Genomic DNA, 49,610 nt, shown 5'->3' on the forward strand with positions numbered 1-49,610 from the left:
TATTTGGATTGTCACTGCTTGCTCCAAAGTTAACATGTTGAGCAGTCCAAAATGACCGCTATATTAACCAAGGGGGTCAGTTTTTAAATGCCATTAGGGGGTCATTTTTACACTGCCGCTAACAATGCCCTTATGGCTTTTGCATAGCGGCTGAAATACGCTTTTTTTTTGCGTAAAAAAAAAGAGAATCCGAAGATTCTCTTTTGATGTTTAAGTATGGCGATTAAACCAAACCTTTGCCTTTCAGCACTTCAAACATCGTCGAGCCTAATTCAGCAGGACTACGGGTATAAGCCATACCAGCTTTTTCAAAGGCAGCGAATTTCTCTTCTGCTGTGCCTTTACCGCCCGAAATGATTGCCCCTGCATGTCCCATACGTTTGCCTTTAGGTGCAGTCACACCCGCGATATAACCGACAACAGGCTTTGTTACATTCGACTGAATATATTCAGCTGCTTCTTCTTCCGCTGTACCACCAATCTCACCAATCATGATGATCGCTTCAGTTTGAGGGTCATCTTGGAACAGCTTTAAGCAATCAATTTGGTTCATGCCCGGAATTGGATCTCCCCCAATACCGATACAAGTCGACTGACCTAGACCCAACTTCGTAGTTTGCGCTACAGCTTCATAGGTTAATGTCCCTGAACGCGAGATAATGCCGATTTTACCTGGCTGATGAATATGCCCCGGCATAATACCGATCTTACATTCACCTGGGGTAATAATCCCTGGACAGTTTGGCCCAATTAAGCGTGCGTTATTGCCATAGGTTTCTAGGTAACGTTTAGCTTTTAGCATATCGAGTGTCGGCACACCTTCAGTGATCACCACAATCAGCTCAACACCTGAATCAATCGATTCAATAATTGAATCTAGGACAAATGGTGCAGGTACATAAATCGAGGTTGCCGTTGCACCCGTTTCACGCACTGCTTCTTTCATGGTATTAAATACGGGCAGATTCAAATGTTGTGTGCCGCCTTTACCCGGAGTCACCCCACCGACCACTTTTGTGCCGTAAGCAATTGACTGTTCAGAATGGAATGTGCCGTTTTTACCGGTAAAACCTTGCACCAATACTTTGGTGTCTTTATTAACTAATACGCTCATGATCTCTACTCCCTTAGCCTTTTACCGCAGCAACAATTTTTTCTGCAGCATCAGCCAAGCCATTTGCAGAAATCAATTTCAAACCTGATTCATCAAGTAATTTTGCACCCAACTCTGCATTGTTCCCTTCTAGACGAACAACCACAGGTACAGTCACATTTACTTCTTGAACCGCTGCAATAATTGCTTCAGCAATCATGTCACAACGTACAATTCCGCCAAAAATATTAATTAATACACCCTGCACAGAACTATCCGCCAAAATGATTTTAAAGGCTTCAATTACGCGTTCTTTGGTCGCGCCACCGCCTACATCTAGGAAGTTTGCAGGTTGACCACCATATAGCTTGATGATGTCCATGGTTGCCATCGCTAGACCAGCACCATTCACCATACAGCCAATATTGCCTTCTAAGGCAACATAGTTCAGATCAAATTCTGATGCTTTCAGCTCACGCTCATTTTCTTGCGTTTTATCGCGTAGTGCTGCGATTTCTGGTAAGCGATATAAAGCATTTGAGTCGATACCAATTTTTGCATCCACACATAAAATCTCGCCATTTTCACGTACGGATAACGGGTTAATTTCAAATAAAGCAAAATCATTTTCAATGAATGCTTGATAAGCCGCAGACATGATTTTGACAAATTGATTCACTTGACCATCTTTTAGGTTTAAAGCAAACGCCACTTCACGTGCTTGGAATGGTAACAATCCAACTAGAGGATCTACTTCAACTTTAATAATTTTTTCAGGGGTTTCTTCTGCAACTTTCTCAATTTCAACCCCACCTTCAGTCGATGCCATAAAGGTCACACGACGGCTAGAACGGTCAACTACAGCACCTAGGTACAATTCACGCTCTACTGGATAAACATCTTCAGATACCAAAATACCGCTGACGGGTTGACCTAATGCATCTGTTTGATAAGTGACTAAGCGTGAGCCGACCATTTGGTTCACATAATCAGTGGCTTCTTGTGCAGATTTTACCACTTTAACGCCGCCTGCTTTACCACGACCACCTGCATGTACTTGGGCTTTGAGTACCGCAAACTTACCACCCAGTTGCTCAAAAGCTTTGACTGCTTCTTCTGCGGTAGTTACAAATACGCCTTCTTGAACTGGCATACCATATTTTTTTAATAACGCTTTAGCTTGATATTCGTGTAGATTCATTGAACAACCTTTTACTCTTTTTTCGCTTTGTTATGACCTATTAAAGCCCAGACATCCGTCAAAGCAGCTTTAACCTTTTTAAATCTTAAAATATTTCTTATCTTTATTTTTAGATGATTATTCAAATTAAAACAACCATCTGAAACAAAAAAGAGCGGCCTAAGCCGCTCTTTTTACATCTTATTTACGTTTACGCTGAATCGCATGAATCGCACGTCCATCGACTGCAAGCGCAGCTTCATGAACCACTTCAGAGAATGTCGGGTGACCGAAAGTCATTAACTGAAGATCTTCAACTGAAGACACAAACTCAAGCGCGATCATGCCTTGGTGTACGATATCAGACGCAGCAGGTCCAATCACATGCATACCCAATAGACGATCCGTTTTTGCGTCAGCAACAAACTTCACAAAACCAGCACCTTCACCCGCAGCCAAAGCACGACCATTGACAGCAAAACCGAATTGGCCAGTTTTTACTTCGTGACCTTTTTCTACAGCCTGCTGTTCTGTTAAACCAACCCACGCCGCTTCTGGGTGTGTGTAGATCACAGAAATAATGGTGTCATAATTTACTTGTGCAGCATGTCCGTGAATACGCTCAACAGCCATCACGCCTTCTTCCATGGCTTTATGCGCAAGCATTGGACCACGTACCAAATCACCAATTGCGTATACACCTTCAACTGAAGTTGCACACCAGTCATTTACTTCAACCAGACCACGTTCAGTCAGCTTGATACCTGAATCTTCAGCCAGTAGACCTTCAGCATAGGCACGGCGACCCACACAAACGATCAACTTATCGAAAGTTTCAGTTTTATCTTCACCAGCTTGGGTATATTTAACTGTCACTTCACGACCGTTAATTTCAGTGCCAGAAACTTTCGCACCGATACGGATATCCATACCTTGTTTAGTCAGGATTTTTTGGTATTCTTTAGACAATGCTTTATCAGCCATTGGCAAGAATGCGTCCATTGCTTCAAATACAACAACTTCCGCACCAAGACGACGCCATACTGAACCTAGCTCAAGACCGATTACACCCGCACCAATCACACCTAAACGCTTAGGCACTTCAGTGAATTCAAGTGCGCCAGTAGAATCAACGATTAAGTCTTGATCTACAGGAGCTGAAGCAATGTTAATTGGTACAGAACCTGTCGCAAGAATCACGTATTTAGGCTCTAAAACTTGAACTTCACCTTCAAATGGTGTGAATTCAACTTTTTTACCTGCAAGTAATTTACCCGTACCTTGTAACCATTCAATCCCGTTGCCTTTAAGCAACTGGGCAACACCACCAGTCAACTGATCTACAACTTTGTCTTTACGACTCATCATTTTAGAAAGATCAAATTTAACTTCACCGGTCGTAATACCATGATCATCTAAATGCTGAACGGTATCTTCATAGCGATGTGAAGAATCAAGCAATGCTTTAGACGGGATACAACCCACGTTTAAGCAAGTACCACCCAAAGCTGGCTTGCCTTTATGAATACGTTTTTCGATACACGCAACTTTGTAACCAAGTTGAGCTGCACGAATTGCTGCTTCGTAGCCGCCCGGGCCACCACCAATTACGACTAAATCGAATTGAGACATGTTCATCTCCAAAAATGGGCCTAGAGTTTTGCCCTAAGCCCATAAATATATTCTTAAAAATTAAAGATCAAGGATAAGACGTGCTGGCTCTTCTAACAATTCTTTGATTGTTACAAGGAAACCAACTGCTTCTTTACCATCGATTAAACGGTGGTCATAAGACAATGCAAGATACATCATCGGCAAGATTTCTACTTGACCATTTACAGCCATCGGACGTTCCTGGATTTTATGCATACCCAGAATCGCAGTTTGTGGCGTATTTAGAATTGGTGTAGAAAGCAATGAACCAAAAGTACCACCATTGGTGATCGTGAATGTACCACCAGTCATGTCTTCGATGCCCAGCTTACCGTCACGTGCCTTCGCAGCATATGCACGAATGCCGTTTTCAACTTCAGCATAGTTCATGCGGTCAGTATCACGAAGAACTGGAACTACTAGACCACGGTCGCTTGATACAGCAACACCGATGTCGTAGAAACCGTGGTAAACGATGTCATTGCCATCAATTGAAGCGTTTACCGCTGGATAGCGTTTAAGTGCTTCAGTTGCTGCTTTAACGAAGAATGACATGAAGCCAAGACGTGCACCATGACGCTTTTCAAAAGCATCTTTGTATTGCGCACGCATTTCCATGATTGGTTTCATGTTTACTTCGTTGAACGTAGTCAACATTGCAGTTTCTTGAGTTGCAGCAAGTAAACGTTCAGCAACACGCTTACGAAGACGAGTCATAGGAACACGTTTTTCGATACGTTCACCAACAGCAACGCTTAATGGCGCAGCAGCAGGAGCAGCTGGTTTAGCTTGATGGTTTGCAACATCTTCTTTAGTGATGCGACCGCCACGGCCAGTGCCAGCAACGTCAGCAGCAGCAATGCCAGACTCAGTCAATGCTTTACGCACTGCAGGAGCTTGATCAGCAACAGGTTGAGCACGTTCAACAACAGGAGCAGCGCCCGCTTGAGTTTGCGCAGCAGCTTGTTCTACTTTCTCTTCTGATTGAACAGCTTGAGTTTGAGCAGCGCCAGAAGCAGCACCTTCTTCAAAAGTCGCAATCACTTCAGCAGAAAGAACTGTATCGCCTTCGTTTTTAACGATTGCAGAAATCGTACCGTCAGCAGGAGCTACAACTTCTAAAACAACTTTATCTGTTTCAATATCACAAATCACTTCGTCACGTGATACTGCTTCACCTGGTTGTTTGTGCCAAGTTGCAACTGTACCGTCAGCAACTGACTCTGGGAATACCGGTGCTTTAATTTCGGTTGCCATTATTAAGAATCTCCTGTTATTCAGCTACGATAGCTAAAGCATCATTTACGAGCTGAGCTTGTTGTTTTGCGTGCAAATATGGTGAACCACAAGCCGGTGCAGCAGAAGCTTCACGACCTGCATAACTAATACGAACTTGTTTGCCCGCTTTCATCACGTCGTCATAAAGACGCGGAGCGATGAATAACCATGCACCTTGGTTCTTCGGTTCTTCTTGAGCCCAAACCAATTCTTTAACGTTTGGATATTGTGCCAGAACTTCAGCAAGACGTGCTTCTGGATACGGATACAATTGTTCAATACGAACGATTGCTGTGTTGTTCAATTCTTTTTCACGACGTTTTTCAAGTAAGTCGTAGTAAACCTTACCACCACAAAGCACTAGACGAGTTACGTCTGACTTGTTGATATTGTCGATTTCATCGATCACAGTTTGGAATGTACCATTTGCAAGTTCTTCTAATGTAGACGTTGCGAGTTTGTGACGAAGAAGAGACTTCGGTGAAGTGACGATCATTGGTTTACGGATTGGACGAAGTGCTTGACGACGCATCGCATGATAAATCTGCGCTGGTGTAGTCGGTGTGATCACTTGCATGTTTTCTTCAGCACATAGCTGTAAGAAACGCTCTAAACGAGCTGATGAATGCTCAGGACCTTGACCTTCAAAGCCATGTGGAAGAAGCATAGTCAGACCGCATACGCGTTCCCACTTAGTTTCGCCAGACGCGATAAACTGATCGATTACAACCTGTGCACAGTTTGCGAAGTCACCAAATTGCGCTTCCCAAATGACAAGGCTCTTCGGAAGAGTCGTTGCATAACCGTATTCGAATGCAAGAACCGCCATTTCTGACAATAATGAGTCATAAATAGCTGTACGTGGTTGGTTTTCTTTCAAGTTACATAATGGAATGTAAGTTGAACCATCTACTTGGTTATGAAGTTTTGCATGACGGTGTGAGAATGTACCACGACCTACGTCTTCACCTGTTAAACGAACAAGGAAACCTTCATCTAGAAGAGACGCGTAAGCTAATGTTTCAGCAGCACCCCAGTTCAATGGCATTTCACCAGTCTGCATTTTCAGACGGTCATCAATCACTTTAGCAACCTGACGTTGCATCACGAAGCCTTCTGGAAGCTCGCGCATTTTCGCACCAAGCTCTTTTAGACGTTCGATTGGGAAAGTGGTATCCCATTTGTCTGTGTATTCGTGGCCTAGGTAAGGTTTCCAGTCCACAAACATTTTTGTATTTGGCTCAAGTACCAACGCATTTGCAACGTGTTTACCTGCTTCAAGGTCAGAACGATACTGTTCAACCATTGCATCAGCAGAAGCACGATCAAGAACACCTTCTTGTACAAGCTTGTCAGCATAAAGCGTACGTGTAGTCGCTTTTTTATTGATGATTTGATACATCATTGGCTGAGTTGCAGCTGGCTCGTCGGCTTCGTTATGACCACGACGACGGTAGCAGAACATATCGATTACAACGTCTTTACGGAATGTATGACGGAAATCGTGTGCCAATTGAGAAACAAATAATACAGATTCAGGATCATCACCGTTCACATGGAAGATCGGTGCTTGGATCATTTTCGCGATGTCAGTACAGTATTCTGTAGAACGCGCATCACGTGGGTCAGACGTTGTGAAACCAACTTGGTTGTTCACGACGATATGAACTGTACCACCCACGGTATAACCGCGAGTTTGTGACATTTGGAAAGTTTCTTGGTTTACACCTTGACCTGCAAATGCAGCATCACCGTGAACGATGATTGGTAATACATCATCACCACCGATATCTTTACGACGTACTTGACGTGCGCGTACAGAACCTTCAACTACAGGTCCAACAATTTCTAAGTGTGATGGGTTAAACGCTAATGCCAAGTGAACTTCGCCACCCGGAGTCATTACGTTTGAAGAGAAACCTTGGTGGTATTTAACGTCACCAGAGCCTTTTTTATGAAGTGATTTACCTTCGAACTCACCAAATAGATCAGCTGGGTTTTTACCCATGATGTTTACAAGAAGGTTTAAACGGCCACGGTGAGGCATACCGATAACCACTTCTTTACAGCCTACTGAACCTGCGCGTTGAATAAGTTCATTCACCATAGGAATGAAAGATTCACCACCTTCAACACCGAAACGTTTCGCACCAACGAATTTGTTACCAAGGTATTTTTCTAGGCCTTCAGCTGCAGTTAGACGTTCAAGGATGTGTTTTTTCTGGTCTGCACTGTAGCCAAATTGACCACGAGTACCTTCAAGGCGTTGTTGAATCCAACGTTTTTCTTTTGTATCAACAATGTGCATGTATTCAACACCAATTGAAGCAGTATAAGTTGCTTCCATTGCTTGAACCATTTCACCAAGTGTTGCTTCAGACTTACCGATTGCAAGGTTACCTGTATTAAACACAGTATCTAAGTCAGACTGAGTTAAACCATGCGCAGCAAGATCTAGATCAGGCACGATTTCACGTTTTGCAAGACCAAGTGGATCTAATTTTGCGTTTTGATGACCACGGTTACGGTATGCAGCGATCAACTGTAATACACCGATTTGACGGCGTTCATGCTCAGAACTTACTGCACTTTGCACTACTGGCTGAACACGGCTTGAATTACGGCCTAATAATAGGAATTGCTCACGTACATTGCTGTGTGGTTGATCACCTTTCGGGAATTTATCGAAGTATTCACGCCAATCAGCCTCTACTGAGTCTGGAGCCGTTAGATACTGCTCATAAAGTTCTTCAATATACGCTGCACTGTCAGCGCTAAGTTCAGTGTCAAGACGCAGTGCGTCAGCAACTTCTTGCATTTGTGGACCCATTTCCTATTGCAAAACATTTCAGGATGCTTTTTAAGCGAACCCATGATTAGTAATGTCAAATTGGTAATATGACATTAGTCCCCATTAGGCTTAAGCCTTGAGGCGTTATCACTACATTAGGATTACCCAATGTGATTAATGAACAATAACGCCCTCAGCGGCATCATTACTCATTGAGAAATACCCGACATAAATCGGGCAATTTTTGCAAATCATCTTAGAAAAAATAAATTTTTCGCAATTATCTTTTCTAAAGCGACTTTATTAACATTTATATACCTTCTACAGCGCTTAAATTGTAGAAAAAATGTACCCAATTCAAAGTCATTTTTTACATATAGTGATACTTTAGATGCTAACACGTTCGAGCATTTTCAATTGATTTTTTTGACACATACCTCTCATAAATTAGCGAAATACACTGTTTGTATTTTCATCTATGATATGGTGCTACATATAAAATGATCTTTCAATTAAGACAAAAGTCTACGTTCGATTTTTACCTCATCTCATATACAAAAACAAAAGAGAGCTGACATTCCTATCCTCTCTCTTTTTACTACGTTACATAATAACATCTTCTAATCCTTTTGACAGACTTGAACGAGCGTTTCATCAATAAATAACCATTTATCTATCACTTTATACTTTTAATTCACTACGTTTCTATGAAATCCATTTATAGCACTCTGCAATGACAGCGAATAACTTTCACTACCATCATTTTTATATATGACAAAAAAAGCGCACCCAATGGTGCGCTTCTTTTTACTGCTAAATCTATTAACCAAGATCTAAAAGCATATTACGGATGTGACCGATTGCTTTAGTTGGGTTAAGACCCTTAGGACATACAGATACACAGTTCATGATACCTTTACAACGGAACAATGAGAATGGGTCGTCAAGACGAGCCAAACGCTCTTGAGTTGCTGTATCACGAGAGTCAATGATGAAGCGATATGCGTTCAACAATGCTGAAGGACCCAAGAACTTGTCTGGGTTCCACCAGAATGATGGACATGAAGTTGAACAACATGCACAAAGAATACATTCGTACAAACCATCTAAATGTTCACGCTCTTCAGGAGACTGCAAACGCTCTTTAGGAGGCGCAGGCTGATTGTTGATTAGGAACGGATGGATTTTATTGTACTGATCGTAGAACTGATTCATATCTACAACCAAGTCTTTAATAACTGGAAGACCTGGAAGTGGACGAATTGTAATCACTTCTGGTAAGTCGTTTAGGTTCCAAAGACACGCTAAACCATTTTTACCATTGATGTTTACACCATCAGAACCACAAATACCTTCACGACATGAACGACGGAATGTTAATGATTCGTCTTGTACTTTTAATGCTAGAAGCGCATCAAGCAACATACGGTGCTTGTCAGTCAACTCTAATTTAAAAGTTTGCATGTACGGAGCTGCATCCTTATCAGGATCGTAGCGGTAGATATTAAATGTACGAGTACCTCTACTCATCTTACTTCTCCCAATTAGAATGTACGTGGTTTAGGCGGAATAGCATCTACAGATAAAGGCTTGTAACGTACTGGTTTGTACTCAAGACGGTTATCTACAGAGAACCATAAAGTGTGTTTCATCCACTCATCATCACGACGACCGTATGGGTAGTCAGCATGATCAGGTGGTAATTCAAAATCTACCACTGTATGCGCACCACGACATTCTTTACGTGCAGCCGCAGAAATCAGTGTCGCTTTCGCAACTTCATACAGGTTTTCAACTTCTAGAGCTTCAACACGCGCTGTGTTAAATACTTTAGATTTGTCTTTCAAGTGAATGTTACGTACACGTGGTTCGATCGCAAGAATCTGTTTCACACCCTCTTCAAGTAGTGCAGATGTACGGAATACACCAGCGTGGTCTTGAACGATGTCACGGATTGCATCTGCAACTTCTTGAGCATTTTCACCAGAAGTAGATTCATCAAGATGACGAACACGATTCAAAGTTTTTTCAAGAACAGTTGTAGGAAGCGGTGCATATTCATCACCGTGGTGTTTAGTTACATAGTCAACAATATGTTCACCAGCAGCTTTACCAAATACAACCAAGTCAAGCAATGAGTTTGTACCTAGACGGTTAGCACCGTGTACAGATACACATGAACATTCACCAATTGCATAGAAACCTTTCACTGGTTTAGTGAAATCACGGTCACCCGCATTGTGTGAGTACACACCAGTTTCTTTATTGTAGTTCGCAACCAAAGCTTCAGTTTCACGAGATACAGGAACAACCACTTGACCATGAATATTTGTAGGAATACCACCCATTTGGTAATGGATTGTAGGTACTACAGGAATTGGCTCTTTAGTGATGTCAACGTTCGCGAATTTCTTACCAATCTCAAATACAGATGGAAGACGTTTCATGATTGTTTCAGCACCAAGATGCGTCATATCAAGCAAGATGTAGTCTTTCTTAGGACCACAGCCACGACCTTCTTTAATTTCTTGGTCCATTGAACGTGATACGAAGTCACGAGGTGCCAAGTCTTTAAGTGTCGGAGCATAACGTTCCATGAACGGCTCACCAGCATCGTTACGAAGGATCGCACCTTCACCACGACAACCTTCTGTCAACAATACGCCTGCGCCCGCAACACCTGTTGGGTGGAATTGCCAGAATTCCATATCTTGCAATGGAATACCTGCACGAGCTGCCATACCAAGACCGTCACCAGTATTGATATAAGCGTTAGTAGATGCACGGTAAACACGACCAGCACCACCAGTAGCGAACAATGTTGCTTTACCTTGGAATACTGCAATTTTACCTGTTTCTTGGTCAATTGCTGTCACACCAAGCACATCACCCTCTTCATTACGAATCAAATCAAGTGCGATCCATTCAACGAAGAATTGAGTACCCATTTTCACGTTGCTTTGATAAAGCGTGTGAAGAAGTGCGTGACCTGTACGATCGGCAGCAGCACATGCACGTGGAACTGGTTTTTCACCATAGTTCGCAGCATGACCACCAAACGGACGTTGGTAAATTGTACCGTCAGCATTACGGTCAAATGGCATACCTAGGTGTTCAAGTTCATATACAACTTGAGGCGCTTCACGAGTCATGAACTCAATTGCGTCTTGGTCACCTAACCAGTCAGAACCTTTAACTGTGTCGTAGAAGTGGTAGTGCCAGTTATCTTCTTGCATATTACCAAGAGATGCACCAATACCACCCTGCGCTGCAACAGTGTGTGAACGAGTTGGGAATACTTTAGTCAGTACAGCAACTTTCAAACCAGCTTGAGCAAGTTGGTAAGAAGCACGCATACCTGAACCACCACCACCAACGATGACTGCATCGAAAGTTTGGTGTGGAATATTTGTGTAATCTTCTTTAGGGGTTATAGCGCCCATGATATTTTCCTATCAATTTGCCCAAAAAATCTGGATCGCCCAGATCGCGTATGCAAATACTGCAACAATCACTGCAGAAGTCAGCACTAAACGCAGACCGTTTGCTGAAGGACCCATTTGACGAGTAGTCACATAGTCAGTGAATACTTGCCACATACCAATCCAAGCATGCGCAACAAGAGATAAGACAGACAATAAAGATAAAATCTTCATTGGTGTTGTCATCATAAAGCCATACCATTGCTCAAAAGTGAATCCGCTATTGCAAAGGATCCAGCCCAGCACAACAATAGTATAAACAGCCAATACAACGGCACTTACACGTTGGATAAACCAATCGCGCGAACCTGATCCTGTTAAACCTGTAGCACTTTTCATTAGAGAACAATCCATACAAATGCTGCAACAATACCGATTGCAGACAAGATCAATGAAATAGTAGCTGCGATACGACCACTTTGAAGTTCTTCAGCAACGCCAAGATCTGCAAATAGATGCTTGATACCACCGATAAGGTGATAAATTAAGCCGGCTACAAATACCCATACGACAAAACGCACAATAAAGCTGTCAAATACAGCCTGAACTTGCGCAAAACCTTCAGGTGAAGATAAAGATTTGTCTAAAATCCAAAGAAGGACCGGTACGAGTAAAAATACGATAACACCTGATAGACGGTGTAAAATTGATGCAATAGCCACAGGGGATTTTAAGTTTACGTCTAAAACTTGACCCATGGACAAATTGACAGGTCTGTTGCTTTTCACAGCGGGCATCCTGTAAGTAAAAACTCCATCCGGAGTTTGTTGGAATTAATTCGTAGGAAAGCTAGCATAGTCAGACATTACAATATAATAAACTCTGCAGCTGTCTGATCTTATAAACGACAGGGAATTATAAAACGTGAACTTTCAAAACACAAACGAAGACAATTAGGAATTTTGCAAAATATCCTTAAATAAGAATCATTAACAATAACTTTTCTAAAAACAAATACCTTATTTATCTAAGAAAATCATACTATGTTGTTGGTTTTAATCAGTTAAATGTAAATTTCACTTATTGTTTTTGTGTGTATATGGCGATTTAAACTTTTAGACTAAAGATGAACAAATCTAAATCTTTCTTTTCCCACTACATTTTAAAATCTTCCAGCACATTCGCCAAGCCATAATCATAAAAATAAATGTGCATCATTTTCTCAAATAATAAAATTCAAAGATCATGAAACGAAATAAGTACTTAGTCTGTGCATAAAAATCTTAGCAACAGCAAATCTGTTTAATAAAACGCCATTTTTTACCTTTCCAATGACAAAAATGCTCATTTATTGATCCTTTAAAGGCGTTTAATTAACTATTTTTTAACCAAACGAACTTTTTTTTAAGTACGATTAAGTCGTTTTAATTATGAATAAGAAAAAAGCAATTTAGAGCCACAGATGTATGTAAGTTACGAAAATTATAATAATTTAATGAAATAGCGGTCTTGTAATTCATATTTGTTTCAGAGTTTTTAAGAATTAAAAATTGCTTACAATTAAGGCAATAGGCTTTTTTTAATCTGCACCTCCCCTGCAAATTGACTTATTATACTGCGTCGGCACTGTGATTTTACTCATTTTTTAAGCGTATGAATTGTGCTTCATTTCAAGGAATGATCCTCAATTTATATCCATAAGTATAATTGACAAAATTTCAGTTCCCTCTAATCTTAGAGCAAATTTTTGATCTGTCTGATTCTCGCATTAAAAGATTAGTACTGAGTCAGATAAAACATTCACCAGGACAGGAGATCTATTGAATGTCTGAAGCAACTGGCAAAAAAGCCGTTTTACAGCTTGATGGCAAAGAAATTGACTTACCAATTTACAGTGGCACTCTAGGCCCAGATGTAATTGACGTTAAAGATGTGTTGGCCGCAGGTCACTTTACTTTTGATCCTGGTTTTGTCTCAACGGCTGCTTGTGAATCTAAAATCACTTTCATTGACGGCGGTAAAGGTGTTCTTCTACACCGTGGCTACCCAATCGACCAGCTTGCTACTAAAGCAGACTACTTAGAAACTTGCTACCTTCTTTTGAACGGCGAGCTTCCTACTGCTGAACAAAAACAAGAATTCGATGCTAAAGTTCGTAACCACACTATGGTTCACGATCAAGTTGGCCGTTTCTTCAATGGTTTCCGTCGTGACGCTCACCCTATGGCGATCATGTGTGGTGTTGTTGGTGCGCTTTCTGCGTTCTATCACAACGGTTTCGATGTTGAAAACATTGACCACCGCGAAATCACTGCTATTCGCTTAATCGCTAAAGTTCCTACTTTAGCTGCTTGGACTTACAAATACACAGTAGGCCAACCATTCGTTTACCCACGTAACGACTTAAGCTACGCAGAAAACTTCTTGTACATGATGTTTGCTACTCCTGCAGACCGTGATTACAAAGTTGACCCTATTCTTGCTAAAGCAATGGACCGTATCTTCACGCTTCATGCTGACCACGAACAAAACGCGTCTACTTCTACAGTACGTCTTGCTGGTTCTACTGGCGCTAACCCATACGCATGTATCGCTGCGGGTATCGCGGCTCTATGGGGACCTGCTCACGGCGGCGCGAACGAAGCTGTTCTTAAGATGCTTGACGAAATCGGCACTGTAGAAAACGTTGCTCCGTTCATGGAAAAAGTGAAAACTAAAGAAGTTAAACTTATGGGCTTCGGTCACCGAGTTTACAAAAACTTCGATCCACGTGCGAAAGTAATGAAAGAAACTTGTGACGAAGTCTTAACTGCACTTGGTATCAACGATCCACAACTTGCTTTGGCTATGGAACTTGAACGTATTGCGCTTTCTGACGAATACTTCATCAAACGTAACCTATACCCTAACGTAGACTTCTACTCAGGTATCATCCTTAAAGCGATTGGTATCCCAACAGAAATGTTTACCGTAATCTTCGCTCTTGCACGTACTGTTGGTTGGATCAGCCACTGGTTAGAAATGCATAGCGCACCTTACAAAATCGGTCGTCCTCGTCAGCTTTACACTGGCGAAACTCAACGCGATATCCAAGGTCGTTAATTCGAAAGAATTGTGCGAATCTAAAAACCGTCCCTTTGGGGCGGTTTTTTTATGCAACTAGAATAATTTTGCGCTATTGAACATACCCATCTGACTGAATTTTCCAACTCAATCATTAGATAAAACGATGCCTCACAAGCTATAAAGTATGGTGTATATTGCTGAGTGTATTTAAAATCGCCATTTTCTAGAGAATCTCACACTGTTTCATCAGATAGCGTCATAAAAAAAGCCTAATTCCACGTAGAAATTAGGCTGTAAACAAAAGGTTTAAATATTGATGATGCTTTATTTTGGCTTATTGAGTTAGGCAACTTTTAATAAACAATATTTTCTAAGCAACCGTCTCATAGTCTGCCAAGTCCATATGTTTAAGACGCAGCTTTAACTGTTTCAGTGACCACGGCCAAGCTGCAAAATTGCGCCCATTGGCATCTAAGTAATAACTCTTACAACCACCACTATTAAAGACCGTAGTCTGTAAATGCGTCTGTACTTTTGCATTGTGATAGGCCAATACATTTGGCTTAATTTCAAGCCGTTGTATCTTCTCTTGTTTCATTTTTACCAAAGCATCAACGATATACCCAACCTGTGCTTCTGCAATCCCAATAAATGAGTCATAAACCAAAATATTTGGCCCAAGCACCAAGAAGGCATTAGGTACTTGCGCGATACTGGTACCCAAAAACGCTTCAGGAGAACTGTTTTTCCAAAGTTCTGACAATAACTCCCCTTTGGCATTTTTTACACGTTGCCCAATCGGCGGATGAGAAACTTCAAAACCTGTGCCCCAAATAATGACATCGACTTCATGACGTTCACCATTCGCAGCAATAACAGTATTACCTTCTATTTCAACTAAACCATGTGGTACAAGTTCGACATTGGCTTGCTGCAAAGCAGGATAATAGTTATTGGCAAATAAAAGACGCTTACAACCAATAGAAAAGTTTGGTGTAACTTTTTCACGTAATTCAGCATCTTGAATTTGTGTTTTTAACAACTGACGACCCAAATAATTCACAGGCTCTAAAAGCGAAGGATTACGTAGTCCTAAATTAATACCATTTAATATACCGGCCACACTTTTGCGCCAAGTTTCTTGTACTGTTGGAAAGCGGGTAATGATGCCTTTCGCACGGTCATTCAGTGGCAAATCTGCTTTTGGCAATACCCATGGTGCGGTACGTTGAAACACCACCACATTTTTGGCAATAGGTTGAATCTGAGGAATAAACTGAATCGCAGATGCCCCCGTACCAATCACCGCAATACGTTTATCTTTTAAGTCATAGGCATGGTTCCATCGCGCAGAATGGAACATTTCACCTTCAAAGCTTTCAATACCTTTAATTTTTGGAATTTGAGGTTCAGTAATCGGCCCAGTTGAAAAAATTACCGTTCTCGCGGCATACTTACCTTTGCTCGTCTCCAATTGCCATTGCTTTAATTCCTCATTCCATTCCGCTGCAATCAATTCACAATTGAACTGAATGTTACGATAAAGCCCATGCTGCTCTGCCACATCCTCTAAGTAGTTCAGAATCTCAGGTTGCTTGGCAAATAAATGACTCCATTTATGACTCGGCGCAAATGAAAAAGAATACAACGCCGAAGGAACATCACATCCACAACCTGGATAGGTGTTGTCGCGCCATGTTCCTCCCACGCGATTGGCTTTTTCTAAAACCACATAATCGGTATAACCCCGTTCATTCATTTGATGAGCAGCAGCTAAACCTGATATCCCCGCACCAATCACAATGGTATCGTAGACACGCACTTGATTTTCTACGCTTGGTTTTTCTAGGCTAGGCTCTGACTCTGCTTGGTCTTGTACTGCTTTTTTAGCTTTGGCAGAAGACGATGCAGGACGACGAGCATTAGTTTGCGTTGTTGCCTTTTTAATTTGAGTTTTCTCTTGATCTAATGCTTTTACATCTTCGTCATGTAATTGTGTCGGCATGTTCATGCTTTTGCTCCCGACTTTTTAATATAGTTGTTAAATAAGGGATAACCCACCCCCAATAAGCGGGTATAGGTTTGCGGGGATAAACGCTTTAACCACCAAAATAATTTGGCATCAGGTTGTGGAATGGTATACAACTTCCCTGCATCTAAATTATTCAATGTCAAATTGACCACATCATGACTCGTCGTAAATGCATGATTCATCAGCAATTGATCAGCTAAGCCTGAATATCGATTGGGCAAGCGACCATTTTTCATAATATTGGTTGGCACCAAGGTTGGGCACAGCACATTCACACGGATATTTGCCGATCGCAGCTCAGCCGATAAAGTTTCAGACAATGCCAACACACTCGACTTCGTCACGTTATATGCTGTCATTTCTGGTGCAGCAGTATATGCCGCAGCAGAAGCAACATTAATAATCGCGCCGCCCTGCTTATTTTGTTTCAGCTTAGGTACAAAATAATGACAGCCATGCACTACACCCCACAAATTGACATGCATACACCACTGCCAGTCGTCTAAACTCAGCTCATCAAATTTACCACCCAGCCCGACGCCTGCATTGTTGATCACTAAGGTCACAGCATGTCCCATCAACTGCTCAGCTTGCTCTGACAGTGCTTTAACTTCTTCAGCCTTACCTACATCACACTGCACTGCATAAGCATTTGATGAGGTCATGGATTGAATTTGATCCACTGTTTCTTGCGCTGCATCTAAATGAATATCTGCACAGACCACTGTTCCGCCACGACGTGCCAACTCCAAAGCGAAACTTCGCCCAATACCACTGCCTGCACCGGTGACCACTGCATAGGCATTTTCACTTGGCTTGTTCTTTTTTCCAAATAGACCCATGGTTTTGTCCTTTTATCGTTTTAATGCTGGGGTAAATTCTTTGACAAAATATGGTGTCAACACTCCATCAACAGGGTTCAACAAACGCTTTTTGTAATATTCAAGAAATGCAGAAGTGTCATGATCATTCGGGTGAAAACTTGGTCGTAGATAGTCAAAAATATGCCCGAGGCTACTGCCATAAACACCATCTCTTAGACCAAAAATCAGCTGGAAACTGCGCGGAACATCTTTCCAGTAGCTTAGGCTAATCAGGTTCGAGGGTTTTCTGTAAAATGGTACAATCGAGGCACCAATTGAAATCAAACCCAAAATGGTAATTAATGCAGGGAAGAAACCAGCAATACGTAAAGCATAATTACCAGATAATTCTTGATATACATCATAGGCAATGTCTTTGTGTTCAGACTCTTCCAACATATGCCACATCCAAATGGCACGTTGCTTTTCATCAATTGATCTAAAGAAAATTTCCTCATGATTCATCATGTATTCGGCAAGCACTGCGGTGAAATGCTCAATTGCCGCCATTAAGGATAATTTCATTGGCTGCGGCATACGCTCAAAGCCATAAGCAAAGACGTAATGTTCTAACTTTCTGAAAAATTGCACAGGCAGATTTCTTGCGCGATACGCTTCATTCATTTCTTCATGCATACGTGAATGAATAGCCTCTTGCCCAATCAATGACGTGACACGTTGTCTTAATACAGGATCTTGAATAAAGTCACGATGAAAACGTGCTGTATCGATCACCAAATCTTCACCACGGGTTAAGAAAATAGATAAAGATGCAAAATAGGCACTGGCCAATTCTGCATTCATATAAAATTTTGGATCAATTTTTTCTGGTTCGAAATCAAATTTCATATGACGAATAGGAACAACGGCAGACTGTTTTGTTGGGTCAAAGACAGGGCCTGCAAATACGCGTGCTAACGTTTTTTTTATCGGTTGAAAAGCGCTCATGATTTTGCTCTCAATTTGGGTGTTTACCGTTCATTGACTTCATGTCGATTAAAGTAAAAACACATAGATTGAGGATCAAATTAAGTGAGATAGATCACTAGACCATTAGTAAAACCGACCTCTCGATTTGCAAAAATGCTCAAATATTTTCTTTGTCAGACAATCTTTAAAACATCGGTGTTGTATGGCTCAAAAGCTTGTCATTAAAGGTCATGGCGTATTTTGAGTGAGTGATGATTATTGGATTTTTTGCACTTCACCGGTCGCAGATTGATAGACCCATTGATGACCAAACAGGCTGTCGTCTAAATGATCCAGTTTAAAATTACCAATCGCCACAGCATAGAATCCATTGCCCTGCTGCTTAAAATGTGTGATCTCTTGCATGAGTTCTTCAGTCAGTTGCCCCATGATAAAGTCTGAAATTACCACCACATCAGCATGTACAAAATTCGGTTGTTTCAACATGTCCACGGCATGATTCATCGCAGGGATAATATCTGTTCCCCCATGAAATGACTGCCCTAAAAAGTGAATGACATCATCCAAAGCACTATTATGTTGTAAATTCAGCGCGGTTAAATTGGTCGAGAAATTTACCAAATACATCGCTCGCCTTTCTTTTAGCGCTCGAATAGATAAATACAAACAAATCGCTTTGGAAATCAGTTCAGGTTGTCCATTCATTGAGCCACTAGTATCTAAGCAAACAATCATCGGGCCTTTTTGTCCGACTCGACGCTGCGTATGGCGTTGGTCTTCGATCACCCGTCCCTGTTGCTGACCTTGTCGATTAAAACTCATCAGGTTAGATTCTAAATATTTCAAATCAAATAAAACCTGCAAGTCTGGATCGGCTAATAGCGCCAACTCGCTAGGTAAAGCCATACTGATTTCTTGTGCCAATTTAATTCCAGTAATTTCCTCTTGCGCCATCGGGGTGTGAATAAGCTGCTGTGGTTCTTGTTCTAACTGAGCAGAAATCCGCTTACGTGGCATATTCGGCTGTGCGCTTCCAATCATTTGACATAGACGTTTAAGCGCCCGATCTTGCTCGAGATAATTCGCCCATTGCTCAAAGTTCTGTACATCATGCTCAGTTAATTGCCCTTTGGAATAGTCCAGAAAAATCCCAGTTTCAAACCCGACCCTGTCATGGTGCTTGACCATTTTCGACAATGTCGCGAGAAAATCTTTGATTTCATCTAAAAAGGCATCTCGTTGTAAACGGAGCTGCTCAAACTCCCAATGCGCAATAGCTTCAGTCAATTTGCGCTGCCATTTACCTTTGAATAGCTCAATGTGTAATTGACGCTGTTGCTCGGTCAGCAACGACTGTTGGCTCTGTTGCCACATTTCAGTGAATTCTGGAATCCCCAAGGTTTGCATGAAGGCAGCATATTCAGTGTGGAATTGAACAAAATCGCCCTGTTCCCAATGCTTTATCGCAAGCCAATGTTCCAATTGCTGCTGCGCCATTGCATAGGGATGCTGCTGATCTAAGCTCGACTTTGCCTGAAAGGCCCATTCCTGAATTTTTTGATCGAGCTTTTTTGCAACTTTATGATCATCCAACCAATGTTTTAAACTGGATTGTTTTAATTCATCATAAAGTTGTGAACTTAATTCATCGAGTGCCGATTGGGTTTGTTGTCGTGTCGGTTTTAATTGCGACATAACTGTTCCAGACGCTCACAATCTTGCAATTGCAACTGATATCGTGCCAATTGCTGCTCAATAGATTGAATTAATTGTTGAATATCCTGTTCAGTGACAAAGACCGATTTAAACTGATGTTTTTGACTATTAAAGCGTTCCGTCAACAGATCCAACTCTGTTTGAAAATGTGCTTTGAGCTGTTGAATTTCGTGTAAAAGCTCATATTGGCTTTGTGCTGAAAGTGCGCTGCGTGGACTGCCTTTGGTATGTTTTATATACGGCGTCACCACTTCTTCTAAACCGTAATAGCCACCTTTTAACGTACACACTCTTGAACCATTAAAATTACATACGATGCCACGCACTTCTTCACCGGTATCATCTAAGGCAAAGAAGTCTTTTTTCGTATCCATTTTATCTAGTTCGAGATACAACACTTTATCTTTATAGTGTCGATCTAGATTAGTCACTGCACGCAAGTAGTCAGTGCCATGAATTAAATAACTCTCATACACATCATCAGTATAATAAAAAAGATTGAGCACCCGCTGTTCAAGTGCATCCTTCTCTGCCACATGCTGTTCGAATTGCAAACCGTAATTTAAGCCATTTTCAGCCAATACTTCATCTATCTGCTGCGAAACAAAGGCAATGTCTTCAGGCTGATTCCATAAGCAATGTTTTAAAATTAATAGATCACTCAAAATCACCGATGAACGATCATTTAAAAATGCACAGGCTTTGACTAAATAAGCCACACGTTGCCAACGACGGTCAGAGACATAGACCACGTGATCTTCAAAGTTATGATTGAGTCGAGTTTTAAGTTGATCAAACAGATTTAAAATCGATTCGGGTAAATCCACCTGATAAATCTGTTCCCGCCAATCTTGTAACTCTGCTTTTGTTATTTTTAAAGTTGCATCGACTTCAACACTGACTTGACTCGGTTTGGCCTCTAATAGTGCATGGAAGTTTTCTGCAATAGCAATCGGCGGCACTTCTAAACGCAAAATAAAACGATCATACAATGCATCTAGACCTTGATTTGGTTCGGGAATTTCATTCGATGCGCTGACCAAAACATTCAATGGAACTTTTTGGACAATATCACCATTTTTAAAACTCCGTTCATTCACCAAGGTGAGTAAAGTATTTAAAATCGCAGGGCTGGCTTTCCAAATTTCATCTAAAAAAGCAAAATCTGCTCGTGGTAAATAATGTTCTGTTTTACGAATGTATTGATCTTCTTTTAAGGCTTTAATCGATACTGGGCCAAAAATTTCTTCCGGCGTACTGAAACGATTCATCAAATATTCAAAATAGTCATGAACTTCAAAAGCAGAGGCGATTCGACGTGAAATCAAACTTTTTGCAGTGCCAGGCAAACCATATAAAAAGGTATTCATACCCGCAACACCAGCCAACAAACTCAAAGCAATAATCTGCTCACGTTCATACATATTTTTGCTGATTTCAGAAATTAAAGTATTGATCCGTGCTTGCATCTGATTATCTGTTTGACCGAAAACTAAATTGTAACGCCCTAATCGATTTTTCGCTGTAGCAGATGCAAAAATATCGCTTTTTAAATACAGCGCAACAGCGTGATATTGTATTTTCAGGTTATAGTAAAACTACACATCCCCTTGGAACTCTAGAAACTTTTCATCATGTTGCCCTTCTTTCCTACACTCATCCGACTGTTAAAACTTGAAGGTTTTAAATATCGATCCCTCACGGCAGGTGAAATATCCATGTGTCGCAGTGTGTTTGGGGATTTGATTCAATATGAGCAAGTGAAAGTGATGAATCACCCTTTTTTGCCTTGGCAATCTGCGCATGTGGTCATGGCGCCTCAGGGGTATATCCATGCACGAAATTTACTGTTTAAAGCGGACTATGCCAAAGCGTCCTTAGGATATCGCGCCCTGTTTATTCATGAGATGGTATCTATAAGTTTTAAATAAAATGACAACAAATATAAGTTTAATAAAAAATGGACAAACCCTGTTTCAATTTAAGATATTTATTTAACTAAGATTTTTTTGTAAGGTTTAAGGCAACTTCTATAAAAAGACTTTGGCTTCAATATGACAAACAAGGCTAGAAAAATAACCTTATCTAAATTTGCTCAGACAAAAGTTGTGCAACCTTCACATTTTGAAGCAACAGAAATAACCCTACCAACACAAACCAAATACCACGTTGCGCATATAACACAAAACTCTTTTGAATATGATCCAACTTATGGAACACGAGAAACTAAGTCACCTGTTCAATTTAATTTATATCCTCTAGTTGTTGATAGTTATGGAGTGCCTTGGGCTGAAGCTAATATTTACATCTTAGATAGAATAAAAAATAGTCTTAATGTAGTTATGGCAACCTATTCAAATATAGCTAGTGATTTAGTCGCATTTAGGCAATTTTTAGATGATACAAATGTGAATTGGGTTACTTTCGATAAAAACAAATTATATAGACCTACATATCGCTATAGAGCATATCTACGAACAATGATTGAAGCTGAAAAAATCAGCTTTTCCACTGCCCGTAGAAGAATGAGTACTGTAATCTCATTTTATCGTTGGTTAAAAAACGAAGGCTTACTGAAGCCTGAATTTCCTATGTGGAAAGAATCAGATCGTTTTATAGATTTAAAAAATGATTTTGGTTCAACTTTTACAAAAAAAATCAAGTCAACAGATGTCTCTATCAAAGTCACTAAATCAAATAATCCATATGCTGAAACCATTAATGATGGTGGACTACTTCGACCATTGTCCAAAGATGAACAAATTCACTTACTAGAGGCCCTATCTGCATTAAAGAACACTGAAATGCTTTTAATCCACCTCTTAGGGTTGGCAAGTGGTGCACGAATTCAGACTATTCTCACCATGAGATTGCATCATGTATTTATCAATATGGAGGGTTCAGAATTAAAGGAAATCAGAATTCCTGCAGGACCTAGCACAGGCATTGACACAAAAAATGATAAGAAAATAGTTTTGCATATTCCTCTTTGGCTCTACCAAAAACTACATATCTATTCACAAAGTGAAAATGCTCAGGTACGAAGAAAAAAATCACTGTTGGGTGATTCAGATGATCAATATTTATTTTTAAGTAATCGCGGTACACCCTATTATCAGTCTAAAGCGGAGATTAAACACTTTCATGAAAATTTTGCACTTCATCATGCTAAGAATGGACAAACTGTGAGGCAATTTATAAATGATAAAGTAATTCCATATATTCAAAATCAATTGAACAATCCAAAATTTAAATATCGCTTTCATGATTTAAGAGCTACTTTTGGCATGAATCTAACAGATGAACAGCTAGAATATGTTGCTAGAGGACAAATAAGTCTTCACCAAGCTCGTGAATTTGTCAGAGTTAGAATGTGCCATGAATCCTCAGCAACGACAGACTTATATCTACAATACCGACAAAATTTAAAACATATTAGACAAGTGTCAGACTCATATAATGATCACCTATTTAAGATTGTTACCTCACTTGACTTGGATCAGAAATTATGAATTTAGAGCGAAGAATTATACAAGTCTATGATTTACCAATTCATTCTAATATTACAATTCTTCGCCCTGAACAAGTGGTGGTGAAATTTCCTCTGGGTAAGACCATTGATATAGGTGCATTGTGCTATTTAATTCGACAACCTACAGCCAAATCACATTTAGGTGTTAAAAGAATTTCAAATGAAGGAAGACTTGTACAGATAGATTCTGTGTATGAACCTCGCAAGGATGATGTACGCCGACTTATAACTTTTATTTCAGAACATATTATCCATAGTGGAAAACGTATTGAAACTATTAGAGATATGATCTCACGTTCAGTAGCCTTTGTATTTTGGGCTGATCAGAATAAATTTTATGATCTATTAAATAAAAAAGAAATAGCTAAACTAGCATTAATTCAGTACACCCAATATTTAAAAGAAAAAGTCTCAAGAGACGAGATCACAATAAATAGTGCTTCAAGACAACAAAGTTCAGTTATTACATTCTTATGTGATTTTTTTGAAGATGATGAATTTGCCATTGGTGTGAACATAATTCGAATAAACCAAAAACTCAAGAAAAGCACACAACCTCCAAGTGAAGATTCACAGGCAAAAGTCTTATCATTGTGTGAAAATATTTTTGATGGAATAGTCTCTTTTATCCTTGAGCATAAACAATATCCACATGAACTCAACATGCCCACATATTTAAATTTCCCAAACAATAAGCTTTGGATTTTCCCTGCAGAGTCATGGTTTATTCATCCTCTTAAATCATTAGACAAACGTAATACTTGTTTAGGTTATAACTACCAATTAGGAATATTAAACACAATTGAACAAATTGATAAATTAAGACTAAAACCCATTATAAATCAAAGAAACACTTACCATCTTTTAAAAAATGCAGAAAATAATTTAACTGCGGCTAATCAAAATTTTAGGCATAGCCAAAGAATACACATTGGAACTATTGCGCTGAATGCTTTTATTATTTTATTTACTGCACAAACAGGAATGAATTGGTCACAAATACTCAATTTGCAATGGGATAATGAATTTCATATATCTAGCACTCATCAATTATTCAGAACAATAAAATGGAGAGCTGCAGGTAAAGAGTGCAGTTTTGAAATACCTGTAGGATTTATGCCTAGATTCAAAAATTTCATTAGATTAAGGAATTATCTTTTAAATAATCAAAAGTTTGAATATTTGTTTTTTACTGCTGGTGAACGAGGTTTAGGCACCCCGAAACAAGTTAAATCATTTACTTTGCATGGTATTTACTCAGCAATTAAGCGAATTGATCCTCTGTTACCCACAATTCAATCAAGAGAATGGCGTGCAGCAAAAAGTGATTGGCTTGTGCGAAATACTGACATTTCAACAACAGCACTAATTTTACAAAATACAGAAAAAACAGTTTTATCTTCTTATATTGCAGGTTCTGAAAGTGCACATTGGGAAGAGATATCAAACTTTCTACATAACATATCTAAAGTTATTCTTTCGCCTAATCACGATCAAAAGCAATTATTACAGAGTGCTATTGGTAAATGCTCCTCCTTTGGAAACCCTGTAATTCCACAGGAAAACGACTCAATAAACACACCTAATTGTATTAATCCCGAAGGTTGCTTATTTTGTGAGAATTATAGAATACACGTAGATGAAACTGATATTCGAAAATTATTAAGTTGTAGGTATTGTATTGAAAAAACAGCACATTTAATAGGAAACTTGGAAGAACAAGATTTAATAACAAAACCAATTTTTGAAAGAATTAATTTAATTATAGCCCATGTTAAAAAGAACAATGAACCGCTTGTAAACAAAATTATGTCTGAAGTTGAAGAAGGGGAACTTGACATTTATTGGGCAAGAAAACTTGAAATGTTTATGGAGTTAGATTGGATAATATGACTATTTTAAATCTAGATGCAAAATTAACATTTCCTTCACATCATATTCCACCTGATTCATTCAATATATTGAATGATAGTTTACCATCGGATGATTTTGTTGTAAGTAGATCACCCACAGGAGCTATAATTTCATTATATGGAGACATTGTTTGGGACTTCACCATTTACCACCCCGATGGTAAGCCAAGTCCGTTATTATTCACCTATTGGGATCAAGGTGAATTAACCCCTAAGAGACAGGAATTAATCAAAGAAATTAAACATATTTTCTTTATATTAATTTGGCTAAGAGATAAAAGCCCGTTAAGTTTTGGGACATTAAGAAATTATCTAACTATTACTCGTGATATTGCAAAATTTGCAGAATGTAAACACACCACGTTAAAAGAAGTCATCGGCAATAATAAATTATTTTTAGAATTCGTTCGATCTCAGAACTCAGGATGGTTTATAGAAACACTTTCATCGCTTTTATTATTACTAATTGCTAGTAGTTATCAAAATCTTGCAATCAAGATAATTGAACCAGAAATAATAAGACAACTGCAAAAACAGAACAAACAGTACAGAGCATCTTTAAATCAACATGCCCCTATTCCTACCAGAATCTATTCTGAAATTTTAAAAAATTGGACATGTTATTTAGAAGAGTGGGAAAAAGTATCAAATGAATTAATGCAATTAATTTTGGAATGTTATGAATATAAACTAAGTTGTTCAGCTAAAAGAGCTTATTTTCATTCAATTTTGGATAATGTATCTGAACCATTAAAAAACTTCGTTAATGAACATACTGGACAATTCACAATAAAGCAAATCTCTAGCTTAGTTACAGCAACGCAGTGTATTTGTAAACTTGTAATTCAAGCTTTTTCTGGTATGCGAGACGAAGAGGCACAAACTATCCCTTATCAATGTATTAAAGAGGTGATCTCGAACTCACAAAAACATTATTTGATAATTGGTAGAACAACTAAGTTAAACCAGGGAAATGCCAAGACCACCCAATGGATAACAAGTATTGAGGGTTTAAAAGCCGTCAGAATTGCTCAAAAAATTGCTGATCATATTTACCAAATTCTTGATGAACAAGGAATTCAAAAAAGCACAGATATTTTTCAGTATCCCCTGTTTATTTCAGCGAGTTACTTTGGATTTTCAAGTAAACCGATTGAGTCAACAATTAAACAATATCGCATTGGAACTCTATACAGTAAACAAGTAGTTGATAAACTGATACCCCAAATAAAATTGGCTGATGTTGAAGAACTTGAACAAATTGATCCTCACAGAGCATGGAGATCAGAAGAGATTTTTCTTATTGGACAATATTGGCCTTTTACTACTCATCAATTACGTCGTTCATTAGCACTTTATGCTCAAAGATCAGGTCTTGTATCTTTACCCTCTCTACGAAGGCAGTTACAACATATCACCAATGAAATGACCAGTTATTATGCTAAAGGTTCTACATTTGCAGAAAATCTAATAAATGACGATAAAAGCCATTTTGCAAATGAATGGCAACAGACCCAATTAGAATCTAACTCATTAGGATATATTTTTAACGTTTTAATGTCTAATACCCCTTTATATGGTGGTCATATACATTGGATGGAAAATACGCTTAAAAATGAAGAAGGAATGATAATATTTGATCGCAAGCAAACACTACAACGTTTCAAAAAAGGCGAAATTTCCTATAAAGAAACAATCATGGGTGGCTGTACCAAAGTTGGAGCTTGTAATTTTACAGCGACCAATTGGTTTCAAATTAACTGTTTAAAAGATAATTGTCGACACTTAATTGTCAGCCTACCTAAGCTAGAAAGAGTTATTACAGCACAAGAGAAAATGATTAACTTTTTAGATATAACCTCGCTAGAATATCGAACTGAAGTATCACATTTACAAATACTTAAAGAAACAAAGCATAAAATTATTGAACTTAAGGGTGCAGAATAGAATGTCAGAAGCTCTTATTGAATATTTTGAAGCACTTGAACGACTGAAAGTAAATAAGCCTATTCGTATAGATATTGGAACGAAAATTTCTAATGATTCTGTAGCTTTAGAAGCTGGTCGTAGTAAAGGAGCAATCAAGAAATCAAGATTAATATTTGCAGATCTAATTGTAGCCATTGACAGTGCGGCAAAAGAACAAAATATAACGCCTCTTGATCAACGTAAGCTTTTAAAAATACAAGAAGAATTAAAAACTGTCCGTGAAGACTTAGAAAAAGCATTGGGAAGAGAGATTTCATTACTTTATGAAAATTATCAACTGAAAAAACAACTCAACGCCTTAAATGGAAGCAATATCATACCAATCCGTCAAGCCGATCATGATTAATTAGCTTCGAATGATAATATTAGGGATTTTTTCAAAAAAAATGTCGCGTGCAATATCACCCTGTTGCTCAATATTATATTGCTCAAACCGTTTTCCATTGATCAATTTGTATTTATATGGATCATACATCTTAAAACTAAGATAATAAGAACTCTGTAAAATAAAGCCTTTAACTACTACATTCGTATGCTTTTGATATTGAAGTACATGCGCTAGCTCATGGATAAATACACCTTGCATTGCAATTGAACATTGAGAATAATCTTTGCAGAAAATCTCTTTATTTACAAATAATCTACCGTTTGGAGCCATTAATATGTTTTTAGGTTGCCAAGGTAAATAAGGAATATTAAAAATTTTTACATCATCATAATTAATAAGATCACGAAAAACTGTTTTCGCAATATTGACTTCACCTTTCGTTAATCCTCTATACTCAAAATCTTGTATTTTTAAAAATTTATATAAAAATAACCACACTTTATAGATATTTTCTTTAAAAAAATTCTTCATAATATTAAATTTAAAATTTCAACAATTAAGAGAAGAATACATATTTACTGAATAGTATTTCAAGGTAAAAAATTTTTAGGATCCGTATCTAGGGCTAAAGCAATTTCATACAGTTTTTTGATCGTTATATTTACTTCCCCCCTTTCAATTCTTCCTAAATAGCTTCGATCTATACCGCATTGTAAAGCCAAATTTTCTTGACTTATTTTTTTTGACTCTCGAGTAAAGCGTATTAATTGACCAATTGATACCGCTAAATCATTCATAAATAATCGATAGTTCAAAAAATAGAACTATCAAATTTTGATGTTTATAAGTCCACGGCTTATAATCCTCATTGCTTAAATTTAGGATTGTCTAATGTCAAATCGCCTTTTACCATTCTATTCAAATTTTTTTAATACTTTTGAAAAACATACTATTGAGAAATGGGAAGCAAAAGATTTCATTTTAAACGTTTTAGATGAACACCTTCGCACAACACAAAATAAGCAACGTATCTATCAAGGTATCAATGTGCTGGTTGATTGTGGATATTTAAAAAAATTTATAAACCCTCGAAAAAAGAATACATTCCTTTATTCAGAAGCAGAAAGACTGAATGATTATCGAAGTGCAAAAAAACAAGAAAATATAGCGAAAGCTTTAAGTGAAAAAATGGATTCTGTACAAGAAAGTATCGTGAAAAAAAACTTTGAGGTAGATTTTATAAATGGGCTAAAAGACGAGTATCCCAAAATAGCGAGCCAACTAGATATTATTGAGCAAGAACATATCCATAGCTTGAACAACTTAACAATACAACAAAATGTTATTAAAAGCCTCATGAGCCGTTTTAGTATCAATGAAGAAGTTTAGTAACAGGGCGAAGGATTTAACAAACGAGCCTGTAAATACCCCCCATATGACAAAACTAAAACTAGCAAATTACTGTCTATGTCTCATTAGTAGATGCGTATTTCCTAACTATTTGATCGTTTCATTATATAAATTAACTAAATAGCCTAGCTGCCATGTTATCTAATCTTTCTTTCACCACCTCCCAATCAGGCATTATTTGAGTCAAAAGTTGGTAGAAACGATCACTATGGTTATGCTCAACTAAATGACATAACTCATGAAGAATCACATAATCAATGCAAATTGCGGGCGCTTTAACTAGATGCGGGTTCAGTGTAAGAAGACCTGATGGTGAACAGTTCCCCCACTGTGTGCGCATTGTCATGAGTCGAATATCAGGCTTAGCTTCAACCCATAAGGCTTTTTCAAGAATCTGCCTCAATCGTACTTCAAATATGACTTTTGCTCGAGATCTGTACCATTCATTTAAATGAGATTTAATACTTTCAATATCCGTATCTAAGGTGTTTACCTCCAATCGTCCCCTCAGAAGTTTTACACCTTTTGGCTTGGTATCATCATGAATCACTTTTAATTGATACTGTTTACCCAAATAAAAGTGGCTTTCACCACTTTTATATTGGCGAGGCGTGATAAATTTGCTTTGTTCACGGAACTCTCGTAATTGCTTATAGATCCAACGACTGCGTTGCTTTACCGCTTCAATGATTGTTTTATCATCTGTATTTAACGGTGTTGATACAACTACCCGACAATCAACATAGACTTTAATCAGTATTTTTTGAGAACGACTAGAACTTTCAAGCACCTCAAAATCGATAACTTCATCACCATATACAATGCTTAACTTTTTCTCTGGCAGCGTATTCATCCTAGAGCCCATTCAAACCGACCCTAGTAATTTGTACGATCATTTCCACAATTTTTTTGGCTTGATCCATACCACTCCCAATGGATTTACATTCACGGAACATCTGAGGTAATAGTTTTTTACGGATATCCGCTTCAATATTTTGTGGATTAATTGAGTTTTCAGCTACAGAGCTCATGACAGAACGATCAACCTCGAAAGCAAGCTCAATCCACTTATCTTGATTCTGTTGATCTATTATCGAGAATGCTTCAGGTAATAGCTTCTTAAAGACCCCGTAATAAGCTTGAGCATGCTTATTACCACTGAATACATCAGGAATTTCATCTAAACGACGAGCTTCTACTTGCTCTTCAAACTCCCTAAACAGCATGTGTTGCTTCAATGGGTGATCAAACTCTTTCTCTGCTTCTTCAATGACTTGACGTAACAGCTTAGAGAAAGCCTCCTGAGCATAGGGATCATCACGCAATTGCTGTTCAATCATCTTCGTTACACGAGTTTTGATGATATCCGTTTCATTACGTGTTTTCTCTTCACTCCAATCTTCAGGTTGCGCCACTTTGCCCATCTTGCCGACTTCATAGACTCCATCAGGGTCTTTTACCTCAATACCCACAACATGCTTATCAAGAAGTTTTTTGACTTGCTCAGCATACTGATCATAGTCAATAGTCTCTCCAGCATCTCGTTTCACAATCTGACGCAAGCTTGTAAATAGTTTGACTGTTTCTTTGTAGTGCTGACGATCTGCATCAGAAAAGCTTTTATCTTCAAAAAAGGTTGCTGACTGCAATGCAACTTTTAAACAACTGGCAAATTCTGTAAGTGCTTCATAAAAATCATCACGAACTTTTAAGTGAATATCGACTAACTCACCCTCACGTTCTTCAATGCGTGGGACTAAAACTTGGCGCAACTGCTCTGGATCATTTTTATTTTTTACACCATCAAAAATCGCCCATAGCGCTTTATACAAACGAGGTAAACGTTTGTATTCAGAGCTCATTTGCGTATACAAGCCTGTAAGATCATTGATATCATAGCCACCTTGGGTACGAGCAGCGAGATCTTGATAATCAAGAATCGTAGCGTCCAATTCTTTTAAAATACCTCGATAGTCGATCAATAAACCAAACTTTTTCATTGGATGAAGCCGGTTTACACGCGCAATTGCTTGGATCAAATTGTGCTGTTTTAAATTTTTATCAATATAAAGAACAGCATTTTTAGGTTCATCAAAACCTGTTAAGAGCTTATCCACCACAATCAGCAATTTAAGCGAATCATCTTTTTCAAAACGCTCAATCACTTGTTTGGTATAGGCTTGCTCATCCTGAGTGCCGACATTCTCCTTCCACCATTGGGTCACTTCAGGGGTAGTCGATTCATCAACATCAGTATTCCCTTCACGACTATCAGGTGGACTCATCACCACAGCAGACTCAAACAAGCCTGCTTCATCCAAGTACTTTTTATACTTAATCGCTGAAGCCTTGCTATCACAAGCAAGCTGTCCTTTTAAACCATCATCAATATTTTTCACAAAGTGATTGGCAATATCTAACGCAATCAGGCGAATACGATCGTCCGCAGTATAGATCTCACCTTTTCTCGCAAATTTACGTTTTAAATCTGCTTTTTGTTGATCGTTTAAACCTTCTGTTATCCGTTCAAACCACGTATCAATCGCTCGTTCATTGACATCTAAATCAGGGATTCGTTCTTCATAGAGCAAAGGCGTTACAGTTTTATCTTCTACCGCTCGCTGCATCGTATACGCATGAACGATAGGACCAAACTTATTAATAGTCTTTTCATCTTTAAGTAATGGCGTACCTGTAAATGCCACGAATGCCGCATTTGGCAGTGCGAGTTTCATACGTACATGGTTTTCACCACCTTGGCTTCGATGCCCTTCATCAATCAGGACAATGAAGTCTGAACTCGTGTTAACACATTCAGGGAGCTTGGTTGCAGAATTAAACTTCTGAATCAAAGAGAACATGATTCGTTCTGTACCCTTACCAATTTGTTCAGCCAAGCGTTTGCCTGAAGTCGCCATGGCATTTTGCTTGTCTTTTTTTCCTGCCAGTTCACCACCTGATACAAAGGTTTTACTAAGTTGATCTTCTAAATCGACACGGTCAGTGACAACCAAAATACGGCATTTTTTTAAATTTTCATGTAAGATCAAGGCTTTACTGAGAAAGACCATGGTAAAAGATTTACCTGAGCCTGTTGTATGCCAAATGACACCACCTTCACGACCACCTTTGGTGTTCTTCGTACTAATACGTTCAATGAGTCGCTTAATACCAAAAATTTGCTGATATCGAGCAACAATTTTTCCTGCTTTCTTATCGAAAAGCGTATATAGGCGAACCATTTCAAGTAGGCGTTCAGGCTTTAATAGGCTGATCAGCAGTTGATCTTGACCTGTAACAGCTAAGTCTCCACCTGCAATTAGGTTTTCATACCAATTTAAGTCATCAACTGGACGATAAGAAAATAGGCTCTGTTTTTGTGAAGCACTTAATTTCTTATTTTTAAGCGCAAACATGTCTGCATCAGAAATATCTTCTTCTCGCCATGCTGCCCAGAATTTTGCAGGGGTATTGCATGTGCCGTAACGCCCTTCATGTCCATTTATAGAGAGTAGCAGTTGGCTATATGCAAACAAATGTGGAATTTCATCAGGTCGCTGATTACGAAGCGTCTGAGAAATACCTTCATTAATCGTTGGACCTTTCTTTGCCTGACTATCGGGGCGTTTTGCTTCAATCACTACTAAAGGGATACCATTTACAAAGCAAATGATATCGGGTCTACGTATATCTACACCACCTGAGCGTGTAACAGCAAATTCTTCAGTATATGAAAAGTCGTTGTTATGGATGTTATGCCAATCAATCAGTGGAATCGTCGGGCTAACCTTTTTTCCATTTACAAATTCAGTTACAGGAATGCCGTAGAATAAATGGTCATACATTTTTTCGTTGGCAGTCAGTAGCCCTTCATTCAAAGCAGGGTTACAGATTTCAGCCATTAAGTTATCTACCGACTTTGCTGAGAGTGGATATTCTTGACCCGCAAATGGAAAAGTGCGTTTAGAAAGCTCTTTACGTAAGATTTGACGTAATACTACTTGATCTTGCTTTCCATCACGGGCAGCGAGTGCCTGTGATGGAGCTAAAAATGACCATCCCAAGTTAGTCAACAAAGCTAAAGCCGGAAGTTTTGCACTATATTCTTCTTGAAACTTCGGTAAAAAATTGGTCATTTAATATTTTCTCATTACCTTAAATGTTAATTAATCGGATTAAAGTCGATCAAAAATAGAACCCCGATGAGGGTAATAAATTTTTTCATACAATCTAGTTGCATACTCGTCAGTCATACCCGAAATGTAATCACAAATTACCCGTTGCTTATGTATTTCCGTTTCAGCTTTTTGATACTTAACTATCGTAGTAGTAGGCAATAGCCTTGTTGGATCTGAAGCCAATGCTTCAAATAGTTCAATAACAAGTTTTTGCCCTTTGAACTCAAGCTGTTGAACATTAGTACTTTTGATTACTTTATCTTTGACCAAATCAAAAATATGTTCTAGTAATTGCTCATGCTGTTTATCAAGAACAGCATTCCACTTAATCAAATCACATGAAGCAGATAAAATGCCCGTTGGTTTCACTTCAGCATTGGTTATGAATTGATTTACCAAATCTCCGATTTGATTTTTGCGCTGATAGCTTTCATTTGAAAATAACTTCGCAGCAATCTTATTACTATCTAATCCACAAGCTTTGAATCTATTCTCTTTAGAATCAGCACTACCCTCTTCATTAGCCTGATTATGATTTTCCCAATCTGAACGAGTTATCATTCCTAATGAAATAGCATCTTCTAAATCATGCAAGCTATATGAAATATCATCAGCGAGTTCCATAATCGATGTATCTAAAGCTTTATACATAGGCTTTAGATGACCTGATTTATGCATTTTCAATTTAACAAACTCAGCTTTTTCATCAGGATTAAGTGGCTTAAGTATCCAATTAACCACATCATTTTCACTACTCAAATAACATTTAGGTGGTTTTTGCTTCTCAGCCTCTGATAACCAACGTGGAGCTTTAATTTCTCCATATGCTTTGTCTTGCACCGTTGTGGTATAGGATGCAGGATATTTAAGCACGCCCAACAGTAATCGGCGGGTTGGATTCATACCATAACCATCTGTATATTTATCTAAACACGATAGAATTCTGAGCGTTTGTCCATTCCCTTCAAAACCACCATGTTCACGCATACAAATATTTAGTGCTACTTCACCACCATGACCAAAAGGAGGATGACCAATATCATGCGCTAAGCAAATTGCACTCATTAGCGCTACATCAGGTAAAGCTTGATAAATTTCTGAATTTTGGTGTTCATATTTATGTTTTAAACAACGTAAAATTCCCGATCCTATTTGGGCAACTTCCATAGAATGAGTTAATCGCGTACGATAAAAATCACTCTCCCCCAATCCAAGAACTTGAGTTTTTGATTGTAAACGTCTAAAGGCTGCTGAATGAATTAACCGAGCATGATCTCGCTCCCACTCATTACGTACATCATTAATGCGTTTGGTATCTTTCTTTCGACGTTTTTCCCATTTATATGCAGACATAACCCCTCTCTAAATTTAATAAATCAGATTTTCTATTCTTTTCAAGTTTGAAAGTTATTCAAAAACTTTATTCAGCTTAAAACTCAACTGATAACGATAAAACTCAATATTCTGAGCCACACTCAAAGCACGACGAATTCTTAAGTCATCTTCTAGTGCAATGATGACACCTTTCACTTGCTGATCTGCCTCAGCCAATTCATCTTTGACATAACCCATATAGCGTTGAATTTGCCCCACAACACGATCACTTGCACGACCACGTTTTAGCTCAACAACAAGCAACGTTTTCTTATCCTTGCTGATTGCCAAGATATCGATAGGACCTGTATCCGATGGATACTGTTGACCGACCAATTGATCTTCTTCGGTATAGATGTCGTATGTTGCTCCCAACTCAGTTTTAGACCAGTTCTCTACCAAGAAATGCTCTAAATGCTTTTCTAAAGCAAAAGCTGCTGGGTCTTCGAGTACTTCATCAGGTTCTAGATGCTCAACTGTTTCTTTGCCTTGAATAAGCGATTTAAGCTCTTCTGCATACTTGGTTAGATTACAAACTGTACCCACTGATCCCGATGAGTTTTTTAGCTCTTGAGACATCAATTCTCTAGGTAGAGTCTGTTCAAACCATTCAACTTTTCTACGATGGCTTAACTCACCAGAAGGTACGTAGTAATAGTCTGAAATGACTTTACCTACTAAGTAATGACCATCCCCACGAGGGGTAAGAATGATGTCACCTTGTTTAATTCCTTTTGAAAGGGTATGTAACATGCCACATGCTAAGCCTGCCGAAATCTTAGTTTTGTCAGGCAAAGCATTGAGATAAACAGGTATAAAACGATGATTAAACTCACGCCAATCATCAGGCAAATCATGTGTTAAGTCTTGATCAATGTTCCAATTGGCAGCAATAAAGCCGCCTTCTAGAAACTCTTGAGCAAATACAGACTTCGCACCCGCCATAATGCGATAATAGCTAGGCATCATTTGCATCATTAAGCAGCCACCTTGACACGTTTTTTACCTGTTAAAAGTTGTTGCATGAGTGCTTTTTTCTTTTGCTTTAGGCACTCAAGTTTTTTCTGCAATATCTCAATTTCTTGATCTGCTGTAAAAAGAACTTCCGCAATCTTTTTCTGCTCAGCAATCGTTGGTAATCTTAATATTAACTTCATTAATTGATTTTTCGACAAGTTATAACGTGTTGCTCCTTGTCCAAGAATCGATATCTGCTTTCTTATATTGCTACTACGCAAAATATAAGCTGCAAACTGAGGAAGTAAAACTTTAAAATTATTCAATCTAAAACCAAAACAAAAGGAATTAAGATATAGTCTTTCCACTTCTTCCAATAGAACTGATGACATACCAACTTCATCAGCAGTTTCGGAAGATGTTGTAAAAAATATATCTCCATACCGTACAGAGTTCTGATTTTCATCTTCTTTAACAACCACGTAATCGACTTGATTAATATCAATTCGGCTATTTTTGAAGATATTCATGTAAGTGATGTATGGAACACCACTTCCAAAATCATCTTTAGTTTTACCCGTCAGCCCTGTAAAAGTATTTCCAAGATTTCCAAGTGAATACTCATTCCACTCTTCGCTAAAATTAACCCCATTCTCATCAAGCAAACGCTTCTTACCTGTCAGCAATTGTTGCATTAATGCTTTTTTCTGCTCTTGGCTATTTTTAATCAGTTGTTCAGTAGCTGAAATCGCTTGATCCCAAGTAGAAAGGATCTGGGCAATTTTCTTTTGCTCTAAAAGAGGAGGTACTGGTATAGGATAGTCCTTAACCATCTGAACATTCAGATTTTGTACTCCTCCACCTGCAAATTGATCTCTTGTAGCAAGATATCGATAATAATTAGTGTTTAAGAGTAATTTAATAAATTCACTCTCAATCTTTTTGCTACATTTGATTAATGTTAAGCTTACATAAACGCTAAATTCAAAATCAATATTAACTACAGCAGCTTCGCCAATTCCCGCCCCCACACGAGTTAAAAGAATATCACCTCTTTCAGGCTTCGTATTTTTAGTAAGCTTTTTATGCAATTCAACAGAAATATACTGAAAGTAATTCAAATCTAGGCGCCCATTTTGGACATTTCTGGCAGAAAAAAAAGGGATTCCTATCGATGCATCAACGTATTCAGGTGTAGCTGCAACACCGCAAGTTATTTTCGCCACATCTCCAAACTTTTTAATTTCCCAATTATTTGGTAACTCTTTAAAATAATCAGTTCCCATAACCCAACTCCTCTAAATACTTCGCCATCTGCACTTCAAGTTCAGCAAGTTGAGTTTTTAACTGCTCACGCTCTGCACGTACAGCAACCAAATCAATCTCAGCTTCTTCCTCAAAGGTATCCACGTAACGAGGAATATTCAGGTTGTAATCGTTGTCTTTCACTTCCTGCAAAGTCGCCAAATACGCATATTTATCTACACTTTCGCGAGCGCGATAGGTTTCAACAATCTTGGCAATATTCTCTTCTGTTAAGTTGTTTTGGTTTTTACCTGACTTAAACTCACGGCTCGCATCAATAAACAAAACAGAATCATCCGTTTTTTGCTTTTTGAAAATTAAAATCGCAGCAGGAATACCTGTACCGTAAAACAGCTTTTCAGGTAACCCAATCACCGCATCTAATAAGTTTTCGTTAATCAACTTCTCACGAATCTTGCCTTCAGAAGAACCACGGAATAACACACCATGCGGAACCACAACACCCATACGACCCGTAACAGGTTTTAGCGTCTCGACCATGTGCGAGATAAAGGCATAATCCCCTTTAGTCTTTGGCGGTAAACCACGACGGAAACGACCAAACTTATCATTTGCCGCATCCTCATAGCCCCACTTGTCTAATGAGAATGGCGGGTTTGCAGTCACAATATCAAATAGCATCAAATCGCCATTCTTATCCAATAATTTTGGATTACGAATCGTATCACCCCATTCAATTTTGTGGTTGTCTTCACCGTGCAAGAACATGTTCATCTTGGCTAATGACCACGTTGAACCAATCGCTTCTTGCCCATAAAGCGCATATTCTTTGCTGTTGTGATTTGATACAACTTTACGACCACACTTCATTAACAGTGAGCCAGAACCACATGCAGGGTCACAAATACTGTCGCCTTTTTGTGGATCAAGTAACTCCGCAATTAAGTCCGATACTTCAGGTGGCGTATAAAATTCACCTGCCTTTTGACCACCACTTGCAGCAAAGTTTTTAATCAAAAATTCATAACCGTTACCAATCACATCAAGTGAACCCACACGGCTTGGTTTAAGATTCAACTCAGGCACAGCAAACACTTCTAAGAGGTCTTTTAGAATCGTATTTTTTTGCTTTTCTTCGCCCAATTTATCGGTATTAAACGAGATATCTTGGAAGACACTTTTGCCTACATCTTTCAGCTTTGTACCATTGGCTTCTTCAAGTGCATGTAAAGCCATATCAATACGTTCACCATTGCTGGGCTCAAAACGACGCTCAAGCAAGGTATAGAAATTAGATTCACGAGGCAGTACAAAACGCTCGTTTTTCATCATTTCTTCAATCAGTTCAGGTTCATCACCATACTCGTTTTTATAATTATCGTAGTGGTCTTGCCATACATCAGAGATGTACTTTAAGAACAGCATTGTCAAAATATAGTCTTTATAGGTATCTGCACTCACCGTGCCACGGAATACATCACATGCCGACCAAAGGGCTTTATTGACGGTATCTTGATTAATTTGAGTAACCATTATTTGTTTCCTTGGAGCAGTTGTTTAAACATGCCCATCATCATTTGTTCACGATTTTTAAGTAATTGCTGGGTCAAGATCTGCTCTTGCTCCCAAAGACGGTTTAATTCGATTATGCGTTGCTGAATGTCCAAGCTAGGGACTTCAACCTCAAATTGGCTGACTGTTGATACACTAAGCATCGGCATCTTAGAACCCTGACTTTCTTTGCGTAACTCGTATTGCACATTAGGTTGGTTTAAGTACCAGCATAAGTATTCAGGCACTACATTTTGATTTGGCATTAGAATCAAAAACTGACTACTCACAATTAAGGGTAATGCTTTTGATTGATCTTGATTGCCTACAAAATAATGTGCTTTAAGATACTCTCCACGACAGGGTAGCAACACGGACTCAGGCGATACGATTGCGTTATCCTTACCCTGCCAATCAATTTGCGGTAAAGCATCAGCAAAAAGCGTATAGCCACATGTATCCGTTGCAATGTTTCGAATATCTTTGATCTGCAATACGTAGGCATTGCCTGACTCGACTTCTTCAACCTTTTCACGAAATGTAAAACCTGTGCGAATCTCGGCAAGATCGCTCAGTTTTACGACTTTCTTTATATTTGACATAAATATTTACTCTAAAAGAGATTAAGCCGTCCTTGGCTCAATCCATTTATGATGCTTTGCTTAAGTTTTCTTGAAGCCAATTACTGACGTCTTTAGTTCCTTTTGAATCAAGGTTGTACCAAGCAGCCTCATTTTGTAAGCGAGTCACTAATAATCCGTCATCACCATCCATGACTTTGAATAAATCTTCTGCAATTTGTGATGCTGTTTTTTCAGAGGCAATTAACCAACATGACTCCAAAGGATGGCACCAATTACCTAGAGACATAATTTTTTTATAAAGCTCGTCATAGTTACGTTGTTTACGCAGGTCATAGTTGATCTGATATACTTTCATGTGTTCTTAACTCCTAATGTTTAGTCGCGTTAATAGTTTTGAATACGATGACAGGCGGCCACCTGTCATCACTAAAATTACACAGTAGAACAGCTATGCATTCCACATAACTTAAATATTGGAGTGCTTTTGACTTAATGTCAAGAATTATTTTTATGCAGTAGATCATCTACGAAATATTGATTGCACTATCTTAGTGAGATTTAGAATACTCTTCTCATTTATAGCGTTACTAGCTAGGAAAAACACAAAGCGTCATACAGTGACGTTCTTAATACTGTCTGAAAGATATTTCCTTTATGACTCTCTATATTTGTGAGCCTTGATTTGTAACAAAATGCAACACGACTAAAAATTAGCTGTCCATTTTTTGAAGGAAAGCAATGGACTATATTTAGAAAATAATTTCCATAACCCCTTAATATCTCTATGTCCATTTTTTATAACTTATAAGTGAAATGACCCATGTTTATCAATACCAGCAGCAGATCAATGTTTTGGGTCGAGGTGCTGTTTTACAGATGGCGTATTTCTTTAGTTTTAAAAAATATAATCCATACCGCTATACCCTCAAAGCACACAAGGCATTTTTTGACTACAACATTGAGCAACAAGGTGACATTGCACGTGACATCTATTTAAAGCGAATTAAAAATATTATTTTATATCCAGAACTTGTTCATCAAATTGAGCTATAAAGCTTCCATGCTCTGTAGCGAATATTTTTAGATAAAATTGAATATCGCCTGATCATTCTATTTCACACTATTGCTCGACCATTGACGCTATTTTGAGTACAAAAAAACAGCATTAATATTTACTTTATGGCACATAAGCTCAGCTAGGCTTTTAAAAGCTATGAATACCTCTAGTATCTCGCTTAAATTCAGATAAAATAGGTTCACCTTATTTTTTTGCTTTGCATCAAAACAAGTGAATTATCATACGATGATGGTGTTTTGTTTTCGCCTTTCGGCAGTATTTTTCGTATCTAAATACACTCGCTGAATAATCACAATAATACAAATCAGTGTGTTAAGTGTATTCACCTATAGGAATAGGATTTAGTTGGAATGAATAGTTTTAAAATTGCACTTGCTCAGTTCTCTCCGCATATTGGTAACCTAGAATCAAACGCAGCAAAAATGCTTCAACAAGCCAATGTTGCAAAAGAACAGAACGCAGATATTATTGTTTTTCCGGAACTTTCTACAGTTGGTTATCCTGCTGAAGATTTATTATTACGTCCAAGTTTAAATAAACGTACACAGCAAGCTTTTGAACAATTAGCGAGCATTAAGGACATCGTTTTAGTCTTTGGTTTTGTAAATCAAACTGAAGATGGTCAGCGCTATAACTCTGCTGCTGTCATGAAAAATGGTCAAGTTCTCGGGATTTACAATAAACAAAATCTTCCAAACTATAGCGTTTTTGATGAAAAACGTTATTTCAGTGAAGGTCATCAACACCTTGTCTTTGAATATTTAGGTCATAAGTTTGGTGTGTTGATTTGCGAAGATGTTTGGGCATTACCAACTGTTCAACAGCTTGCTCAGTTAAATGTTGAAACCGCTTTGGTTTTAAATGCTTCACCTTATGAAGTTGGTAAACCACAGCATCGCATTGAAACCATGGCTGCATTGACCAAACAATTGAACATCAATTTGGTTTACTGTAACCAAGTGGGCGGTCAAGATGACCTTGTCTTTGATGGCACAAGCTTTGTGATGAACAATTCAGGTGAAGTTGCATTGCAAGCACCGAGTTTTGTTGAAGATCTATATATCGCAGAATACGATGCTGAACAAAAAGCCTTTAAAACAGGTGCAATCACGCCTGTATTAAATACCATGGCTGAAATCTACCAAAGCCTTGTAATCGCAACCCGTGACTACGTACAACGTTCAGGCTTCCCTGGCGTGATTTTAGGTCTATCTGGTGGTATTGACTCAGCATTAACTTTAGCGATTGCTGCCGATGCGATTGGTGCAGATAAAGTTCAAGCGGTCATGATGCCATATACTTATACTGCACAAATCAGTGTTGAAGATGCTGCTGAACAAGCCAAGAATATGGGCGTGACTTTTGGTATTGCCGAAATCAATCCAATTGTGAATGGCTTTATGCAAACCTTATTCCCTTTCTTTGGAGCTGCACCGACTGATGCGACTGAAGAAAACCTACAAGCGCGTTCTCGTGGTACGTTGCTAATGGCCTTATCGAACAAGTTTGGCAATTTAGTCCTTTCTACAGGGAACAAGTCTGAATTATCTGTTGGTTACTGTACATTGTACGGTGACATGGTCGGTGGCTTTGCAGTTCTTAAAGACGTTTATAAAACGATTGTATTTGAACTAGCAAAATACCGTAACAGCATTTCAGAAACACCAGTGATCCCTGAACGTGTAATTACTCGTCCACCTTCTGCGGAACTTCGTCCAGATCAGAAAGACCAAGACTCTCTACCTGAATACGAAGTATTGGATGCCATCTTGTATGCGTATATCGAAGAAGACATGAGCCAAGATGACATCATTGCCAAAGGTTTTGATGCTGAAATTGTGAAAAAAGTCATCCGTTTGGTTGATCTAAACGAATACAAACGTCGCCAAGGCGCAATCGGTCCACGTATCAGCTCACGTGCATTTAGCCGTGAACGTCGCTACCCGATCGTGAATGGTTGGAAACCGGGTATCTAATTACTCGATTCAAATCAAAAAGCCCAGTTCTATCACTGGGCTTTTTTTTATAGGCGCAAAAAACACAGCAGTAAATATAAAAAGTAATTGAGATGTGTATTTCAAAAGTTAGGACATCAATGCATAACATCAAAGATTTGAGTTCTCTTTTTTTCTACATAAACATCGTAAATAGATCATTTTATTAGTGCTGTAATTATTTCAATCTATTTGACTTTTTCTAGGCACAAAAAAAGAGACCAAGCTGAGAGCTTGGTCTATAAAAATGGTGGCTATGACGAGACTTGAACTTGTGACCCCCGCATTATGAGTGCGGTGCTCTAACCAACTGAGCTACATAGCCGTAAACTGTGGTGGCATTATCTAGATTTCACACATTATCGTCAAGCATTTTTGTTTGCAATTGTTCAGAGTTTAAACAAGCAAAGTTCAAGATGTTACTATTTAAGCAAATCATGCTATTTTTAGCCCTAATTACTATATTTTTTGATTAAAAATTAGAGTTTTATCATGCAATTTAATCCGATAAAAAAAACCTGTCTGACCCTCAGCCTTGCCGTCATGACCTTGACGGGCTGCCAAATCGTTTCGCCTATTTTTGTTGACTACTATGGTGTGCGACGTGATGTGGCGACTTGGATTAATAAACAGCCCTTATTGAGCATGCAACAAAAGCGCAGCATGGCTCAACTTAGCCGAGCACAGCAACCCATCATTCGTCTCGACTTCAATGATCAGGAGAAATTAGTCAGTGTTGCGCGCGCCAATGAAGCTGCGATGTATTGTGCCAATCAGCATTTATCAGCGCGACAGATTCAACGCCTACAAAAACAGATCTTCCCTGAAGATTCGTTGCATAAATTAAGCTTGCTTGAGCAACAAACGTTGCATATTACCCTGACAGAGCAAGAAAAACAGTGTGATTGAAACCAAGTCAACTGATGGATGAATTATCTAGGCTCAATTTTTTCAGCACCAAATTGTCTTACAATCTAGACATAGCTGCTTACATTATTGAGCATTTTTGCTATCGCTAAGCATGGTGAAAACAAGTCCATATTTTTGCAATATTTTTATTACTAATTTCGCAATATCCTTATGAATTTACTTGGTTTTATTCCTAAATAAAAAAGCGTATGATGAAACTATGATCAATGTAAATAGCGCTTTTTTTCAGGTTTTTCCATCCAAATTCAATTGATCAGATAAGGAGAAATATAATGGCTTTAAATAATATTTTAGTTCCAGTGGACGGTTCAGAAACTTCTTATGCTGCGGTGGCTAAAGCTGTCGAGTTTGCAAAAACTTTTGGCAGTAAAATTACTGTGGTTCAAGTACTGACGCTCGATCCATATATTGCTGCAGAGTATATTTCAGCAGCACAAACCAATGATTTAATTGAACGTGCTCGTGCATCGATTTTAAATACACTTGAAGAAGCAAAAGCGAAATTTTCAACTGAAGGTGTCACTGTTGAAACTCGCTTACTTGAAGGTCAAGTGGTGCATACTGAACTGGTTAAAGCTGCAGAAGAGGCACATGCAGATTTGATTATCATTGGCTCACATGGCCGTACAGGGATCAAAAAATTCTTCTTGGGTAGCGTAGCTCAAAGCGTACTGGGTGCTTCTGACATTCCAGTTTTGGTTGTGCGCAAATAAGCCATTAGATTTATAGCTTAAAAAAGCCTTCTGATCCTAGAGGGCTTTTTTATTGACTGCGTCATCAATATAAAAAACGCTTGTTGAAGGCAAGGATTTTTTAGGGTAACCATTGATATTGTTTCAATGAGATGCGTCCATTCACCACAAAGACATTTTCAGCTGCCAATTTCAATTGCTGGATATTTTCACCTTTTTCATTGCAACGCTGCGTGCTGATTTTTCCCTGAGCATTCACCACCCGATGCCATGGGATCGTTGATGTTGTATCTAGATGCTTTAGTACATAGCCAACCAGTCGTGCATGCTTAGGTAAACCCGCTAATTTGGCAATTTGTCCATAAGTGGCAATCTTTGCTTGCGGTATCAATTGAATGACCGACAAAATTTGCGTTGCCAACTCATCACTCTGCTTCATTTGATATCCTTTGAACCGCATAAAAAAAAGAGAACCCGAAGGTCCTCTTTGATTAATACTTAATTTTGACAGATTAGTACAGTAATTGGTTGTGATCGATTAGATCTTGTAAAGTCACATCGGTATTTTTCAAAGTGAGTAATTCAACTTTATCGCCAAATTTAGACCCTGTTCCATCACGATCAATGCTGATCACAGTGTTGCCCTTGCCATCCGCTTTCACCGAAACAAACTGATCAATATTCGACTGATTGACATTTTGACCTTGTAACAAGGCTTTGATATTCACTTTATCGCCTTCAGACGCATTAAAGTCATTCCAAGTATCATCCCCATTACCGCCCGTAGCATCGGCTTGATCCAATACTTTATAAATAACTGTATCAATGCCCTCTTTGGTGGTGAATTGATCATTGCCCGCAGTACTGGTGATTTCATCGTTACCGACACTTCCTGTGAAGTTCACACCTGCTTTAATGGTCAAGGTTGCCGCTGAAATATCACCATTTGGCGCAACAAGTTTATACGTAAACTGTTCTGCTGCACCTGAGGTAAGATTCGTATCTTTAAGGGTATAGGTGTAACTACCATCTGATTTCACCACCATTTCGCCATATTTCGCCGTAATGGTTGTACCCGTGGAACTCACTTGGGTAAAGGTTAAGCCACCATCTTTAGACACATACAAATCTGTATATTTTGAAGCGACAGTATCAACACCAAATCCATCATTATCAGTTAATAAATTGCCTTTGGTTGCAGCGTTCGCAGCAGATTTTACGGTAAAGCTATCAAGGTCAATAATGCTCCGCGAAATGACCGCCGATACACTGCCGCCCAAGCTTATGCCTTTATTGGTTACGGCTTGAATCGTATAGGTTCCTGCTTTCAACCCATTGACCGTGACAGAATTACCATTTGGCAATAGACCAATAACATCAACTACAGTCGAAGCACCCGAAGTCGCAACCAATTTACCTTTTTCGTCGTAGACGTTAATCGTGGTATTACCCAGTAATGAAACCAGTTGTGAAGAACCAAAATCAACTTTGATGTCTTCTACAGTCCCATCTGCAACGGTGATTTTGGTCGAACCTGCTTTCGTGCCACCAAATCCAATCGACCAACTGTAGCTAATTGAACTTGAATTACCTGTAGATACCGTATTCGATGCATCCAAACCGATCATGTCAATATTGTTGGTAGCAACAACTGTACTTGCATGATCTTTTGGCTCCGCTGCATTCCAGTTCAACGCCAAATCGCTTTGCGTATCAATGTGAATTATCAGGTCAGCACTACTTGCTTTGCCCGAAACCGGATCAACCACGGAATAGCTAAACACTTCTGCCTTACCAATCGCTGTGACATCAGCTTTCGGTTTATAGCTATACGAGCCATCTTGATGAATGGTTAATGTGCCATAGTTCCCTTTGACTGTGGTCGTACCATTGATCAATTGGCCATTGATACTGTTGACGATTGCACCTGCTGGAACAGCGTCCTGACCATAAAGTGCATCATGATCTGAGATGACATTTCCTTTGGCTTCTTCTACATGGCTCACTTCAGGTTCTACTGAAGTATCAAACACTTTTAACGATAGATTTGCACTGACCGATGTTGCAAGACCAATAGCCGAACCACCGACAAACTCAAACTTATATTCACCTGATTGTAAGTTTTTCGCGCGTACAGCCGTTTCTTCGCCAAAGATGCCGATAAAATCTAATAAACCATAGTCTTTATTCGACGCGATCAGCTTCCAGCTACCATCGGCATTTTTCACAAATAGTCGCATTTCTGCTTTATCAAACAGGTTGATCAATGAACCTGTATGTACACTGATCGTTGCCTCACCAACTTCTTGATCCCCGATAGAGAAGTAACCTGTATGTACTTTTGAACCAATATTAATCAGATCAAAAACATTGAATAGTTTATTGGTACGGACTTCTTCAACTGGATATTCAAAGTTGATGTTAGCATTGACTAGATTATCTGCTGCGTGAATGCTAACAGTTGGCGCGATTAATTCTTGAGGTGCAGACTCACCACCATCATCTTTCGCAGTCACTAAAATGTGCTGACCATCTGTCACTGCTGGCTGTAAGACAACTTTGAAATTGCCTTCAAGATCAGCAATTGCAGAGCCTAGAATGGTTTTAGCATCTGCGGCATACACTGTGATATCCGAACCCGCTTCGGCATGACCCGTGACCACAGCACCTTGACTATCTAAAGTTGCAAATGGTGTTGCTGGTGCGTACAAGTCTGGTGCCAATGCTGGTGTAGCTAAAGATTCGCCACCTGCATCTTTTGCGGTCACTTTCACTTGCTCGCCATCCACAAGTGCAGGTACAAGTGCAATTTGATAATAACCATTGGCATCCGCAGTCGCTGTACCCAATGGGGTTGTGCCTTTGCTACCACCGTATACGGTAACAATGGCAAAAGCTTCGGTCACACCTTCCACAGCAGAACCTGTTGCATTGACTTTCGCTGTCGGTGCATCAGGGGCAAATAGATCTGGGGCTTGCGCTGTGATTGCTGGTGATTCACCGCCTGCATCTTTCGCCGTGACGTTTACTTGCTCACCATCCACCAAAGCAGGCTGAAGTTGAACGCTATACACCCCATTTGCATCGGCTACAGCCGTCCCAAGCTTTTGCTTCGAATCAGAGGCATATACCGTCACTTCTGAACCCGGTTGAGCTATACCAAAGACAGTAGAGCCATCTTTTTGGTTCACTTCCGCAGTTGGAATTACCGGCATAGTTGCATCCATTAAATCATCTGATGCATAACCTTGATTCCCTGCTTGATCAGTAGCAGTCGCTGTATATGTGCCTTCTGCTGCTGTTGCAGGAATTTGTGCGATGAAATGATCATTGGCATCGACACTAACATCTATATCTTTGCCTTGTGGATCAGTTATAGAAACTTTCGCACCTGATTCAGTTTTACCTGTAATGGTTGCAGAGCCATCTGGATTTGATGTGACTTTAAAATCATCGATTTTCGGCGCAACTTGGTCATCTAGATCTGCTGTTGCAGAACCTTGATTTCCGGCTTGATCTGTTGCTATTGCAGTATATGTCCCTTCCGCAGCAGGTGATGGAATCGTTGCTGTGAAATGACCGTTGGCATCTACACTTGCAGGATAGGTTTGACCGTCTGGCGTAGTAATTTCAACACTTGCACCCGGTTCAGTTTTACCTGTCACCGGTGCAGAACCATCGGCATTTGCATCAACTTCTAGATCATCGATTTGCGGTGCAACTTGGTCATCTAAATCTGCTGTTACAGAACCTTGATTTCCAGCATTATCCGTTGCCGTTGCGGTATAGGTACCTTCTGCAGCAGGCGTTGGAATCGTTGCTATAAACTGACCGTTGGCATCCACGCTTGCAGGATAGGTTTGACCGTCTGGCGTAGTGATTTCAACGCTTGCACCGGGTTCAGTTTTTCCTGTCACCGTTGCAGAACCATCGGCATTTGCATCGACTTCTAGATCATCGATTTGCGGCGCAACTTGGTCATCTAGATCTGCTGATGCAGAACCTTGATTTCCTGCTTGATCTGTTGCTGTTGCGGTATAGGTACCTTCTGCAGCCGGTGATGAAATCGTTGCTGTAAACTGACCGTTGGCATCAACTGTTGCAGGATAGGTTTGACCGTCTGGCGTAGTGATTTCAACGCTTGCACCCGGTTCAGTTTTACCCGTTACCGTTGCAGAACCATCGGCATTTGCCTGAACCGCAATACTCACTTCAGCAGTGCTATCAATTGTTGTGCTCGTCGCTACTTTTTGACTCGAGTTTCCGGCAGCATCTTTCGCAATCGCTTCAATATGATAAAGACCATTTGCCAGATGTGATTTTGATTGGTAACTCCAGTTGCCTTGAGCATCAACAAGTGCCTGTCCTGTTTCTACCACATTTCCGAGTTGATCTTTCACACTTACGGTAACAGTTACACCTTTTTCAGTTTTTCCACTAAAACTTGGAGATGGATCTGTAATAACACCGACATCATGAATATCAATAAGTGGTGGAATGGTATCGACAATAAATTGTTTAGTTGATGGTGCACTGATATTACCAGCGATATCTTTCGATATAGCTTCTAAAGTTAATAATCCTTCTGGTAAAGCAACCGATGGTGTATACGTCCATTTCCCTGTTGCCGTATCAAGTTTCGCTAAGCCTGAATCCAATAAATTATTTTCAGCATCATAAATATTGATCAGAACTTCCGTACTTTTGCTCGATGTGCCAGAGAAAGTCTGTTTATTGTTGTTGGTTAGTGGAATTGACGGTGTGGATAACGTCGTCGCTCGCATAACAAATGTAGCGAGCGGAGCCACAGCTGGAGCTGCAAAGAAATCAAAATCATCAATATCAACAGTTGGCGGAGTCGTATCGATTTCAAACCCATCATTTGCTTCAGCTGTATTACCTGCTCTGTCCGTTGCAATTGCAACAGCCGTATATTCACCATCATCTAAATTACGAGGAGGTGTAAATGTCCAAGCACCGTCTGCAAATACACTTGCTTGGCCTTCAAATTTCACCACGCCTGCAGAGTCTTTAATATATACGTAGACAGATGCACCCGGCTCAGTTTCTCCACTGATCGTTGGTGTTTGATCATTTGTTATGATTAGATCATCGATAGTAATGGTCGGTGCTGTGGTATCCACACTCGCCACGCTATGTGAAGCTGTCGCGGCTTGACCTGCATTGCCTGCCGCATCGCTATAGCTACCTGCAGCAATATCCAACTTAACGTTTGCCGTACTTCCATCGTTGCCATTCGCCACGACTTTAGCAGTCCAACTTCCATCGGCTTGTTGTGCTAAGTCTGTCAGTTTTCCGCCAGTGACCTGTACATCGTCCGCATCGAAACCAATGACTTTTTCACTGAAGCTGATTTTCACATCGCCATTATCCGCAATGCTAATCGTTGCTGTTGGGGCTGTGCTATCGATACTTGCCACGCTATGTGAAGCAGTTGCGGCTTGACCAGCATTGCCTGCCGCATCGCTATAGCTGCCTGCAGCAATATCCAGTTTCACGGTCGCTGCACTACCGTCAGTGCCATTCGCCACAACTTTACCGATCCAACTTCCATCGGCTTGCTGTGCTAAGTCTGTCAGTTTTCCGCCAGTGACCTCTACATCGTCTGCATCAAAGCCAACGACTTTTTCACTGAAGCTGATTTTCACATCGCCATTATCTGCAATGCTAATCGTTGCTGTTGGGGCTGTGCTATCGATACTTGCCACGCTATGTGAAGCTGTGGCTGCTTGACCTGCATTGCCTGCCGCATCGCTATAACTTCCTGCAGCAATATCCAGTTTCACGGT

The 49,610-nt window shown here is 39.3% G+C and carries 35 protein-coding genes, 1 tRNA gene and 2 pseudogenes; 11 read left to right on the forward strand and 27 right to left on the reverse strand.

What is annotated here, in order from left to right:
- Positions 1-223 precede the first annotated feature (223 nt).
- The 9 genes from sucD to sdhC all read right to left on the reverse strand — a co-directional run bounded on the left by sucD (position 224) and on the right by sdhC (position 12,214).
- Complete coding sequence (gene sucD / locus FTU38_RS11035; RefSeq protein ID WP_180111183.1) at positions 224-1,114, reverse strand: succinate--CoA ligase subunit alpha; 891 nt, start codon at positions 1,112-1,114, stop codon at positions 224-226.
- 13 nt (positions 1,115-1,127) lie between these two features.
- Positions 1,128-2,294 carry an ADP-forming succinate--CoA ligase subunit beta gene (gene sucC, locus FTU38_RS11040; RefSeq protein ID WP_078192988.1) on the reverse strand — a complete coding sequence of 389 codons (1,167 nt, stop codon included), beginning with the start codon at positions 2,292-2,294 and terminating at the stop codon, positions 1,128-1,130.
- Positions 2,295-2,474: 180 nt separating this feature from the next.
- Positions 2,475-3,905 (reverse strand): dihydrolipoyl dehydrogenase, encoded by a 1,431-nt coding sequence (gene lpdA, locus FTU38_RS11045; RefSeq protein ID WP_180111184.1) that lies wholly within the window; start codon positions 3,903-3,905, stop codon positions 2,475-2,477.
- A 60-nt stretch (positions 3,906-3,965) separates the two neighbouring features.
- A complete protein-coding gene (gene odhB, locus FTU38_RS11050; protein ID WP_180111185.1) occupies positions 3,966-5,183 on the reverse strand; it encodes a 2-oxoglutarate dehydrogenase complex dihydrolipoyllysine-residue succinyltransferase in 1,218 nt (405 codons plus the stop codon).
- A 16-nt stretch (positions 5,184-5,199) separates the two neighbouring features.
- Positions 5,200-8,022: a 2-oxoglutarate dehydrogenase E1 component gene (locus FTU38_RS11055; protein ID WP_180111217.1), complete on the reverse strand. Its 2,823-nt coding sequence runs from the start codon at positions 8,020-8,022 to the stop codon at positions 5,200-5,202.
- A gap of 795 nt (positions 8,023-8,817) precedes the next feature.
- Positions 8,818-9,525, reverse strand: coding sequence for a succinate dehydrogenase iron-sulfur subunit (locus FTU38_RS11060; RefSeq protein WP_078189905.1), 708 nt, complete (start codon positions 9,523-9,525; stop codon positions 8,818-8,820).
- A gap of 14 nt (positions 9,526-9,539) precedes the next feature.
- Positions 9,540-11,438, reverse strand: a complete 1,899-nt coding sequence (sdhA, locus tag FTU38_RS11065; protein ID WP_180007470.1) for a succinate dehydrogenase flavoprotein subunit — start codon at positions 11,436-11,438, stop codon at positions 9,540-9,542.
- A gap of 12 nt (positions 11,439-11,450) precedes the next feature.
- On the reverse strand, positions 11,451-11,816 hold the full coding sequence (sdhD, locus tag FTU38_RS11070) for a succinate dehydrogenase, hydrophobic membrane anchor protein (RefSeq protein WP_078189907.1): 366 nt from the start codon (positions 11,814-11,816) through the stop codon (positions 11,451-11,453).
- Positions 11,816-12,214: a succinate dehydrogenase, cytochrome b556 subunit gene (sdhC, locus tag FTU38_RS11075; protein WP_078192993.1), complete on the reverse strand. Its 399-nt coding sequence runs from the start codon at positions 12,212-12,214 to the stop codon at positions 11,816-11,818. Before sdhC ends, sdhD begins: the two co-directional genes overlap by 1 nt.
- A gap of 1,027 nt (positions 12,215-13,241) precedes the next feature.
- On the opposite strand from sdhC, the gene gltA reads away from it, so the two are divergent.
- The gene (gltA, locus tag FTU38_RS11080; protein WP_078189909.1) at positions 13,242-14,519 is read left to right on the forward strand and encodes a citrate synthase; all 1,278 of its coding nucleotides are present in this window, start codon (positions 13,242-13,244) and stop codon (positions 14,517-14,519) included.
- A 334-nt stretch (positions 14,520-14,853) separates the two neighbouring features.
- On the opposite strand, the gene FTU38_RS11085 is transcribed toward gltA, so the two are convergent.
- The 5 genes from FTU38_RS11085 to FTU38_RS11105 all read right to left on the reverse strand — a co-directional run bounded on the left by FTU38_RS11085 (position 14,854) and on the right by FTU38_RS11105 (position 21,493).
- The gene (locus tag FTU38_RS11085) at positions 14,854-16,494 is read right to left on the reverse strand and encodes a flavin-containing monooxygenase (RefSeq protein WP_373684003.1); all 1,641 of its coding nucleotides are present in this window, start codon (positions 16,492-16,494) and stop codon (positions 14,854-14,856) included.
- Entirely contained in the window at positions 16,491-17,357 is an 867-nt protein-coding gene (locus tag FTU38_RS11090) for an SDR family NAD(P)-dependent oxidoreductase (protein WP_180111186.1), read from the reverse strand. The genes FTU38_RS11085 and FTU38_RS11090 overlap by 4 nt, the downstream gene beginning before the upstream one ends.
- 12 nt (positions 17,358-17,369) lie before the next feature.
- Positions 17,370-18,326, reverse strand: coding sequence for a metal-dependent hydrolase (locus tag FTU38_RS11095; protein ID WP_180111188.1), 957 nt, complete (start codon positions 18,324-18,326; stop codon positions 17,370-17,372).
- A gap of 237 nt (positions 18,327-18,563) precedes the next feature.
- Positions 18,564-20,003 (reverse strand): VWA domain-containing protein, encoded by a 1,440-nt coding sequence (locus FTU38_RS11100; protein WP_180111190.1) that lies wholly within the window; start codon positions 20,001-20,003, stop codon positions 18,564-18,566.
- Positions 19,991-21,493: an AAA family ATPase gene (locus tag FTU38_RS11105; RefSeq protein WP_180111192.1), complete on the reverse strand. Its 1,503-nt coding sequence runs from the start codon at positions 21,491-21,493 to the stop codon at positions 19,991-19,993. Before FTU38_RS11105 ends, FTU38_RS11100 begins: the two co-directional genes overlap by 13 nt.
- A 165-nt stretch (positions 21,494-21,658) precedes the next feature.
- Here FTU38_RS11105 and FTU38_RS11110 point away from each other — a divergent pair.
- From FTU38_RS11110 to FTU38_RS11130, 5 genes and pseudogenes are all read left to right on the forward strand, one after another.
- A pseudogene (locus tag FTU38_RS11110) lies at positions 21,659-21,943 on the forward strand (hypothetical protein); the annotation flags it as partial.
- 135 nt (positions 21,944-22,078) lie between these two features.
- Positions 22,079-23,536 (forward strand): site-specific integrase, encoded by a 1,458-nt coding sequence (locus FTU38_RS11115; protein WP_180015178.1) that lies wholly within the window; start codon positions 22,079-22,081, stop codon positions 23,534-23,536.
- A complete protein-coding gene (locus FTU38_RS11120) occupies positions 23,533-25,449 on the forward strand; it encodes a hypothetical protein (protein ID WP_180015176.1) in 1,917 nt (638 codons plus the stop codon). Before FTU38_RS11115 ends, FTU38_RS11120 begins: the two co-directional genes overlap by 4 nt.
- Positions 25,446-27,416, forward strand: coding sequence for an integrase (locus FTU38_RS11125; RefSeq protein ID WP_257225710.1), 1,971 nt, complete (start codon positions 25,446-25,448; stop codon positions 27,414-27,416). Before FTU38_RS11120 ends, FTU38_RS11125 begins: the two co-directional genes overlap by 4 nt.
- 1 nt (position 27,417) lies before the next feature.
- Positions 27,418-27,804, forward strand: coding sequence for a hypothetical protein (locus FTU38_RS11130; protein WP_180015172.1), 387 nt, complete (start codon positions 27,418-27,420; stop codon positions 27,802-27,804).
- On the opposite strand, the gene FTU38_RS11135 is transcribed toward FTU38_RS11130, so the two are convergent.
- Together FTU38_RS11135 and FTU38_RS11140 are read right to left on the reverse strand one after the other, a co-directional pair.
- Positions 27,805-28,317 carry a hypothetical protein gene (locus tag FTU38_RS11135; RefSeq protein WP_180015170.1) on the reverse strand — a complete coding sequence of 171 codons (513 nt, stop codon included), beginning with the start codon at positions 28,315-28,317 and terminating at the stop codon, positions 27,805-27,807.
- A 59-nt stretch (positions 28,318-28,376) separates the two neighbouring features.
- Positions 28,377-28,583, reverse strand: coding sequence for a helix-turn-helix domain-containing protein (locus tag FTU38_RS11140; RefSeq protein WP_071225333.1), 207 nt, complete (start codon positions 28,581-28,583; stop codon positions 28,377-28,379).
- Positions 28,584-28,677: 94 nt separating this feature from the next.
- Here FTU38_RS11140 and FTU38_RS11145 point away from each other — a divergent pair, with 94 nt between their 5' ends.
- Positions 28,678-29,175 carry a hypothetical protein gene (locus FTU38_RS11145; RefSeq protein WP_180111198.1) on the forward strand — a complete coding sequence of 166 codons (498 nt, stop codon included), beginning with the start codon at positions 28,678-28,680 and terminating at the stop codon, positions 29,173-29,175.
- A 133-nt stretch (positions 29,176-29,308) separates the two neighbouring features.
- Here FTU38_RS11145 and FTU38_RS11150 read toward each other — a convergent pair whose 3' ends face one another.
- The 8 genes from FTU38_RS11150 to FTU38_RS11185 are packed head-to-tail and all read right to left on the reverse strand — an operon-like array spanning position 29,309 to position 39,461.
- Positions 29,309-30,049, reverse strand: a complete 741-nt coding sequence (locus FTU38_RS11150) for a M48 family metallopeptidase (protein ID WP_180014655.1) — start codon at positions 30,047-30,049, stop codon at positions 29,309-29,311.
- 1 nt (position 30,050) lies between these two features.
- On the reverse strand, positions 30,051-33,332 hold the full coding sequence (locus tag FTU38_RS11155) for a type I restriction endonuclease subunit R (RefSeq protein WP_180111200.1): 3,282 nt from the start codon (positions 33,330-33,332) through the stop codon (positions 30,051-30,053).
- 39 nt (positions 33,333-33,371) lie between these two features.
- Complete coding sequence (locus FTU38_RS11160; protein ID WP_180111201.1) at positions 33,372-34,727, reverse strand: anti-phage deoxyguanosine triphosphatase; 1,356 nt, start codon at positions 34,725-34,727, stop codon at positions 33,372-33,374.
- A 54-nt stretch (positions 34,728-34,781) separates the two neighbouring features.
- Positions 34,782-35,726, reverse strand: a complete 945-nt coding sequence (locus FTU38_RS11165; RefSeq protein ID WP_180111203.1) for an endonuclease NucS domain-containing protein — start codon at positions 35,724-35,726, stop codon at positions 34,782-34,784.
- Positions 35,726-36,991 (reverse strand): restriction endonuclease subunit S, encoded by a 1,266-nt coding sequence (locus FTU38_RS11170; RefSeq protein WP_180111205.1) that lies wholly within the window; start codon positions 36,989-36,991, stop codon positions 35,726-35,728. Before FTU38_RS11170 ends, FTU38_RS11165 begins: the two co-directional genes overlap by 1 nt.
- Positions 36,981-38,504, reverse strand: a complete 1,524-nt coding sequence (locus FTU38_RS11175; RefSeq protein WP_180111207.1) for a type I restriction-modification system subunit M — start codon at positions 38,502-38,504, stop codon at positions 36,981-36,983. Before FTU38_RS11175 ends, FTU38_RS11170 begins: the two co-directional genes overlap by 11 nt.
- On the reverse strand, positions 38,504-39,124 hold the full coding sequence (locus FTU38_RS11180; protein WP_180111209.1) for a restriction endonuclease subunit S: 621 nt from the start codon (positions 39,122-39,124) through the stop codon (positions 38,504-38,506). Before FTU38_RS11180 ends, FTU38_RS11175 begins: the two co-directional genes overlap by 1 nt.
- A 46-nt stretch (positions 39,125-39,170) precedes the next feature.
- Entirely contained in the window at positions 39,171-39,461 is a 291-nt protein-coding gene (locus FTU38_RS11185; protein WP_180014671.1) for a hypothetical protein, read from the reverse strand.
- 449 nt (positions 39,462-39,910) lie between these two features.
- Here FTU38_RS11185 and FTU38_RS11190 point away from each other — a divergent pair.
- A pseudogene (locus tag FTU38_RS11190) lies at positions 39,911-40,159 on the forward strand (hypothetical protein); the annotation flags it as partial.
- A gap of 375 nt (positions 40,160-40,534) precedes the next feature.
- Complete coding sequence (locus tag FTU38_RS11195) at positions 40,535-42,160, forward strand: NAD+ synthase (RefSeq protein ID WP_180105912.1); 1,626 nt, start codon at positions 40,535-40,537, stop codon at positions 42,158-42,160.
- A 266-nt stretch (positions 42,161-42,426) separates the two neighbouring features.
- On the opposite strand, the gene FTU38_RS11200 is transcribed toward FTU38_RS11195, so the two are convergent.
- Positions 42,427-42,503 (reverse strand) — tRNA-Met (locus FTU38_RS11200).
- A 167-nt stretch (positions 42,504-42,670) separates the two neighbouring features.
- Between FTU38_RS11200 and FTU38_RS11205 the strand changes: the two genes are divergently transcribed.
- Both FTU38_RS11205 and FTU38_RS11210 read left to right on the forward strand, forming a co-directional pair.
- Complete coding sequence (locus FTU38_RS11205; RefSeq protein ID WP_180111211.1) at positions 42,671-43,087, forward strand: hypothetical protein; 417 nt, start codon at positions 42,671-42,673, stop codon at positions 43,085-43,087.
- A 293-nt stretch (positions 43,088-43,380) separates the two neighbouring features.
- Complete coding sequence (locus FTU38_RS11210; protein ID WP_180111213.1) at positions 43,381-43,821, forward strand: universal stress protein; 441 nt, start codon at positions 43,381-43,383, stop codon at positions 43,819-43,821.
- Positions 43,822-43,921: 100 nt separating this feature from the next.
- On the opposite strand, the gene FTU38_RS11215 is transcribed toward FTU38_RS11210, so the two are convergent.
- Positions 43,922-44,239 carry an MGMT family protein gene (locus tag FTU38_RS11215; RefSeq protein WP_180011029.1) on the reverse strand — a complete coding sequence of 106 codons (318 nt, stop codon included), beginning with the start codon at positions 44,237-44,239 and terminating at the stop codon, positions 43,922-43,924.
- A 73-nt stretch (positions 44,240-44,312) separates the two neighbouring features.
- Positions 44,313-49,610, reverse strand: a 5,298-nt coding sequence (locus tag FTU38_RS11220) for a BapA/Bap/LapF family large adhesin (protein ID WP_180111215.1), incomplete at its 5' end; no start/stop codon positions are given.

Origin of the sequence: Acinetobacter sp. YH12098, assembly GCF_013419235.1 — a bacterium.
GTDB classification, from domain to species: Bacteria; Pseudomonadota; Gammaproteobacteria; order Pseudomonadales; family Moraxellaceae; genus Acinetobacter; species Acinetobacter amyesii.

Excerpts from the sequence above, each read along its gene's own strand:
- FTU38_RS11185 (WP_180014671.1), bottom strand. The coding sequence starts at position 39,461 with ATGAAAGTATATCAGATCAACTATGACCTGCGTAAACAACGTAACTAT.
- sucC (WP_078192988.1), bottom strand. The coding sequence starts at position 2,294 with ATGAATCTACACGAATATCAAGCTAAAGCGTTATTAAAAAAATATGGT.
- gltA (WP_078189909.1), top strand. The coding sequence starts at position 13,242 with ATGTCTGAAGCAACTGGCAAAAAAGCCGTTTTACAGCTTGATGGCAAA.
- FTU38_RS11170 (WP_180111205.1), bottom strand. The coding sequence starts at position 36,991 with ATGGGAACTGATTATTTTAAAGAGTTACCAAATAATTGGGAAATTAAA.
- FTU38_RS11210 (WP_180111213.1), top strand. The coding sequence starts at position 43,381 with ATGGCTTTAAATAATATTTTAGTTCCAGTGGACGGTTCAGAAACTTCT.
- FTU38_RS11105 (WP_180111192.1), bottom strand. The coding sequence starts at position 21,493 with ATGCAAGCACGGATCAATACTTTAATTTCTGAAATCAGCAAAAATATG.
- FTU38_RS11100 (WP_180111190.1), bottom strand. The coding sequence starts at position 20,003 with ATGTCGCAATTAAAACCGACACGACAACAAACCCAATCGGCACTCGAT.
- FTU38_RS11160 (WP_180111201.1), bottom strand. The coding sequence starts at position 34,727 with ATGTCTGCATATAAATGGGAAAAACGTCGAAAGAAAGATACCAAACGC.
- FTU38_RS11090 (WP_180111186.1), bottom strand. The coding sequence starts at position 17,357 with ATGGGTCTATTTGGAAAAAAGAACAAGCCAAGTGAAAATGCCTATGCA.
- FTU38_RS11135 (WP_180015170.1), bottom strand. The coding sequence starts at position 28,317 with ATGAAGAATTTTTTTAAAGAAAATATCTATAAAGTGTGGTTATTTTTA.
- FTU38_RS11085 (WP_373684003.1), bottom strand. The coding sequence starts at position 16,494 with ATGAACATGCCGACACAATTACATGACGAAGATGTAAAAGCATTAGAT.
- FTU38_RS11055 (WP_180111217.1), bottom strand. The coding sequence starts at position 8,022 with ATGCAAGAAGTTGCTGACGCACTGCGTCTTGACACTGAACTTAGCGCT.
- FTU38_RS11215 (WP_180011029.1), bottom strand. The coding sequence starts at position 44,239 with ATGAAGCAGAGTGATGAGTTGGCAACGCAAATTTTGTCGGTCATTCAA.
- odhB (WP_180111185.1), bottom strand. The coding sequence starts at position 5,183 with ATGGCAACCGAAATTAAAGCACCGGTATTCCCAGAGTCAGTTGCTGAC.
- FTU38_RS11060 (WP_078189905.1), bottom strand. The coding sequence starts at position 9,525 with ATGAGTAGAGGTACTCGTACATTTAATATCTACCGCTACGATCCTGAT.
- FTU38_RS11180 (WP_180111209.1), bottom strand. The coding sequence starts at position 39,124 with ATGTCAAATATAAAGAAAGTCGTAAAACTGAGCGATCTTGCCGAGATT.
- FTU38_RS11120 (WP_180015176.1), top strand. The coding sequence starts at position 23,533 with ATGAATTTAGAGCGAAGAATTATACAAGTCTATGATTTACCAATTCAT.
- FTU38_RS11155 (WP_180111200.1), bottom strand. The coding sequence starts at position 33,332 with ATGACCAATTTTTTACCGAAGTTTCAAGAAGAATATAGTGCAAAACTT.
- sdhC (WP_078192993.1), bottom strand. The coding sequence starts at position 12,214 with ATGCCCGCTGTGAAAAGCAACAGACCTGTCAATTTGTCCATGGGTCAA.
- sdhD (WP_078189907.1), bottom strand. The coding sequence starts at position 11,816 with ATGAAAAGTGCTACAGGTTTAACAGGATCAGGTTCGCGCGATTGGTTT.
- FTU38_RS11165 (WP_180111203.1), bottom strand. The coding sequence starts at position 35,726 with ATGATGCAAATGATGCCTAGCTATTATCGCATTATGGCGGGTGCGAAG.
- FTU38_RS11140 (WP_071225333.1), bottom strand. The coding sequence starts at position 28,583 with ATGAATGATTTAGCGGTATCAATTGGTCAATTAATACGCTTTACTCGA.
- sdhA (WP_180007470.1), bottom strand. The coding sequence starts at position 11,438 with ATGGGCGCTATAACCCCTAAAGAAGATTACACAAATATTCCACACCAA.
- FTU38_RS11095 (WP_180111188.1), bottom strand. The coding sequence starts at position 18,326 with ATGAGCGCTTTTCAACCGATAAAAAAAACGTTAGCACGCGTATTTGCA.
- FTU38_RS11150 (WP_180014655.1), bottom strand. The coding sequence starts at position 30,049 with ATGAATACGCTGCCAGAGAAAAAGTTAAGCATTGTATATGGTGATGAA.
- FTU38_RS11195 (WP_180105912.1), top strand. The coding sequence starts at position 40,535 with ATGAATAGTTTTAAAATTGCACTTGCTCAGTTCTCTCCGCATATTGGT.
- sucD (WP_180111183.1), bottom strand. The coding sequence starts at position 1,114 with ATGAGCGTATTAGTTAATAAAGACACCAAAGTATTGGTGCAAGGTTTT.
- lpdA (WP_180111184.1), bottom strand. The coding sequence starts at position 3,905 with ATGTCTCAATTCGATTTAGTCGTAATTGGTGGTGGCCCGGGCGGCTAC.
- FTU38_RS11125 (WP_257225710.1), top strand. The coding sequence starts at position 25,446 with ATGACTATTTTAAATCTAGATGCAAAATTAACATTTCCTTCACATCAT.
- FTU38_RS11130 (WP_180015172.1), top strand. The coding sequence starts at position 27,418 with ATGTCAGAAGCTCTTATTGAATATTTTGAAGCACTTGAACGACTGAAA.
- FTU38_RS11115 (WP_180015178.1), top strand. The coding sequence starts at position 22,079 with ATGACAAACAAGGCTAGAAAAATAACCTTATCTAAATTTGCTCAGACA.
- FTU38_RS11205 (WP_180111211.1), top strand. The coding sequence starts at position 42,671 with ATGCAATTTAATCCGATAAAAAAAACCTGTCTGACCCTCAGCCTTGCC.
- FTU38_RS11145 (WP_180111198.1), top strand. The coding sequence starts at position 28,678 with ATGTCAAATCGCCTTTTACCATTCTATTCAAATTTTTTTAATACTTTT.
- FTU38_RS11175 (WP_180111207.1), bottom strand. The coding sequence starts at position 38,504 with ATGGTTACTCAAATTAATCAAGATACCGTCAATAAAGCCCTTTGGTCG.